Origin of the sequence: Shewanella sp. ZOR0012 (assembly GCF_000798835.1) — a bacterium.
Taxonomy (GTDB): Bacteria; Pseudomonadota; Gammaproteobacteria; order Enterobacterales; family Shewanellaceae; genus Shewanella; species Shewanella xiamenensis.
The window spans coordinates 1,138,450-1,196,120 of sequence record NZ_JTLE01000094.1 but is presented as its reverse complement, the minus strand read 5'-3'; the positions used below and the strand labels follow the sequence as shown (position 1 = coordinate 1,196,120).

Here is a 57,671-nt window from a genome sequence, read left to right as displayed (position 1 = left end):
AGGGAAAAAGGTATCACCTTCAACGTCTAAGTTAATTTGAGTTAGATAGAGCCTATCGGCTTGGGGTAATAGCTGTTGATACAATTGTCCACCGCCAATGACCACCAACTCTTCACAATCGCCAGCCACCTCTTTGGCAACTTCAAATGATGTGACACAGGTTACGCCCTCGATCAATAAATCCGCTTGGCGAGAAATCACAATATTATGACGCCCAGGTAAAGGTCGACCGATTGATTCAAAGGTTTTACGGCCCATCACAACTGGCTTACCTAAGGTCATGGCTTTAAAATGGCGTAAATCTTCGGGTAGATGCCATGGCATTTTATTGTCTTTTCCGATGACTCGATTATTTGCCATCGCGGCTATCATAGCAATGCGCATGGTCACTCCTGTGGAATAGTTTTTATTTAATAACTGGACGGGTTCTAAAGTACAACAAACTCGGCAAGGCTAAACCAACCGATAGTGCCCCTAGAATAAAGACTGTTTTTAACCCATTACTAATCACTTGGCCTGTTAGCTCTTGGCTTACCTGCGATTGTGCCGTGAGTTGCACTAAGGCAATCACAGTATTGAATGCATAAGTACCTGGGATCATGGGGATAATAGCAGCAACTGCATACATCAACGGCGGCGCTAAATGACGCTTTGCAAACCCGATAGTAATAGTGCCCACTAACGCCGCCGCGGCAAAGGTCGCCCACTCAATGGGTAAGCCAAATTGCAGCATAAGCGTGCGAGAGCTATGACCAATTGCGCCAGCTAATGCGCAGTAGACTAAAAAGCGTTTAGGTACATTAAACACCATGGCAAAGCCGATGGCAGGGATCGCTGAGAAAAAGGCATCGTGTAGCAAAATAGTCAGTAATTCCATCACAGAAAAATACCACCAAGTTGCATTGCGATTGTAATCCCAATGACCGAAGAAACCGTCAGTAATGTTGCATGTCCCCAACGGGAAATGCCCACGTTCATATGCCCCTTAACCATATCAGAAATCGCATTGATCATTGGGAATCCCGGCACCAGCATTAATACACTGGCCGCCATGGCCGCCTGCGGAGTCTCACTCAAGTTGAATACATAACCCGTCTGCGCCAACATGCTAGTGACAAATGCCGTCACCGCAAAATTCACCAGCAAATTAAAATGCCGCTTTGCAATCGCAAGGCGCACCGACATTCCCACCGCAGAGGCGAAAAAGGTAATGATTGAAGCCGCGACATCACCATTAAAGAGATGACAAAAACTCGCGCAGGATAAGCCTATCATCAATATAACAAGATAAGGAGGATAGGTCTTAGGCTCGATGCGGGCTAAACGTTTGCGCACTTCATTGGGGCCATAGAGGCCTTTTTCTGCAAGTAAACAAATACGTTGTAACTCACACACTATGGTCATGTTAATGCCATGCTCACGGATCCGACGCGTTGTCGTGATACAGCGACCATGCACTAAACTGGTTAACACAAGGGAATTAGAAGAGATGGAAAGCTCGATACTTGCTAAGCCTAAGGCCTGACCTAGGCGCTGGCTGATTTCTTCAACTAAATCAGATTCAGCACCGTAGGCCAGCAAGAGTTGTGCAACCCGCACAACTTGCCGAGTAATATCATTTTGAGTATCTGCGTACACGAAACTCTCAAAACTTAGATATGGATATTATCTTTGGTAGATGACTTCAACATCATAGTCATCATCATCAAAGTCATCGTCGAAGTCATCATCATAATCTTCATTGACGGACTCAATGTTAGCTTGATGATAATTATCCCACTTGAATTCGACTTCATCGTCTGGATTTGCATCTTTATCTTCAGGAGGAAGACTTTGGATGAAATCCCACAGCTTAGTCGATAATTCCTTAGTACCATCGCGGCCATAGGCGGAAATAGTGTAAACCTCACCTTCCCAACCAAGCTCTTTAACAACTCGGTCAACCTTCTCTTTTAGCTCGTCTTCGAGCAGTAGATCTGCCTTATTGAAGACTAACCAACGAGGTTTGCTTGCCAGTTTTGGCGAATACTTTTCAAGCTCACCGACGATTGCACGGGCAGAGTCGACAGGATCTGTGCCATCAATTGGCTCGATATCGATGATATGTAACAGAATACGGCAACGTTCTAAATGCTTTAAGAAGCGAATACCCAGACCCGCACCTTCTGCCGCGCCTTCGATCAAACCAGGAATATCTGCGATGACATAGCTTTGGCCTGGACGTGGGTTAACCACACCGAGGTTAGGCACTAATGTCGTAAAGGGATAATCCGCAACCTTAGGTGTCGCACGAGACACTGCACGAATAAAGGTCGATTTACCCGCATTAGGCATACCAAGCAAGCCAACATCGGCTAACAATAGCAGTTCTAATTTTAAGCTACGCACTTCACCCGGTGTACCTAAGGTTTTCTGGCGTGGCGCACGGTTTGTACTGCTCTTAAAGCGAGTATTGCCTAAACCATGGAAACCACCTTTTGCCACTAATAACTTCTGGCCATGGGTAGTTAAATCACCAAGCACTTCCTCGGTGTCATGATCAATCGCACGAGTACCCACAGGTACTTTTAAAATCAAATCTTTACCGCTATGGCCGGTACAATCACGGCCACGACCGTTTTCACCGCGTTCAGCCATGTGGAAACGTTCAAAACGATATTCAATCAAGGTGTTGAAGTTTTCGTCGGCCTCTAGATACACACTGCCGCCGTCACCACCATCACCACCATCAGGACCACCATCAGGGATATATTTTTCGCGTCTGAAACTCACGCAACCGCTACCGCCGTCGCCTGCTTCGACCCTAATTACTGCCTCATCGACAAACTTCATACTTACTCCTGGCATCACTGAATGAAGGAATTATACCGTTTAACTTCATCGGTCGCCAAAAAACTCGAGATACTTGCTCCCAATCTTACCAGTCAACGCCCTTAATTTGATAAAGATTTATCAAATCGCTCCAGAAACGTAGGTAAGTAGAAGCACAAAAAACAGAAAGCCCCACCAAAGGCGGGGCTTTACAGTATAAGCTAGACTCGAAAATTAAGCTTCGATGCTAATAAACTTACGGTTATTAGGACCTTTAACTTCGAATTTTACTTTACCGTCGGTCAGAGCAAACAGAGTGTGGTCGCGACCAATACCCACGTTTACACCAGCGTGGAATTTAGTACCACGTTGACGAACGATAATGTTACCAGCTAGAACTGATTCACCGCCAAAGCGCTTAACACCTAGACGTTTACTTTCTGAATCACGGCCGTTACGAGTAGAACCGCCAGCTTTTTTATGTGCCATGAGTTAGACTCCTATTATGCGTTGATAGCAGTAATTTTAACTTCGGTGAACCACTGACGGTGGCCCAACTTCTTGTCGTGGTGCTTACGACGACGGAACTTAACAATAGTTACTTTCTCGCCACGACCATGACTTACTACTTCAGCAACGACTTTACCGCCAGCCACTAAAGGAGCACCAACGTGCACTTTTTCACCGTCAGCGATCAGTAAAACTTGATCGAATTCAACAGTTGAACCAGTAGCAACTTCTAATTTTTCTAAACGAACTGTGTGGCCAGGGGCTACACGGTGTTGTTTACCACCACTTTGAAAAACAGCGTACATAGCTATTTTACTCCGATATTCCTAACATGCTGGCCCACATTCTTGGGGGCAGGATGCTACAAAAACTTTATTGACAATGGGCGCGGAGTTTACGCGAAGAATCCTTATCTGGCAAGCCCTAATTAGGAAAGAATAAAAAAAGGCCGGAATAACTCGCACATTAGTAGTGTGAGTACTGTCATATGTCAGAATTTTAGGTAAAATTCATTCTATATAACACGTGAGCCTAAAATACAGGCCGGGTACGTAATGGCCCCACAACCAGAGTCTATTATGGATTTAAACGCTATTCGTCAACTGGCTGACACTGATATGCAAGCAGTCAATCAGCTGATCTATAAACAGCTGGAGTCAGATGTCGCCCTGATCAACCAGCTAGGTTTCTACATTATCAATGGTGGTGGTAAACGTCTTCGTCCTTTACTATCCGTCCTCGCCGCTCGCGCCGTCGAATATCAAGGTGAAGCCCACCTTAAGCTTGCCGCGATTATTGAATTTATTCATACCGCTTCATTACTGCACGATGATGTGGTCGATGAATCGACCCTCAGACGCGGCCGCGAAACCGCCAACGCGCTGTTTGGAAATAGCGCCAGTGTATTAGTGGGTGACTTCCTTTATACCCGCTCATTCCAAATGATGACTGAACTCGACAACATGCGAGTATTACGGGTACTAGCCGATACCACCAACGTATTAGCTGAGGGCGAAGTATTACAGCTAATGAACTGTAATGACCCAGATACTACCGAAGAAAGCTATATGCGGGTGATTTACTGTAAGACTGCAAAGCTATTTGAAGCCGCAACCTTACTTGCCGCGGTATTAGCGGGCGCCACACCTGAACAAGAAACGGCGTTGGGCGATTATGGGAAGTATTTAGGTACAGCCTTCCAATTGACCGACGATTTGCTCGACTACACCGCCGACAGTGAAGAGTTAGGTAAAAACATCGGTGATGACCTCGCCGAAGGCAAACCGACCTTACCGCTGATCTATGCCATTGCCCATGGCACAGAAGAAGAGCAGCAGCTTATACGTCATGCGATTGAGCAAGGTGATGGTACCCATGCGATTGAGAAGATAGTTGCCGCTCTGCATCATTGCGGCGCGCTCACTTATACTCAGCAAAAGGCCATTGAGGAATCAAATAAGGCGATTGCTGCACTTGCGGCATTACCTGACAGTGATTTTAAAACCGCATTAGTCTCACTGGCGAAAATATCAGTAGATCGCAACCACTAAGCTGTTGTGAACAATCAATAAAAAGGCCTTGCTTCGCAAGGCCTTTTTATTTTTAGCATTCTTTACAACATGGAACTTAAACCTGCCATTGGATCGGCACTTCGCCCCGAGCCATCAGTAGTTGATTCACTTTTGAAAAATGCCCACAACCAAAAAAACCACGATACGCCGATAAAGGTGATGGATGCGGTCCCGATAAAATTTGGTGTTGTGGCGCGTTAATCACAGCACCTTTTTTGATGGCATGACTCCCCCACAGCACGAAGATAATTGGACGTTGCTGCTCATTAAGCAGCTTTAACGCTTCCGTCGTAAAAATTTCCCAGCCCGCATTGGCATGGGAGTGCGCTTGCCCCTGTTCTACCGTGAGGACAGTATTAAGCATCAAAATCCCCTGTTCAGCCCAGGCCGTTAAATCACCATGGTTGGGAATATGGAATCCCGGAATATCGTTAACCAATTCTTTATACATATTGGCAAGCGAAGGCGGCGGTTTAACCCCTCGTTTCACAGAGAAACATAAACCATGGGCTTGATTGGGGCCATGGTAGGGATCTTGACCAATTAACACTACACGCACTTGCTCGAGCGGCGTTGTTTTGAATGCATTAAACACATCCTCTTTCGGAGGATAAATCACTTTGCCCGCTTCTCGCTGTTGATTCACAAATGCGATCAGCTGTTGATAGTAAGGTTGCGTACGTTGATGGTCGATAAATGCTTGCCAAGTCGCCAAAATCAGTTTCTCTTACTTAAGTTACAATGCCGTTAGCTTAAAAGTGATAAGCAACCATGACAAGCTCACTGTACGATTAATTCGCCTGAACTGCTGATAGTTCAAGTTAAAATGCCACCAATTAAGTGCTATAGTGTCGGCACTTATCCCCTATTCATTCAGATAAATGATCCGCGACCGCTTACAAGGCTCAAGTCCACAATCCGCAGGCTTTACCTTAATTGAACTCGTTGTAGTGATTATTGTGCTTGGAATTTTAGCCGTTGTGGCTTTGCCCAAGTTTATCAATGTGCAGCAAGATGCGCAGATCGCTACAGTCAAAGCCGCAGGCGCAGGATTTAAATCCGGTTTAAATTTAGCGCGTTCAGTTTGGGCAGTGAAAGTAGGCTCAGGCCCCAAGGAAGATTTGCCCGTATTTGGCACAGCACAATCTGAACAAGTGGACTTTAATGCTAACGGTTGGCCTGCCCAACACTATATTTATGGCAATGAGGCATCACCTTCATTAGATAATGTGGAAGACTGTGTCTCTGTATGGGAAGTGTTATTCCAAAATGCGCAGCCGAGCGTCTCACGACTCAATATTGATGCCACGGAAACAGACTATAAAGCCAGTTATCTCAACCCTAATCAATGCCGATATTTTTATCGGGCTAACGATAAATTATCCATTTATTACGATTCAAGAACGGGAACCGTCACAACAGACTTAGATCCCAATAGTTAAGAGTTAGCGATTCTTTCCCATAGAAATTAGGATAGAATCACCCACCAATAAATTATTTTGAGTAAGCGCTATGACAGACACGAGCAACACCACTATTTTTGAACTTGCCGATCAATTTATTGCCTTAGCCAATCAGCTAAGCCAGCAAGAAGGTGATGTAGGCAAAGTAGGTACCGCCCTGCGTTTTGCGGCGGCCCGTTTTAACGCTTTTGAAGCGGCGATTAAATCAGCCGATTTAGGTGCAGAAAAAGACAATGCACTCGACTGGTTTAGCGCAGAATACCGTGAAATGCTGAGTGATAATTTAGACGACCATATCGCCAACCCACCCGTTATGCAGGAAGAACCCGCAGAGATAGATGATTCTGTCCAAATTTTTAAGAACTGATCATCTGCTAAGGGTGAAGTGGCACACTATTTTTTGTGCCACCAAAGCTGTAGAGGTCTTCTTATCTTATCGATCACTTTAGGTGAATACATCAGCGCTACACCACAAGACATTTAGGGCTAAATTCAAACTGAATACTGCTGAATTAGTCCCTAATAGAAACCCTAAGCCAGTATCAATTTTAGTTTCTATTTACTGTCTCGTTGAGTGAATGCAACGAAAGCCAGTATGGCTTGATATTTAGCGAGCACTAGGGCGTGTGCAACTCAACCTAATGAATATCTATCCCAAACCGCTTTTGACCATACGCAGGCATTGGGTCGTTTTATCATCTCAAAATGAAAAAGCGATAAGCCCTATGGGTTTATCGCTTTTTATTGTCTTGCTTTGACCGCAGTGACGCTAATCCGGCAATGGATTATTTAACGATTTCCATCTCAGCTAAGAGATTGTCGGCACCATCCAAATATTTCATTACCCACAACATATAACGGCTATCGACATGAATAGAGCGGTTAATTTCATTATCAAATGCCCAACCGCCGATAATGCTTTCATATACACCATCGAACAGCAGACCCACTAATTCAGCGCGGCCGTTTAAGGTCGGTGAACCAGAGTTACCACCGGTGGTATCTAAGGTCGACAGGAAGTTAACTGGTACAGAATCAATGGATTTCATATAGAAATCACCGTATTGCTTCTGTTTAATAAGCTCTAACTGCTTTTTCGGTGCATCGAATGGATCAATACCCGTGTCTTTTTGCACTATGCCTTCGAGGCGAGTGAATGGCACAGCCACTAAACCATCTTTTGGCGAATAACCTTTTACATGGCCAACCGTAACACGCAGGCTAGAGTTCGCATCGGCGTAAACGGGCTTACCCTGCTCAAGGTTATAGGCAATGATGGCATCCATATATTGCGGACGTATTTTCATCATCTCGCCGTCTAATTCTTTTTCTTTCTTCTCTTCGCTCATATTGGTGTCATACATGGCCACCGCAAATTGAATAAAAGGATCCTTAGAGGCTTTAAAATCGTCGACCGATTTTTCCATCCAAGCTAAACGCACATCTTTATTACCGAGTTCGGTTTTGGCGTACATTTTATCTAAGGTTTTAGCAAGCTTAGCTTCGTTAACCTTGTTATCGATACCAAAGGCTTTATCCATCGCAGGTAAACGCTGCGCTTCAGGTAACGCGGCATAACGTTTTAGCATATCTAAGAGTACGGCCTTATCGACACTCGCGGCATAACGGCGATCAATACGTTCCATGCTTGCCTTAAAGCGAGTCATATCACGGTCTTGGAAGCCTGGTTCACGCTGCATATCAGGCAGTTGCTTTTCATGGGCTAAACGGTACAGATTCGTCGCCGTTGGTAACATAGTGGTGCTACTGATGTAGCTTAAAATCATATCCCGTTCTTGGTGCGCTTTGCTCTTAGCAATCAAGGCATCTAATTCGGCTAAGGTTTTACCGTATTTAGCCTCACGGCTGCGGTCTTTAGCGATCCACTCAGCCAGTTTAGCCTCAAGGGCTTTACGGTCGGCCAACATAGTCGATTTGCCGTAGAACTCGATCATCGAAGTGAAGTTTTTAGCATAGTTTGCTAAACCCGCGATTTGGCTCTCATACTTAATCCGCTCGTCACTGCCCTCTGGCGCAGTTGCTTTAATGATTTCAATAAAGCGCTCACGCAGCATTTTGCCTTCGGGATAAGCCCACTCAAACTCATTTTGAACTTCAGTCGCGGTGCGATAACGATTTGTGCGGCCGGGGTAACCCGCTACCATCACAAAGTCACCTTCACTTACGCCTTTAGCAGAGACTTTTAAGAAGCTCTTTGGCTCGTAGGGCACGTTGTCAGCGCTAAATTCTGCGGGTTTACCATTTTTAGACACATAGGCGCGGTAGAAAGAATAGTCGCCCGTATGACGTGGCCACATCCAGTTATCGATATCGCCACCGTATTTACCAACGCTGCCCGCAGGATTGTAGACTAAACGCACGTCGCGGATTTCTAGCTGTTTAACCAGATAGTATTCCAAGCCACCGTGGAAGCTATACACCTGGCAACGATAGCCTTCGTCTTTTTCACACTCGGCAACGAGAGCTTTCTCTTGGTTTTCAATCCCTTGATAAAACTCACGGCCCGTTTTGTTTTCTAGCCCAGCTTTAACGCGCTCAGTAACATTAGTCACATCTTCAGTCACATATACCCGTGAGCCTGGGGCTGCGGGTAATTCATCAGCAAAGGTTTTAGCTAAAAAACCGTCCTGTAACAGGTTTTTCTCAGCAGTAGAATTGTATTGAATCGAACCATAGGCGCAGTGATGGTTAGTCACCACTAAGCCTTTGGGTGATACAAAAGATGCCGTACAGCCACCAAGGCTTATCACGGCATTCATCGGGAATTCGGTAAGTTTAGAGATTGATTTAGCATCAATTTCTAAGCCTTTCGCTTTGAGTTCATCGGCCATTGCGGGCAATTGATGGGGCTGCCACATACCTTCGTCAGCATGGGAAGCAAAACTCGCCGCCACAGCAACTGAGAGTAACCATTTTTTCATTGTCTTAAGTCCGTTTTGATAAAGAAAGCCGAGCGCTTGCGAGGCTATTTCTACGTATGATGTGAATCACTTACCCGACAGCCAGAAAGTAAAAAGTCAGGCACAGAGCCTGACTTTAGCATATCGTACGCACTTTATAACAGACTCAGAAAAATTCGCTTACAAAGCAAATACATTAACTAAGCACTACAAGTTTAAATGTGCTCAATTGCCGCAGTTTAAAGTGCGACAAATAGCTGAGCACCAATAATGATGGCTCCCAACAGACCTGCAAGTCCAAGGGTAAATGTTCCGCCTGACACTTGGTATCCTTGGGGCACGGCTTGACGTTGACGTAGCGCCATCACAATCGGCAGAAAAATAATCATCACCACCAGCGGCACCGCAGCAAAGCCTAATACGGCAACAAAGCCTTCGGGCACATAGAGCGCGCATAACAATGGCGGCACAAAGGTTAATAACCAGGTTTGCGTCCGCCCCAAAAAGGTCTTCTTAGCGCGGGTGAGTTCTGCCACAAAATCATACAAACTTAAGGTCACCCCGAGGAAAGAGGTAATTAAAGCTAAATCCGCGAATAGCGAAATACATTTACTGATCCAAGGCGTATGGGCAATCTCTTGTAACGCACTGATAAGCGCTGGCAAAGAACCATTAAAGCCACTGATTTCATAGCCCCCCACAGTGCCTAAGGTCACTAACAACCAAAAGATATAACAGGCAAGCGGAATCGTTGAACCTATTAACAATACCTTACGCAGCGAGGCGGCATCACCATCTAAATAACGCACTAAGGTTGCAATACACACGTGAAAACCAAAGGAGGTAAATACCACAGGGATCGCCGCCATCCAACTGCTGGTCAAGGATTGCGCTATCGCATTGGTTGCCATACTGGAAATACTGACTTCAGGTAATAAAAACAGCACGACAACAATCAGCAATAAAATCATCAATGAGAACAAAAAGCGCGACACTTTATCGACCCAAGCCACGCCTAATGCCGCAAACCCGCCCAGTACTAAGGTGAATAACACCACCGCAAGTTGGTTATCTAACACGATATCAAACATATTTTGCGCTTTGAGCACTAATAGCGATGAGCCTCCTGTTAGATACGCCGCCGTTAAGGCAAAGAGTAAGCTAAGAAACGATGCGCCTTGCACCATTTGGCCTTTCTTACCGAGTAATTTGCCAGTAATCGCATGGACATTATCGCCCACACCAGAACGAAGGTTAATCTCAAGCATTAACAATGAGGTATAGGCTGACAGCCCCCAAATAACCACCATCAATAAAATAGCGGGGATCATACCTAACGCAGCCGTGGCTAAGGGTAAGGCTAACATTCCCGCGCCAATGGCGGTTCCCGCGACGATGGCTATCGAGCCTAACATTTTTGAATTCACACAATTATCCTGTTCAAGTATTAATTATTTTTTTAAGGTTTTTGAGTAGATTTGAAGGATAAAGCCTTGCGCACTCTGTGATTAAGCCAACAGCAATCTCAAACGAAAAGCGTCACTAAACTTAAAGCATCCAATCCGATCTCAATAGAGCAGATCAATTGGCCCCAATAGCTTTTGAATATTTCAACCCAGTAGCCATTGAGGCTAACTAAATCGTTTGCAGAAAAGTGACATTAATTTCAACCGTGATTGCCTTAGCAAAACAGCGACAACGCGCGTAATAGAAGATAGCTAGGGACATTAACAGAGCCAATCCCAGTGGGCAAGCCAGTTGTGAACAAAGATAGAAGGCGCGCCTAATGGTAACAACTCAATAGCGCAGTGATAAACGAAAACATACAAACCAACAAAATCGCTACCTTTGTGAAAATACGCCAAATGCGCGATTAAAATCATCGTAAGGTTAATTTGGCCTTTGCAACATCACAAACGCGCTGATAATGGACTTAAACACCTTCCATATGCTTAAGTCCATTCCGTTGAATTTAACAATCACTCAAAATGTTAAATTACAGCTCAGTCCAAGCCATGGTCCAAGAGCTACCTACGCCTGGTTCAAAACCCGTTGCAGTTGGTGACCATTGCACACAATAGCCACTGTAGGGCCAAGGTTTACATTGATAGACTTTACCAGTTTTAGGTTGTAGCACTTTAGTGCCCGCTGCATAGCTTTTTATCCCCTCAGGGAAGATAAAGTCAGCATCCGGTGCAGTGGCTTGATCTTTTAGGAAAAGATCAAAGTTTTGCTGGATAACTTCACCTTGTTTAGGCTCGGCTTTCACTTGTAAATGATAATGTCCTGCCTTAGGGGCAACGACATCCAACACAAAACTCGCGCTGGTATTGTTTACCGCCTGCGTCACATAACCTGCTGCGGTGCCATCGTGGCTAAATAAATAGGCCGAAACCTGCATATCCGCATTGGTACTCACATCAAAGCTGACCTGCGCCGCACCATCAACAATGGTGTAATCATCGGCCAAGGAGGTAACATTAAGCTGATTTCCCGGTGCTGGCGCAATATCAAAGCTCACTTCCACTCGCTCTAAGCCCGACTTAGGCGCGGCAAAAATCTCATTTTTGCCATACACAGGTGAAATCACACCAGCCGCATTCTTCTGCCCAGCTTTAAGTTGTGGCTGCTGAGCATTAATGGCACTGGCTAACAGGAATGGCCAATTTTGCTTAGCACCTTGGGTTGCATCGGCAATGGTAATTTGGGTTTGCTTAGCGCTTTGTTCACCATTAGCATCAAACACCCGTGTCATTACCTTATCACCCGCCTTAAGATCGAGTGACGGATTAATATCACCAATATCGGTCCACTCGCCCGGCACCACAGCGCCTGAGCTCAAGTTTACATCGATGGCATTGTAGAAGCTGTTGGTGGTATCACCCACTTCCCACACGGCCAAGATAACGTGATAACCCGTTCTATCTTCAGGCACATAACAATTATGAGTCACTAGCTTTGGCGGTTGCACCATGCCACCGTCGATCACACAAAAGGGGGCTAAGTCAAAGCTTGCGCGGCTCAGAGCTTGATTTTGATCCCAGCCTTGACGAGTTAAATAGTAGCGCCAATTGCGGGTAACGTGGTTAGCAGTAAACTGCCAAGAAAAGTCATTCCAACCCGCTTTAATATCGCGCTTAGACCAACGACTTGGGCTCTGTTCATCCAAAGGAGAAAATGCCCCATTTGCCGCACTAGCAATTTTACCGTCAGCAGGGCCAGACTCAGGGAATCCAGAAGGACCTTCAACACTTTGCGGCTCCCACTGAATGGCGCCACAGTTGACGTTGCTGACCGTTTTACAGGCGTAGGAGCGAGACTCTGGTGATATAACATAACCATGAGCCGATGCCGTTTGGCTCAGCAACGAACTTCCGGCAGTCAAGGCTAATGCAACGAGGCTTAACTGAGTAAACTTAGGAATTGCAAATTTAGGGACAGTTGATTGAGAAAAAGCAGTCAGATGTTCCACTTTAATGTACTCCGTAGGGGCCATTCAATAAAAGATTGGCATTGGTATAAAAGTGGTATTTAGGCAAAACAGCATTAAGCAAAGCCGTTTATTTTTTAAAGAATTCAATATATTCGCTGAATTCTACAGCAACCCCGCTATCTTAGTTAACATCCTTTTACAACCTTAGACCGGAGGCTTTGCGTCCTAATTTTTCAATTAGTTTGCCCAATACGGTGGATCTCAATTGATTAAGTTAACAGGATGTAACTCAAAGACTGAGATGCGGCTAAACTAACAACAAAAGACAACGTTGTCAAAAATTAAATTATTACAATTCAATGAATTACAGAATATAGAACGGTATTTTTTTGGCACCTGCCAGATTTTATGCTTTTAATCTTGATAAGTTTAACCTTGAAACGGATCGCGACTTGGGTATAATGCCCACCTCGCTTCGGGGGAGTAGCTAACTGGATTTTGAGTCATCAATATCTAGGGTGAGCATCAACATACTTGGCCACATGCCATGGTGTTCACAGCAAATCATCGATTTGTCTTGCAAGACCTGAGCACAATAACCGCACCTAGGGGTGGACGGTCTATTGTGCTTATGTCAAAAACCACCCCTAAAAGGATCACACTTGGAAGCGTTACTCGCCTCAACCTTTACGGTTGCTATCGCCGAGATTGGCGATAAAACTCAACTGCTTGCCCTCTTACTCGCTGCAAGATTTAAAAATAAAACCGCGATCATTATGGGGATTTTACTCTCAACCCTGTTTAACCATTTTGCCGCCGCATGGCTTGGGCAATGGGCCATTAACTGGGTGAGTCCTGATGTAGCGCGTTACTTGGTTGCCGCCTCCTTCTTCGCGATTGCCCTTTGGGTGTTAATCCCCGACAAAGTGGATGCTGAAGAAAGCCGTTTCTATAAAATGGGCCCCTTTGTCGCGACCTTTATTCTGTTCTTTATTGCCGAAATGGGCGATAAAACCCAGATCGCGACTGTCGTGTTAGCCGCAAAATACGATGCCTTAGCCATGGTGGTTGCAGGTACCACTTTGGGTATGTTGCTGGCGAACGTGCCAGTGGTGATTGCGGGCCATTTTAGTGCCGAAAAATTACCGATGAAGTGGATCCACAGGGGCTGCGCGATTTTGTTTGCCCTACTTGGGGTCGCAACCTTAATCTATTAATTCAACTAATCAATTGAATTTTAAATAATTAAAAGGCCTGTGATATCACAGGCCTTTGCTATGGGTTAGTAGATTAACTTATAGCCCTAATGCGGTTTGGATCCGTTGACCGTAATCAGCATCAGCTTTTTGGAAATGTGCCAGCATACGTTGCTGTACATCTAAACTCGCTTGACGCAGTGAGCCTGAAATGGTTTCCACTAAGCGGGCTTTTTCATCTTCGCTTAAGATGCGGTACAAATTACCGGCTTGGGTGTAATCATCCTGATTGTATCGGCTGTAACGCGCCGCTTCGCCATCTAAACGCAGTGGTGGCTCAGCAAAGTTTGCTGGTTCTACCAAGGCGCCCGCAGTGCTATTAGGGCCATAGTTTGCTGAAGCATCGCCACCTGTTTGACTGCCATGATAAGGACATTGAGTTCCTGCCATTGCGCCTGCACGTTGATGATGATTGGCTTTAGCCGCATGTGGACAGTTTACTGGCAATTGGTTGTAATTCGCGCCAATACGATAACGCTGTGCATCGGCATAGGCGAACAAACGTGCCTGTAACATTTTATCAGGTGATGCGCCTACACCAGGCACTAAGTTACTCGGTGCTAAGGCCACTTGCTCGACTTCCGCAAAGTAGTTTTGCGGTAAACGGTTCAGCTCTAACACACCGATTTCAATTAATGGGTAATCACCATGTGGCCAAACCTTAGTTAAATCAAATGGGTTGATATGGTAAGTGTTGGCATCAGCTTCAGGCATAATCTGCACATTCACCGTCCAACGAGGGAAGTTACCATCGGTGATCGCCACCACCATATCGCGTTGTGATGAATCAGGGTCAATCCCTTTTAACTTATCAGCCTGTTCGTTAGTTAAGTTCACTACGCCTTGCTGCGATTTAAAGTGAAACTTCACCCAGAAACGCTCGCCTTTAGCATTCCAGAACGAGAAAGTATGCGAGCCATAGCCGTGCATTTGGCGATAGTTTGCCGGAATACCACGGTCTGACATCAAAATCGTCACCTGATGCATGGCTTCAGGGTTTAATGACCAGAAGTCCCACATCGCTTGTGGATCTTTAAGGTTAGTCAATGGGTTGCGCTTTTGAGTATGGATAAAATCCGGGAACTTAATGCCATCACGCAGGAAGAAAGTCGGCGTATTGTTACCCACTATGTCGTGATTACCACGAGCAGTATAGAAGCGCAGACCAAAACCACGGGGATCACGCTCGGCATCGGCAGAGCCCATTTCACCGCCAACGGTTGAGAAACGCACGAAGGTTTCAGTTTGCTTACCCACACCATTGAAATGGTCAGCAATGGTGTAATCACTTAAGTCTTTTGTGAGGGTAAAAGTCCCGTATACACCAGTCCCTTTAGCATGTACTACACGCTCAGGAATACGCTCACGGTTAAAATGAGCAAGCTTTTCAATTAAATGCCAATCTTGTAGGAGTAAAGGACCACGTTCACCCGCTGACAACGAGTTTTGATCGTCTGCAATAGGGGAACCGCTCTGGCTGGTTAAATACTGTTGACTCATATCTTGCTCCTTAGTCTTTTTTAGTGTGAATCCAAGATTCAATTAAATCGAAAATAGTAGCCATGGCTTATCTCCTTGGCAGGCGACGTGTTGTCGATGGAGCTAGAATAGAGAAAAGATGAAATCTAATAAAACGATTAATACAGATTTAAATAATCTATTTTAAAGATTAAGACTAAGAAATACTCACAGTCATCACTTAAGTGCAGACAGTATTATTGTTTAATATCTGGAGAGTAAAACCCATTAAAGGGTATCCCCGACTGATGGAAGATATGAGTTTTTACACTGAGGACTAAAATTAAAAGTATGAAAAATAAGCAGATTGGTTAGGACTTGCATCGAAACCAACCTCCAAACTTACTTTTGGCTTAGCTGCTCACGGTAGATAACAACAAGATAATAAGCATCGATGAGTACAATAAAAAAGTTAACCGCTGCAACAGGATAAGCCTGTATCGCCATCCCATAAGCAACAAACAGTGTAGCCCCCAGCAAATTCAACCAACGTAACTTCTTGATGTTTGACATCATCAAAGAGATAGCTACTACCACAGACGCCAAATAACCAACCCATTCCCAAATCATTGCACTATCCATATTAAAACCTTATTTATCGATTTATACATTGAAACAGGTTGGTTAATCTGCATTAGCGTTTAACTACCGCTGCTGTCATCCGTGAGATACAGGTCAACTCCCCTGCACTATTATGGATTAAGATTTCCCATACCGAGCTGCGTTTCCCCAGATGAATGGGTTTTGCCGTTGCGGTTAGCACGCCATTACGTGAAGCACGTAAATGGTTGGCGTTAATCTCTTGTCCAACACAATAATATTGCTCGAAATCCACCGCAAAGTTTGCCGCATAACTGGCAACCGTTTCGGCTAAGGCAACGTTCGCGCCCCCATGGACAATGCCTAAGGGATTATGTACGGCGGGCGTGGAAGGCATAGTCGCCTTCATAAAGTCATCGCCAATCTCGCTGATCTCAATCCCTAGGGTCTGCATCAAGGTGCCTTTGCCCCCCATACCAGCATCTAAACGGGCACAATCCTCTAAGCTTACCGGTCTAAACCAAATACTCATTTCAACATCCTAGTAAAGAAAACCAGCTAGCAGTTTACTAAGAAGTGACTGAAGTTCAACACATAAGCCATCGCTTAACCAGTTCTGTACGGCAAGGAAACGCTACGACTAACTTAACCAATGTTTTGTGACAGCCAAACGGCTAAACCAAACTAAGAAAATCCCCCAAAGGATCACTACACTTGGCATCACAAGAGCATCAGTGCCCAATACCGCTGCCGCCTGCTGAATCCCAAATACATAACCCATCTGCACCAGTACCGCCACCAGTGACGCGAGCAACACTTTATAAGAGAAGGCTTTTTTAATCAGTAGAAACAGGCAACCGATAACGCCAGAAACCACCGCAAAACCAAACACAAAGTTGAGCCAAGCGGGTGTCGATTCATAGAGCTTAATCTGATCAGGACTCATCTGCGCCATGGCGTCTGGCGTCATAGTCATTTGGATAACAAAAGCCAATAAACCCATGATATTCCAAAGCAAACTAACGACTGCGATAACGTAAAACCACAATGGTGCCTTGGTAACACCAATGGAATGCAGGGGTGCACTCACAACCATCTTTTTCTCCGTTGGGCTCAAGACTCATTCCCATGAAATACGATGAAAACACGATAAAACCAGCTCAATAAAAAGGGATGGTAAAACCATCCCTTAGCTCTGAGTTTAGCTCACAAAATAAGATGTGAGCGTATTAACACGTATTTAACGGCGACGGCGTTGTAATCCAAATAGTGATAACAAGGCTAAGCCTAAGTAACCTAGCGCACCACCATCATCCTTAGGCTTTGGCTCAGGTTTTGGTGGCTCAACAGGTGCTGGATAGCTTAATGCAACTATCACAGGGTCATGGTCTGAAGCAGAAAACGCATTTTCAGATTTTACGAGATTACCTGAGAATTTTTTGCCGTATTCGAACAGGGTAGACTCCACAGAGTTGATATGCCAATCTTCAATATCGACTAAACGCTTGGCGAGACTAGTGTTTGCCAAGGCATGGTCAAGGTTGCCTAACTCACCATTGTAGCTGTATGAGTAAGTTCCAGTACCGTGAGCTTTAGTATTGAGATTGATAAGACCATAACCTTTCTCAATCTTGCTGCCTTGGCGTTCAAACACTTTGCCATTTAAGGTTGTCCAAGAGGCGGTCATGATTGCACGATCAGACTTGCTCGCATCGAAGTCGGTCAATACACGGATAGGATCTTCCATACCGTAGGCATTCATATCACCGATAACCAGTAAATCGCCTTTTACGTCTTTCAACGCTTCACCGATCACTTTAGCTGCTGACACGCGGAAAGCATTACACTTACCTTGCTGATCCGCAGGATCAACAGACTCTTCGAAGTTAACCCAATCCTCCAAACAGCCTGAGCCTTTTGATTTAAGATGGTTAACAACAACGGTTAGATTTTCATTATGGATCTTAAAGGTTTGCGCTAAGCTGTGACGTTGGTAAGCGTCGTTACCTGGGTTAGTCTCAGTCTTACCCTCTTTAATGCGAGTCACACTGCCTGCACTCGCATGTTGCTCTGGGGTATCAATAGTACGAGCGGCACCTGCAAGGCTTACTTTACCCGCACGGTATAGCATACCAACGGTAATCGCATCGCTACCGAAGTACTTACCGTCGTATTTATCTTCATCGGCGATTTCAATATAGCTGTAAGCATTTTCAGCAGTTTGCTTCTCGTTTAAGGCATCGACTAAGTTCTTAATCGCGCTCTTTTCGCCAAAACCGTTGTTAGCAATTTCCATCAAGCCAACGATATCGGCATTCATGGCAGTAATGGCACTAACGATTTTCGCACGTTGTAACAGCATTTCTTCTTCGGTCAATGCGCCGCGGTTGCCACCCGATGGGTTAGTATCACCACCCACAACATCATTGAAGAAGTTCAGTACGTTAAAGCTGGCCACACGGATATCACCTTTAGTCGCCACACTTGGTGCATCTGTTCTATCATCGCCGCGGATAAAATCGCCAGCAGTAATAGTGTTCGTAGCCACTAAACGGTAAGCCCCGTAGCTATAACCAATCACCCCTTGCAGATTGGTCAATTGATCACCGACGCGGATATAACCTGTTTCAGCATTAAAGTCAGGGAAGTAAGGAATTACACCGTCAGCAGGTTTGTAATCGGATTCGATAAACAGCTGATTTTCTAGGTTAGATTTAACTAATGCCGTTGCCTCTGGAGAAAGCGCTGGGTATAACTGGGTTGGCTTCATCAAGGGTTCTTTGTAAGACACCAACATGTTATTACGCTTGCCCGCATAGTCGAAGCTAAAGGTGCGGCTGATCTTCAGATCACTGCCCGCATCTAATAGCACGTTCATGCCTTCATAACGCTCTAAAGCCTGCGCTAACGTTTCTCCCTCGGCAACATAGAAAGGCGCTGCGACAGGAACTTCCCCCTTCGCGCCCACTTCAAATTTTTTATCGGTTTTAATATCAATTTGGGTTAGACCGAAGTATTCCTTGACCTTACCCTGAACACAGATTTCAACCCCAGGTTGTATCGCTGCTGGCGGTGTTTCACCTAAAAAGACAAATACACCATCGGAAGTATATGGCGAGTTATCACCCTTCACTTCTTGCAAATAAAAACCTTTGAACAAACTCTCGCCACGGGCAGTCACCACCCCGCGAACCGTCACTTCAGTTTCAGACTCAAATGCACCTTGAGGAACATAAGGGCTAGATTCGCCAGCACCTTGTACTTGATAAATAGGAACAATTTTCGCGCCACTGCAACTAAATACAGGTATTTCTGGTGCGGTTGGCGTATTCAGAGAACCAAGACCAGTGAAAGTATCTTTAGGTAATTGTTCCCACTGGGCAGCATTAAAGACGGTATTTGCGACTAATGAGTCTAGTTTACGCTTAAGGGTAACATCGAGTCCCCAACCGACTGGCGTTGGCACATCACCAATAATATCAACCACGGCGCCATCTTTAACCAAAGCGACAGCATCACCACCGTTAAAGCTTAAGCTACCAGAAAAACTATCGACGCCTTGTAGCAGGGTAATAACACCGCTTGAATTGAGAATCACTTTAGTGGCTTTAGGCGCAATGCTCTGGCCATCTAATACTTGCATATCTGACGCATCTGTTGCGCCATCTTTATAACGAACGAGCTTATAACCTGTGAGATCAATTGCCGCATCACCGCTGTTATACAATTCGATAGCTTTGTTATTAGAGCTACCTTCAACATACTCGGTGATTATGACATCAGCACTTGCCATCATAGGCAACGCCGCGGCTACAGCTAAAGAAATAGCTGTCAACTTATTAACATTTTCCATATCAACAACCCCATTATTATAATATTGCCGCTAATTTTTATTAACGTGCGGGCGGATTATTCCAGAGTTGTAGGGCTAAAAAAAGGGGGCAAGATCTCACTATGCATGCATAACATATTGATGGAAATGTAATTTTACAGAGTAAATTGTCTTACATTCAGAACAGTGCCGTAACACAAAATTATTAAATAGCGATAAAACAATAAGTAAGAAAAAGACATCTAGTCCCCCTAGTTAACCTAAGTGAACAAATAATAATCGCAAAAAAAATATGATATTTTTATGATATTTTTAAACATGCCATTCTGAATAAGCGTATTAAATTTGTTGCTTTAAATATGCGTTATTCATTTAAAACTTAATCAGTCTTCCATCGTTCTAAAATAATGGCTTATTGATACAGCAATATCTTGTTATTCAAATAGCAAAATAAAACACTAACAAAGCTAAATAGCCTGTTATAACTCGGTTTGCTAATGAATTAAAACAAAAGTAGGATTTAACAGCATAAAAAAATACCGCCCAAAGGCGGTATTTTTATAAAAGCATACTGTAACTAAAAATTACTTCTTAGCAGGTTCAGCAGCAGGTGCAGCTTGTGCTTTCTCAATTGATTTCAACTCAACTTCAAAAATCAGCGTTGAGTTTGGTGGAATCGTTCCAGTATCACGTTCACCGTAAGCTAAGTTTGCAGGGATAACAAACTTGTACTTAGCACCAACAGGCATTAACTGTACGCCTTCGGTCCAACCAGGAATAACACGATTCAATGGAAATTTAGCCGTTTCACCACGTTTGTAAGAGCTATCAAACTCTTTGCCATCAATCAGAGTACCTACGTAATCTACTTCAACCGTGTCTTCAGCCGCTGGCTTTTCACCTGAACCAGGAGTGAGTACTTCGTATTGCAGGCCTGATTCAGTGGTGACTACGCCTGGCTTAGCTTTGTTTTCTTCAAGGAACTTTTTGCTATCCTCGAGATTTTTCGCCGCAATGGCTTTAGCTTGTTCTGTACGCTTATCGTTTAATTTTTTGTCTAAACTTTGAAGAATGGTTTGCATTTCTTCTTCAGTTAATTTCAGCTGATCATTCAAACCATTAGTAAAACCTGTCACGATCAGCGTGCGGTCAACTGGTAGGCCTAATTCTTCTTGCTCTTTAATATGACCAGACATATAACGACCGATTGAAGCACCCACACTGTAGGCTTCTTTTTGTGCTTCTGTCGTTAATTCAACATTTGCGCTTGCATTTGTTGCTTTTTCTTCTTGATTACAAGCAGATAGGCCAATAACAGCCAATGCAACTAACGATAATTTATAAATCGATTTCATTAAAGCTTCCTCAGCATCCTCAAGCGGTTACAATAACCTAAGCGCGACAACTTTATACTAGTTATCTGGGTTATACCAACTAGATTCTTTATGGGTTAACTGTGATTAATTTCACTCTACCGAGTTAGAGACACCAACTTTAGGAGCAAGTTCATGAAGAAAACCCTACTGCTGGTAATTTGCACGATTTTTTTGACGGCTTGCTATCCTAAAGCCGAGGATATTCGCGTGCTCTCAAAAGACCCTTCTTACAGTGCAAGTCTCTCGAGTGATGGCACTCTCGCAATTGTCGCGACTCAGAATCAAGGAGTCCAATGTTGGGACTTAACCCAGCACACCCTTAAATACCAATGGGTGCATGGCGACCTTAATACAGGCGTAGCCAGCACAGCCATTTCACCTAATGGAGAGTTCGCTGCATCGTTAAGCCGCGATTCAGTAGCACTATGGACAATAGCCGACGGAAAATCCGTAGGTTGGTGGTCACTGCCCGCATCGGGAGAAAGTGTTGCGGTAGCCAACAATGGGGTTTTGCTTATTGGTTTAAACGATGGCAGCGTAATGTCTCTGAATGCGGCAAAAACGGCACTGATTAAATTCTTAGGCCATAAAGAACGCGTCAATACGGTTGCACTGTCGGCGGATGGTCGCATCGCACTCACAGGGTCAAATGATATGCAGGCCATTTTATGGCAGGCACAAACCGGACAACCAATCCACACTTGGGATCTTGGTAGCCGGGTGACTAAGGTGGCACTGAACGACAGTGGTAGTTTAAGCTTTACCAATGGCAGTACGAATGAAGCAAAAATTTGGGACAACTCAACCGGTAAACTTTTAAATCAATTAGCAATTAATCGTCGCCAAATGACCTTTTCAGCAGTACGTTTTACTGAGCAAGACAAGCAGTTATTAACGGGAACTCCCGCCCGCGAAGTCATACTCTGGCAACGCAGTTCGGGTAAACCTATTGCACAATGGCAAATTGCGTTGACGAAAAACAGCCAAAACCGAGGAGCCGTTGTATACTCTGTGGCAATTCGAGATACCAATAAAGTCGTTAGTATCAGTAGCCAAGGCTTAGTTGAGACTTGGCAACAATAGAGGTTAGCCATGCAAGGTGTACAACAACAAATTGAAGAGCTGCAAACTAAATTAGCTTTTCAAGAACTCACTGTCGAAGAATTAAACCAAGAGGTGATTAAGCTGAATCGACTCGTGGCCCATCAACAGCACCAGATCCAGTTATTAGTTGGCAAGTTGCAGGCAATGGAGCCGAGCAATATTGCTACCCAAGCTGAAGAAACGCCGCCACCCCATTATTAATAACGAACTAAAATCGTCAGCCAAACGATGAAGACTAAATATCCAGGGAATGCGATGTTTAAAAATGAGATACAACACTCCTGTCAGCCGCTACCGATTGCCCAGGTAGGGGAAGCCATTTTAAAACAACGGGCAATTGAAGTACGCGACTTTGATAAAACGCTCAGTCAGTTAGCATCGCAAATGGTGGCAAGCATGGTAGAGGCAAAAGGCGTCGGTATCGCTGCCCCACAAGTGCACAGCCCGCTAGCGCTATTTATCATGGCATCACGGCCAAACGAGCGTTACCCCGATGCACCGCTAATGGAGCCCGTTGTAGTGGTTAATCCACACATCGAGTTGGCATCTTTACAACTCGAAAAAGGTGAGGAAGGCTGTTTATCTGTCCCAGGACAACGGTTTACCATTTGGCGTCACCACAGTATAGTTGTGCGCTATCAAAACCTAGCGGGACAGTGGCAACACGCCGAATTAACGGGTTTTATTGCACGTATTTTCCAACATGAATTCGATCATCTTCAAGGGATCACTTTGCTTGAGCGTTCACAAATGCCACAGCAAACACTAATGGCACAAGAAGGTAACCCACAGGCATGAACACCACCTTCATTCACTCTTTTATCAGACCCACCATCAGCACATTGATGCTCACCGCCATCTTAGGTTCGAGCGGCTGTGCCTATAACAGTATTTTTATCAATTATCCGGCACAAATCGCGCCAATCAAACAAGATCTCAATACCGCGACGCCCATGGCGGATATCGACAAATTAGCCAGTAATATCCAAGGCAATGACGGTTTGCTTTACGCTCAAGAAGCGGGGCGCATCGCTCAAGTTGCAGGGGATTTTGCCAGCAGTAAAAAATACTACGAGCAAGCGGTGGCGGCCTACACCGCCTTTGATGATAAAGCCAAGATTAGCGCCAGCGATATCGGCGCGACGGCGACAAGCTTAGTGTTAAATGACAATGCGATTCCCTACCGCGGCCCGGGCTTTGAGCGCATTATGCTGCACCAATATCAGGCGCTCAATTACCTATTCAGCGGCGACTATCAAGGCGCGCTAGTGGAAGTTCGTCGTAGTAACGAATTGCAAAGTTCTGAGCAAGAACGCTATCAAAAATCGCAAAAATCGGTACAAGCTATGGCTAATGGTACGATCGATGCCGAAGTGAATAAACTTGGGCAAGCGGCAGGCACTGTCACCAGCTCCTTCCTAAATGCTTATAGCTATTACACGACGGGCGTACTACACGAAGTGCTTGGTGAACCAAACGATGCCTTTATCGATTACCGTAAAGCAGCACAAATCACTCCTGATAACACGTATCTGCAACAGGATTTAGTGCGTCTTGCCAAACAACTCGGCATGCCGCAATACGATGAGTTTAAAAAGCGCTGGGGCGATGCCAAGCTACCCAAAGCAGGTGAAGGCCAAGTAGTGTTGATGGTCGAAAAGGGCTTTGTCCCTGAAAAACAAGCGCTCACAGTGCCCTTCACTATCCATGGCAACTGGCAAACCGTGTCTCTAGCGACCTATGGGCCAAACAATAGCTATGTGCCAGAGACTCAAGTGCAGGGCTTAGGCACAGTGCTTAAAACTGAACCTATCGCCAATATTGATGCCTTAGCGATTACCGCCTTGAAAGAAGATTTACCCGGAACCTTAGTCCGCCAAGTTGCAAGGGTTTATGCCAAATCGGAAATGGCTTATCAAGTCGAAAAAAGTGGTAAACCCGGCAATAATGCCGCCGATATTGGCAGTATTGCTATGCAGATTTTTAACGTTGTTACCGAACAGGCGGATCGCCGTAGTTGGTTAACACTGCCGAAACAGGCACAAATTGGCAGGCGTTATCTCAATCCTGGCGAATACACACTGCAATTGGATAAAGCACCACCGGCCAAAATTGACGTTGCCGCAGGCAAGACCACCTTGGTCTGGGCAATTGATACTGGTAATTACACCCGAATTTATTCAATAATCATTTAACCGAGCGGTGAATGTTTGAATAAAACGAGTGTCATTAAGTTTTTACAATCACAAAATGGAACTGACTATGAAACAATTTAAACTGATTTTTGTGCTGGCTGCCGTGATGGGTCTGGCTGCATGTCAATCTAAAGTAGAGTATGGTGATGCCACAGAGGTTGAAACCGTTAACGAAAACTTTGGCTCAACGGATCTGCAAGCCATTGCCGCTAAAATGGTTGATAGCATGATGACTTTCCCACCTATCGTGGCCATGACAGCGAACAACCGCCCAATTTTGTTTGTCGATAGCATCAAAAACAAAACCTCTGAGCATATCGATACTGAGTCAGTAACCGACTCTATCAGCAACAAATTATTGCGCTCAGGCAAGTTCCGTTTTATCGACATGACAAAAGTCGATTCAGTTCGTAAGCAACTGGATTACCAAAACAATACCGGTATGGTTGACCCATCAACCGCCATCAAGTTTGGTCGTCAAATCGGTGCCCAGTACATGCTGTATGGCAATCTATCAAGCATCGTTAAGCAAGATGGCAGCACCAAAGACGTTTACTACAAGATGACTATGCGTCTAATGGACTTAGAAACAGGTCTTATCGAATGGTCTGACGAAAAAGAAATCCGTAAGACCAAATCTAAGTCTTTCTTGGGCATGTAATCCCGCTCAAAGTGATAGGCTAATGCCGAAACATCCAAAAAAAGCCAGCATTTTTGCTGGCTTTTTTTACATTTTTAACATTGGTTATCCATGCTAAATAAGGTAGTGTACTCGCCCAAAACACTAAGCAATGATGCCGCTTTTGTATGGAGAAGAGTTCGCGACACAATCAGGCCGACTCTTGCCCCACGACGCCGCATCTACGCCACAAATAAAGTAAATCGTTGAAGGATTTAAGTAGTGAATTTGTTTAAAGCTAGCCTAGTCGCCCTCACCTGCTCTGCATTAATGTCGTGCGCCGTTAAAAGTCCTTTAAATACAGGGCCAAGGGACGCCAGTCCCTATATCAGCCAGTATCAGGCAAGCCTACGTTCACAGGTAATATCGGATGTGCATTATGAGTTGGATTTTCAACTGACGGGCGACACGCAATTCAGCGCAACAACTAAGATCCACTTCAATCTTAGCGAGGTTCCTAAGCAACTGAGCTTGGATCTAAGCAAAGCACAAATTAAGCGTTTTTTGATTAACGGAACCGCCATTTACCCCAATTACAATGGTGCCTATATCAGCTTAAACACCCGCTTACTGACCTCGGGTGATAACACAGTTGAAGTGCAATTTACCCGAGCGCACAGCACTAATGGCGAAGGCTTGCATCGCTTCCAAGATCCCGTCGATGGCAAGGTCTACCTCTACTCTCACTTTGAGCCTGCCGCTGCTCAACAGATGTTTGCAGTATTTGATCAACCCGATTTAAAAGCCAATTACAAAATCAGTGTGACCGCGCCGAAGGATTGGCAAGTGATCAGTACCATGCGCGAGTCCTCTGTCACACCTGCGGGGACCATTAATCGTTGGGAGTTTCCTGAAACGCCTAAATTAAGCCCTTACAATTTCTCTATGCATGCTGGCCCGTACCATATGTGGCAGGATAATTCCGGCCGTTATCCTATGCGATTATTTGCACGACAATCCGTTACTCACCAAGTGACCCCACAGGACTGGTTTACCTATACAAAACAGGGGTTAACCTTCTTTGACGCCTATTTTGGTATTCCTTATCCCTTTAAAAAATACGACCAAATCCTAGTGCCAGACTTTCTCTATGGCGCAATGGAAAACGCAGCAGCAGTGACCTTTGCCGAAGATCATTTCCTCCACAAAGCAGAAATGACCGCCGAGCAAAAACAAAGCTTGGCGGGTGTTATTATGCACGAAATGGCCCACCAGTGGTTTGGCGATTTGGTCACTATGAAGTGGTGGAATGGCCTGTGGTTAAACGAAAGTTTTGCTTCTTTTATGGGTACACTCGCGACCCAAGAAGCCACCGAATTTACGAATGCTTGGCGCAGTTTTTATGCTCAAGGCAAACAGCGTGCCTATGAGCAAGACAGCTTAGTCACTACCCATCCGATTGAAGTGCCTGTAGCTACCACCCAAAATGCCTTCGACAATATCGATGCTATTACCTATCAAAAAGGCGCCTCGACACTCAAGCAGCTACGCCATTTACTTGGTGATCTAGTGTTCCGCCGCGGCGTGAGCAACTACCTCAAACAATACAGCTACCAAAATGCCGAGCTGGATGACTTTATCAATAGCCTCGCTAAAGCTGCGGGCAGAGACTTAAGCGCATGGACACAGGAATGGTTATACAGCGCAGGGGTAAATACTATTAAAGCCGAATACCGCTGCGACGGTAACCGCATTAGCGAATTTAGCCTATTGCAATATCCCGCTAGCAGTGAACTACCGACACTGAGGGAGCAAAAAGTCCAAATTGCACTGTTTACTAAAGGACGTTTCGATTTAAGGCATGAGACCACAGTACCAGTAACCTACAAGGGCGAGCGTACCGAGGTGAAACAATTAGTCGGTGAGCGTTGCCCCGATCTGGTTTACCCCAACTATGATGATTGGGGCTTTGTGAAGGTGCAACTCGATGAAAAATCCTTCGATACCGCCAAGCAACAGTTAAGCCGAGTTACAGATCCGCTATTGCGCTCAATGTTATGGCAAAGCTTGTGGGACAGTGTACGTGAGGGCAACCTGAGTTTAGATCAATACCTCAGCACAGTATTCGTCAACGCCCCAGCGGAGAATGACTACACTGTGGTCGGTCAAATTATTTCTAGCTTGCTACGCAGTAAAGAATACCTCGCGCAGATCGCGCCTATTCAGCAAAACTATGCTGAAAATGCAGTCAAAGGCTTAGCGCAAATGAGCCTTCGTAAGACCATGGAGAGTCGAGGGGACAATGACTTCCAGCGCCGCTGGTTCGATGCCTATATCCAATTAGCCAGCGATCGTGACAGTTTACGTCATTTAGCGCAATTGCTGGACGGCACGACTAAAATCAAAGGGTTAACTTTAGATCAAGATCTGCGCTGGGCTATCATAATCCAGCTTAATCGCTACGACTTCCCGAATGCGCAGCAACGTATAACACGGGAAATAGCACGTGATAACTCAGATTCTGGGGAAAAAGCGGCATTAGCTGCTCAAGTGATCCGTCCTGAAGCTGCCGCAAAACGTCGCTGGTTGAGTAAAGTCCACGCCGATGTCCTACCGTTTGCTAAACAGCGCATCATCATGGAAAACCTCTATCCTGCGGAGCAAAAACTCTTAAGCGCAGCCACAGCTGAAGAGCGCCTCGCAAACTTAGCCGATATGGACAAAAAGGGCCCAGTGTTTATGCGTAGCTACAGCCGTAACTTGATCCCAACCGACTGTAATTACAATAGTATTACCGCCTTGGATAAAGTATTAGACAGCCAAACAGGCTTATCTAATCTTAGCCGTCGTACTTTATTAGAAACGCGTCAAGCAGAGCAGCGTTGCGTGCTAATCAAAAATAAAATGACCCACTGATAATGAGTTGAAAAAGAAGAGGCTCTGATGAGCCTCTTCTTTTTGCCTTGATCTTTACCTTACATGGGAAACCTGTAGATAAAAATGTAATAACTCTTTCAATGGTAGTGGCTTAGAATAAAAATAGCCCTGATGTTGATACACCCCTTTAGCCGCTAAATAATCTACCTGTTCTTGGGTTTCCACGCCTTCGGCAATCATCTCCATATTCGACTCGTGTCCAAAGGCAATAATGGCATCGAGCACCGCACCTTTAAGATCTTTCGTACCAATGGTATCGATAAACATCTTATCAATTTTGATACTATTAATTCCAAGTCGCTGTAAATAGCTAAAACCGCCAAAACCCGTACCAAAATCATCCAGTTTAAAGTCATGGCACAATGGTAAAACGGCTTTTATTTCAGCTAAGGCTAGCTCAAATTGAGTGATAGGTTTGCGCTCCGTCAGCTCAAATGCAATCCGCTTAACCATGGGATCTCGGTTTAAAGAGAACCATTGACTCAGCAAGCCAGACTCTAAGTGCTGCGCAACAATATTGATGCTTACCCAGCCTTTTAGTTGAGCTAAATCGCGATACACCTGATCTAGCAATAAATCGGTGATCGGTAATATGAGCCCCGAATCCTCAGCATAAGGAATAAATTGATTGGGCTGGACTAATACACCATCGAATCGACGCCAACGTACCAGCATCTCCTGCCCAACAACGTCGCCTGAACGGCAATCGATAATGGGCTGATAATAGGGAATAAATTCTTTTCGACTCATTCCTTTTTGCAGCAACATACCAAGCGACACCCGGGCAGATTGCCAGTTCCAATAAAAAATCACAGCTAAAAATGCTGCAATTAACGCTGCAATAAAGAGTACGACACTAATGCGATAGGCTTCTTGCCAATAGAGATCATCACCCGCCTTTAAGGTTAAGGTGACATCTAACGTTTTAATATAACGAGATTTCTTGATAATGCTGTGGTTTTCATCAAGATTTTCTGTCCCCCTAACCATGGGGGAAAGCCCTTGATAACTGATGAGTAATTGATAACAACCGTGGCAAAGGTTAGATAGGGTTTCGTTATAAACAGAGCTATTAGTCAGCACGACTAACTTCTGCTCACCTAAATGAAAAGCATAGGCAAGACTACGAGCACGATCGGTGGCCGCGACCGTTGTCGCAATATCGACCTGTTGTGTGCCAAAAAATAAACTTCGAGATCGATCAAGATGGTAATTGACTGGCGGACCGATATTGGAGCATTTTTTACCATCGGCAAGTTCTAGCTGAATAAAACGAACAATTGCTGGACTCAAGGATTGACTATTGAGTAACGCAATATCATCTTCATTGCAGGTAAAAGATAATTTAGCAAATGCCCGTTCAATATTTTTTTGCTTAAAATCATCAACACCATTTGCAAAAGTAAGTGTTATTTCATCAAAATCACGATTAAACCTTTTTTCTATGCTATAGGCCGTCAACCAAGGATAAATTGTACTCGCTAAAAGTATTGGTAAAAGAAAGATTAAGCATGAATGTAACCAAGGATTAAAGCACCAGCGAGGAAAACTCCATTTCATCTATACTACTCTCTTACTTATGTTTGAGTGCACTTGCTTATGACACTTTAGGAATACTATGCTAAAAAGCCTTTCAAAACTGTGCAATAAAACAAGTTCACCATGATATAAGTAACTTTTGAAAATACTTATACAAAACAAAATACTGTTAGCAGCCACAACTTTATCAAATCTGAATGATCAACCATTAATGCTTTAGCTATTTCAGCCGCTATACTTTATTAACGTTAGGTTGCTAGCGGAATTTAAAGGAATAGAATATGCGTTCAACACTTAAAACTCGCCTACTTTTTAGTAGTCTCTTAGCCGTATTCATCACTGTTGCAGTACTGGTTAGTATTTCAAGCTACGTCATTAGAAATCATGCTATAGGCAATACCCAAGGCGAGATTGATCAACTAGCGAATACTTTTGCCGAAGGTATTGGACTGTGGATGAAAGATAGAAAAACAGCCATTACAAGCCTTAAAAAGACCATAGAGGCTGACCCGAGTGTGCAAATTACCCCTTATTTATTACAAGCACATAATGCAATGGGATTTGCGCTCACCTATTTTGGTGATGAGCAAGGCAACATGTACCGCCAAGATCCAGCGCTCAATACCGCAAACTATGACCCACGTGTCCGCCCTTGGTATATGGATGCCAAAGCCGCTAATAGCATGGTTATGACTGCTCCCTATGTCAGCGCCACCCTTAAAAAACAAGTTGTGACTATCGCTGAGCCAGTGATGGTTGCGGGCCAACTCTTCGGTGTCGCCGCGGCAAACCTTACAATTGACCAACTCACCGATGCGGTACAGCGGCTTGAAGTCCCCGGTAATGGCTACACCCTGATGGTAGACAACACAGGACTAATTATTAGTCACCCCAATAGTAAGTTAAATAATCAACAACTTACTACTATTGACTCTGATTTTACCCCCACCTGGCTATCACAACGCGCCAATGCCAATACTATGGAAGAGCGAGAATTAGATGGTGAGACTCAACTAGTCTATGTAGCGAACGTTCCGTCGACCGACTGGGCGTTAATATTTGTGATGAACAAACAAGAAATCATGTCGCAAGCGACTACGCTCGCTTGGTGGATGTCCGCCGTAGGCGCTGGGTTACTGGTAATGTTTGGCTTAGTATTAGTCGCAATCTTCAAAATGCAATTCAAAGACTTAGAACGAGTTGCTTTGGCACTAAATGATATCGCAGAGGGCGATGGCGATCTGACGGTGAGAATTCACACCGCAAACAGCCATGATGAAATTGGGATCTTAGCCTCAGGTTTTAACCGCTTTGTCGAACGTCTACACGGCATGATTTCGAGAATGCACAATATTGCAGGCCAACTTGAATACCAAGCTAAGGGCAGCAGTGCATCTGCGGCAGATAACAGCCAACGCATTGCGGTTCAGCAGGACGAAGTGACCATGGTCGCCACCGCAGTCACCGAAATGGCCAGCGCCACAGAAGAGATTGCCAGCAACGCCGAACATACAGCGCAAACAGCGCAAAATGCCGTGAGCCTCTCGAATCATGGTCAAAAACAAGTGATGCAAAGTCAGCAATCTATTCGTAACTTAGCAAATGAGGTTGATACCGCAGGACGTATTATCAGCGAGCTGAATGAGCACTCACAAAAAATTAATAGCATTCTATTAACGATCAGTGGGATTGCAGAACAAACCAACTTGCTTGCGTTAAACGCAGCCATTGAAGCCGCTCGCGCAGGTGAGCAAGGTCGTGGTTTCGCCGTGGTTGCCGATGAAGTTCGCGTATTATCGCAACGCACTCACTCATCAACCCAAGAAATTCAGGCAATGATTGAAACCTTGCAACAAACAGCAGGCAAAGCCGTAAAATCCATGACTCAAAGCCATGATATGGCAGAAACGAGTGTGGCCGATGCCAACTCAGCCAGCGAGAGCCTGCTGCAGATAAGCAAAGCAATTAATGAGATATCTGATATGGCAAGCCAAATTGCAACGGCCGCAGAGGAACAAACCTCTGTGACTAGCGAAATTAATCGCAATACCGAATCAATTCGTGAAGTCTCAGAAAACCTCTCTATTGAGGCCCAAAGTGCGATGGTGCAGTCACAGGAGTTGGCTCACTTAGCCGCCTCACTGCAACAGGAAGTGTCACGTTTTAAACTATAAATACACTTGTTGCATTGAATTGATATAAACACCCGCTGTAGCGATTTTCGTTACAGCGGGTTTTAGTTAGAGTTTTAACACTGGCCTATAAGTGCTTTCCCTTCAAACCTTGATACCCCAACTCAATACGATTACCACCATTCTTTTTAGCCTTATACATGGCAGCATCAGCGCAGGAAATAAGTTGCTGTTCATCTTTACCATGCTCAGGATACAAAGCGACACCAATACTTGGAAAAATATGAATTTGCTGCTCTACAAGTTCAAAAGGCTGATTCAATATATCCAGCACTTTTTGAGCAACGAGCAAGGTATTGTGTGCAGAATCAACTCGCTCCAGTAAGATAACAAATTCATCGCCACCAAAACGCGCGACCGTATCAGAAACTCTCACGCAGCTAAGAAGCCGCTGCGCGGTAATTTGTAACAACAAATCTCCCACACTATGTCCGTAGGTATCGTTAACCCATTTAAATTTATCTAAGTCTAGATAAAGTAAAGAGAAATAACTCGACTCTCGATGCGCTCGAGATAAAGCCTTTTGAAACCTATCGTAAAATAACTCTCTGTTGGGTAGATGAGTCAACTGGTCGTAGAGTGCTATCTGCTCTAAGCGAGCCAACATTTGACGACGTTCGATGGCGAACGCAATTTGAGTCGAGACAAACTCCACCAATTCACAATCCTGTGTAGTATAGCTTCTCGAACCTGGGTTGCTATGCATTATCAACGCGCCAATCACCCCTTTGTGCAATCTCAACGGCACGCCGAGCCAGCAATCTTTAAAGGTTACTGCTAATGGCGATGAAAGCGTATTCGACATGGGACAAAAGAGTAAGGATTGTCCCGTTTGAATGATCTGCTCAGCAAAATAATTAGCATTACTGATATATGCGCTATTTTGCTCGGACACCGATAACTGGTAAGGAAAATCTAATTGATTTGAATCTTGGTCATAAAGCGCGATAGCAAAATTTTCTGCGGGTAAAAGTTTTGCAATGATCTGATGGATATGACTATAGAGGGATAACAAATCCTCGGCCACATGAACCGCCTCAGAAATCTCGTATAACGCGGCTTGCCGGCGCTCAGCATTTTTATTTTTGGTAATATCGCGAGCCACCGCAACGCGTTGTTGATATTCATCAGACCAGCGGGCTGACCACAGAATATCCACTATGCTGCCATCTTTGCGTATATAACGATTTTCAAAATCGATTTTATAGTGATCTGTCATAATTTCATTGGCCGCAGCAAGCGTACGTTCACGGTCTTCTGGTAAAACCAAATCCAACATCTGCATACCAATCATTTCATCTGGCGTGTAACCAAAAATACGTTCAGCACCCGCACTCACAAATTCAAATCGCCCCGATTTATCCACCACACAGATGGCATCTAATAGCAAATCAATAAAGCGACCAAGTGAAGTATAACCTTCGTTTTTCACACGACTCTCCCACCACGCCTGCAGACAAAACGAGAATAGCTAACTGACTATTGCAGCTAAGCTGTGCATCCCTGTATAGAACCAACGCGCGAATACTCGATGATTAAGGTTAATAGTACATAATATCATACTATTAGAGTAGGTTAATTAGCATGGCAGTTCCACTATTACAACATTCCATACATAAAGCCGGATTGGACATTAGCTTAACCCAATAACAGCATCCGCAAGATGCTTAGTATTTGACTGAGATAAAACTCTTTGAGCACAATAGCTAATTCAAATTTAGTTGATTATATCTGGAGTTATTTTGACGGGGCTTAAGTCACCTTCACACCAAGCGAATCATTTTCGCCTAGGGCTTGCAATGTGGTCTCATCAGCATTGGCAAAGCAGTGTTTATGGTGCAACAACTAAGCAAGCCGATCGCCTAGCCCGCTACGCAACCATTTTTAACACTGTAGAAGGAAATACCAGTTTTTACGCCACGCCAAATACACAAACAGTGATGAACTGGCACAGCGCAACACCAGATGACTTTCGCTTTACCTTTAAACTACCGCAGCTCATCACCCATCAAAGACAGCTGCAACATTGTCAGCAGGAACTAATGGAATTCTTTCGGGTGATGTCGCCCTTGGCTGAAAAAACTGGGCTATGGAAGATCCAACTTCCCGCCTACTTTGGCCCGGAGCAACTAACAACCTTGGCGCATTTTTTAGATATGCTTCCCCAAGACTTGACCTATGGCGTTGAAGTACGGCATTTAGCCTTTTTTGCGAAGGGAGAGGCTGAGCGAGCACTAAACCGCTTGCTGATGGATAAACAGGTAAATCGCATCATTATGGACAGTCGGCCCTTGTTTGCCCTACCGCCCGCTAGCGAAGCAATTATTGATGCCCATAAGAAAAAACCACAATTACCCGTACATGCTATCGCAACTGCAAATGCGCCAGTGGTTCGCTTTATCGGACAAACCGATGGTACTATCGAAGCCTTAGCCGCCAATAACGATAAGTTACAGATCAAAAACAACGATAGCTTTTTCAAAAATTGGTTACAGCAACTTCCCCTCTGGATTAAAGAAGGTCGAGAACCCTATCTTTTTATCCATACACCCGACAATCAAACGGCTCCAGAGCTCGCAGTTCGTTTATATCAGCAGTTACAGCAGCAAATCGCCGCTGAGATTTGCTTACCAACAATCAAGTTACACACACCACCATTGGCAGATCCTACCGCGCAAATGCAACTCTCTTGGTAAGAGGCTGCATATCAACTTCAGCTTAGCCCCAAATTGAGTTAGCGAGAATAAAGACCAATGCCGACAAGAACATCGTAATAGGCAGCGTGAGTACCCATGCCAATAGAATTTGCTTAATGGTTTGGCTTTGCAGCCCAGAGCGATTAGCAACCATAGTACCCGCAACCGCCGAAGATAGAATATGCGTCGTTGAAACTGGCATACCCGTAACGCTGGCAATCCCAATCGAAGCCGCAGCCGTCACCTGCGCAGCAATACCTTGGCTATAGGTCATTCCAGACGAGCCTATTTTTTCTCCCACGGTATAAACAATTCGCCGCCAGCCCACAAGCGTGCCACAACCCAAGGCAGTCGCAATCGCCACGATCACCCAAAGCGGCGCGTATTCGGTCGATTTAGTCAAATCCTTACGCCATTTAGCTAAAGAGCTTAACTCCTTGGCTGGTAAGTCTAATTTAGACACTTTACGAGCGGTATCATCGATACACAGCAACAACCTACGTACTTCACGGCGCTCTTCTACCGTCATATCTTGAAAACTATTCGCCTTATCCAAACGGCGATCAAGCAACGACATCGCGGGTAACACGGTCTGTGCCGAACAATGACTCAACAGCTCATCACTCGCCTCAAGCTGTGCTTTTACATCAACTAAATCGCTAATTATCGCTTGATTGCGGCTATAAATAGCCATAATCCGCCGGTTTGCATCCTGCGTCCTTGCCAAATCATAGGACTGGCTGCTCATATCGAGGGCAAAATACGCTGGGGCCATACAGATAAGCACCAGCATCACTAAACCTATGCCTTTCTGCCCATCATTTGAGCCGTGGGCAAAACTTACCCCCATGGCCGAAGCTATCAGACTGACGCGCGCCCAAAATGGTGGATGGCGTTTACCATTAATCTGAAATTGTTCATCGGGCGTACGGTGGATCTTGTGCTTTTGCCACATGAACTTCATCAGCAATAGCAGTACTCCAGCCAGCACAAAACCAAGGGTGGGCGAAATAATCAGGGATAACATGATTTGCGTGGCTTTAGTGAGATTAATGCCATGCAATATAGGCTGGTGATGTATCCAAGCAAATGCGCCACCAACCCCCATAATCGAACCAATTAAGGTGTGGGAGCTAGAAGCTGGAATACCAAAGTACCAAGTACCTAAGTTCCAGATAATGGCGGAAAATAACAGTGAAAACACCATTAACAGCCCTTGAGTGGAGTCCATCCCCAACAAGGAGTCAACGGGAAGAAGATGTACTATGGCATAGGCTACGCCAAGTCCGCCAAGTAACACTCCCGCAAAGTTAAAAAGGGCTGATGAAACCACCGCTAAATTTGCAGGCATAGCTTTGGTGTAGATCACCGTCGCAACAGCATTGGCGGTATCGTGGAAGCCATTGATAAATTCGTAGGCCAACACAAATAACACTGCCAGCACTAAAGCCACCGACCAACCAAAGCCGATAGAGGTAAATATCTCAAACATAAATCGCGAACCTATGACGAGGACGCCACAGATTACGCCCAAGGTTGGGTATTTGACAGTGAAAAATTATTTAGATTTTCAAAAAGTGAATTAGTGCTCAATAACTTTGAATCCAACTTGCAATTAACAAATCGCTTAATACAAAAACGCCAGCACTGAGGCTGGCGTTTTGATTCACCCATATAGCTTACTGTAGATGACCTGCGTTATGCAGTTCACGTTCGTTCATCGGCGGTGGTGTCCATTGGTACATCCACGTTTCAGACAAAGGTTGACCATCTACTTCTAAGTAAACTCTTAGGTTAATCGGCTCAACGCTATCCTCTGGCGGCACGAGGTCAAACATAGCGCGGTAACCATTGATCGCATGTTGTGGGCGAGCAGAGTCGATTTCCACACGGCCTTGTGAAGTTGAAATAACCGCTTTCACTTGAGTATCTTTACCCAGCATTGGTAAAGAACCACCAGCAAAATCAATCACGAAGCGCTTGCTATAGTACTTACGCTTTTGACCAACTACGCCACCAATACCAGTAAAGGTATCCACTACGCGGGCACGGGGTGACTGCACAGGTGGAGTACCGCCCCAGTACATGTTGTAGCTATAGAGTAACTCTTGTCCTGGTTGAATGGGCTCTGCAGGATTCCAGAAAGCCACGATATTGTCGAAGGTTTCGTCCAGTGTTGGAATTTCAACTAACTGCACCGAACCTTTACCCCAATTACCTGTTGGTTCAATCCACAGACTTGGGCGCTTCTCGTAGAATACGCCGTCATCTTGGTAGTGGTCGAAATTACGGTCGCGCTGCATTAACCCAAAGCCCTTTGGATTCTCATCGCTATAGGCGTTGAATCTCAAGTTACTTGGATTGCCCAGAGGGCGCCAAATCCATTCACCGTTCCCCGTATGCATGGCAAGTCCATCTGAATCATGGATCTCTTGACGCCAGTCATAACCCGTACGGCGATCGTTCTCACCGACCATGAACATACTTGTCAGTGGTGCAACGCCTAAACGTTCGATAGCCTTACGCGGATAAATCGCCGCATCAACCTTCATCTTCAAACGCTCACCCGGCTCGATATCGAAACGATAAGCACCAGTTACACTTGGTGAATCTAACAGTGCGTACACAGTCGCAATATTAGAACCTGGTTGCGGCTTCTCTAACCAAAAACGGGTAAACATCGGAAATTCTTCAGGCTTAGGCAACGCAGTATCAACCGCCAAACCACGGGCTGAAAGACCATACTGCATTTCCTGACCGACCGCGCGGAAATAGCTTGCGCCCAAGAAAGCGACAACGTCACGTTGCCAGTCGGTGTTGAACTGCATTCTAAAGCCTGCAAAACCTAAATCTTTAGGAAGCTGGCTACCCTTTACCTTCGACTTACCGTAATCGAACATAGAAGGAGAATATTCAATCAGTTTAGCCTTGCCATCTTCCAATTGGTAAATGTGCACTGGTGTATCGAAATACAGGCCTAAGTGGAACAACTCGGCGCGAAACTCCGAATCATCCTCATGCCACAGTGCGGCTTTTTTCTTGAAATGGAATTGCTGGTAATCATCCCAGCTCATGCCCTGTAAGCTTTTTGGTAACTCACCCTTGTGGCTTACATAGGACTCTGTCGCCAGCGTATGGGCATAGCCTTTTAACCAAGCGTAGCTAAACTCTTCTTCCTGCGGCGCACTGGCTTTACCCGCTGCACAAGCAGATAAGCTTAACAACACACTACAGGTGAGCAGCACGCTGCCAACCATCCGTTGTAAGCGGCTACGAGTAGACTGAACTTCTACCGATGGCATCACCATCGGCTCAGGATTTAAATGTCTTTGTTCGGGAAATAAATTGGGTTGCATAAGCAGACTCTGAATTGATGTAACTTCCTGACACTTCTCTGCAAAAGTAAGCATTATTGCAGTGACTGCCCTGTGGAGAACTGTTGATGACAGTGATAACAATAACTCTATCTTCATCAGTTCGCCAGAATCTAACATAATTTCGACGCAATGGAATATGTCACAGTGACAATATTCAATACTGACGCCAGTTTATGAAAATAGTATTAAAAAGGGCTGCAAAATGCAGCCCTTTATGGTCATAAAGCCAATTAAGTTATAACTTTGTATCTATTACTGTTTTGCGTTTGTTATTAGCAATAATCAAGGCGATTAAACACACCACACCCACGGCGATGCCCACTGGTTGACTCAGGGATTGAGGTAAACCTAAACCAATACCTGCGGTAACAATGTAAGACACTGTCACACAAGTGCCCGCAATCGCAGGCAAGCTTACTATCCAGTGAAAACTGCCTCTATCGAATAGATATTTTGTCGCCAACCATAGCACACTGGTCGATAGCAGCATGTTTGAGAAAGCAAAATAACGCCAGATCAAGGAGAAGTCGATCTTGGTCATAAAGTAAGCGATGGTCAGAATAGGCGCCGCTACCAGCAAACGGTTACGCATACTCTGAGGGATATTAAAGGCGTCGATAATGGTTAGACGCAGCGATCTGAACGCGGTATCCCCCGAGGTAATCGGAAATACAGCGACCGCAATAATTGCCATCACGCCGCCTAATACCCCAAGATAGCTCGTAGCCACTTGGTTAACCACTAAGCCAGGGCCGCCTTGGTCTAGTAAGCTCTTAAGCTCAACATATCCGCCCGGGAAGGCCGCAATCCCCGCAGTCGCCCATACACAAGCCACCACACCTTCAGCCACCATAGCGCCGTAGTAAACTGGGCGAACGTATTTCTCGTTTGTCAGGCAGCGTGCCATGATAGGTGCTTGAGTTGAATGAAAACCACTAATAGCACCACAGGTAATAGTCACAAACAGTAATGGCCAAATCGGTAAACCATCGGGGTTAGGTTCCAATAACTCATTGTTGTAATGGCTGTGGTTGAAGTACGCGAACACATCGCCCATTTCGGGTAACTGCGGTGCATTGATGAGGAGAGCCACTGCAATCGAAGTGGTCATCACGATCATTAATAGGCCAAACGCGGGGTACAGCTTAGTGATGATCTTATCGATTGGCAGCATAGTGGCTAAGAAGTAATAGGCCAAAATCACTAATACCCAGAAGGTGTTATTGCCAAAAATAGTATCTTTAAAATAATCGAGATTACTGAGTAGTCCTGCAGGGCTCATGATAAACACCACGCCCACGAAAAAGAGTAACATCGCAGTAAACAGCAGCATTACGCCTTTAAAATAGATGTTAAAATAGTGGCCCGCGATTTCAGGCAGACTCTTTCCATCTTCTTTTATGCTTAACACCCCAGAGAAATAATCGTGCACCGCGCCGCCGATAATGTTGCCTAACACAATCCAGAGTAAGGCCACTGGGCCATATAAAGCCCCTAGAATAGGGCCAAAAATCGGCCCGACACCGGCAACGTTTAAAAATTGAATTAAAAACGCTTTAGCTGGGTGGACGGGTACATAGTCCACGCCATCTTCGAATCTTGCTTGGGGTGTTTGCGCTTTAGGATCAATCCCTGCTTGGCGTTCAACAAACGGACTATAAAACTTGTATGCCAGCACTAAGAGCGCAAGACATAAGAAGAAAATTAACATTATTTAACTATCCATACTTTAGTAGAAGGTGATTAACTAGAGAGTTTCATTGAGTTAGCCAATGAGATCAAGCCATCACATACTAGACTAAAGTCGGGTTGATAAATCTAAATTTACGATAAGACTCGCTTATCTAAATAGATTTTTCAAATAATTTGTCTGTAAAAAATAAATCCAATCTTCTCTATAAGTGTTTCAGCGATTGGCTGGATAGCTTGTTTAAGCCTTAACTCAGCACAAATTCAAATAATGGCGCCGTATCATCTTCCTCTTGAATGAGTCTGTCCGTCTTTACAAATCCATGGCGCAGCAACACCCGCTGGGATGCAACATTATGCAGTGCCACATGGGCAAAGAGCGGCCTTGAGATCACTAACGGTAAAAATGTGCTCAAGGTTAAGGTTGCGACCCCGCGCCCCCAAAATGCGCGGTCAATCCAGTAACCAATCATCGCCTGACCATCCCTATGCCAATGGCCAATATTGCCAACCAGCAAACCGTCGACTTCTATCCCCCGTGCCAGTACCGATGCCTGTCCGAGGATATTTTGCTGCCAGTGAAGGTAAAACGCCTCACTGTCCCGCGAGGGGAACTGCGCCAATTGGCAAGCAATCGGATCCTGCTGATGGGCGAAGATCAGCTCCAGATCACTCTGCTTGATCGGCCGTAACGTCACATTCGATACGCGTGTTTGCTTATCCATCCTATATCTCTATTCAATTTCATCATCATGACATCTCGACATTCGCTGTCAGCTAAAAAAATGGGCGCATAACCCAAGCAGAGGTTAGCGCCCTAAGAGGCAAAACAACATCATTTAAACAAACAAAATCACAATTAAGGTGGGGAGGGTTAACGCAACCCAGCAAATCACTAACTCACACTAACTGAAGATCACGGCAAATACGGGCGCGCCCAGCACCATAGCAATCCCGATAAAAATCATGGTCAAACTGGCAATGACGCCCTCTTGCTGGCCTAACTCACTGGCTTTGGCAGCGCCCGCACCGTGGGCCGAAGCGCCCAAGGCCACGCCTTTACCTAAAGACGTACGAATGTGCATCAGCTTGAACAGCGGCTCGCACACTAACATGCCGATAATACCGGTGATGAGCACCATCATGGCGGTCAGTTCTGGCACACCGCCAAAGGCGCTTGTGGCCTCCATCGCAAAGGGCGTCGAGACGGAGCGCACTAACAAACTCTTTGCAAGCTCCACAGGTAGAGGCACAAATTTGACTAATAGCCAGCTCGACACCATGCCCAGCAACAGTCCAGCCATCACGCCAAGGGCAATGGTGAGCGGATATTGGCGAATGAGTTTACGCTCCCGATAAATCGGCAAGGCAAATGCGATTGTCGCCGGAGCAAGCATTGCCATTAACCAATGGGTATATTCAAAATAAGTTGGCAGCGGAATATCGAGATTAAACACCAAGAGCGTGATTACTACAGGCGCAAGTACGATCGGCGCTAACCACCATACCCGGTGGCGCTTATACAAACGCTTCGCCGCAAAATAACAAAATAGTGTTAATAACAAGCTGATAAGTGCCAATCCCGTCTGCGAAAACACTAACTCAGAGACAACCGCAGGACTAAAGCTAACGCTCGACATTACACGGCCTTAGCATGGCGACGCGCATGCTTTTTGATATTGAGCTGACGCTCGAAGCGAAACACTCTGTCAACCACAAATCCCGTACCCACCATCACGCACACACTGCCCATCACTAAGGTGAAGAGAATATTCAGCCCATATTGCTCAAACAGGCCTTCATATTTAATGACCGAGATGACCGGCGGAATAAAAAACAGCAGCAGCTCACCGATAAGCCAAGCCGCGCCGAGCTGCACGGCATTTTCAGGGATTAACTTAGTCGCTAACAAAATCAGCAACAGACCTAAACCTAATACACTACCAGGCACTGGTGAATGCGCCCAAGAGGCAAACCAATGGCAGGCAAAAGACAATAAACAAAAGAGGCCAATTTGAGTTAACAATAAAGCCCCATGACGGCATCGACGTATTGCGGCTTGTAGGAAAGACATGCGGTTTCTCGATTTACACCAAAAGTTACTATGGGATTATTTTAGGCTTGCCTATTAAATAAAAAAAATGAATATTAAGCATGTAATCCATGAATTTTAAGAATGCATTATAGGGGAGAGAATGGATCTCAAAGTGCTGCGCTATTTTATCGAGATCATCGATGCTGGCGGTTTTGGTAAAGCCAGTGAAAAGGTTCATCTCACCCAACCCGCCCTCTCCAAGGCGCTACGCCAGTTAGAGGAAGAACTCGATTTGGTACTACTCGAGCGCGGCAAACGTGGCACTCAGGTCAAACTCACCCAAGCAGGAGAAGTGGTTTATCGCCATGGTAAGGAGTTATTGGCCGGACGCCAACGTATGCTGGCTGAACTCAGTGCCCAGCGCAGTTTGACTGCGGGTGAATTAAAACTCGGTCTCGCGCCGCTCGGCAGTGCTGAAATTTTTGCCCCTATTATTGCCAAGTATCGCCAGCAGTACCCACAAATCGAAATGCACTTGTTAGTCCGTGGTGGCGTTGAGCAAACGCTGGCAATTCAAAAGGGCGAAATAGAACTGGCCACTGGCATAATCGACCTTGATGATGGCTATGACGGCATTCGAGTGTTTAACGATCCCATGGTGGTAGTGCTGCCCAAGGAAAATCCCCTCACTACCAGGGAAATACTCTCAGTCCATGACTTAATCAATGAGCCACAAGTGATGTTTGAGACTGAATACACCCTGCATCAATTGGTGCTCAACGCCTGTCAGCAAGCCGGATTCTCACCTCAAAATATCACCCGTGTTAGCCAAGCGGACTTTGGTATCGCACTGGTGGCTGCGGGAACTGGCGTGATGATACTGCCGCGCTCAATCGCGCGGCGTTATAGTGTGGCGGGGGTGGTCAATATTCCACTGGCGAGTGACGAATTGCGCTGGGAGTTATCGCTATTTTGGCGCAAAGAACAAGTATTGTCCTTTGCGGCACAGGCGATGATCGCGTTAGTTAAAAAGCACTTAACGCAAAAATAACCTCCTACCAAGGTACGACTAAGCTAAAACGCACTAAGGTATCGTTATCCCAAGGCAGAATAGGCAAGTAGTCAGGTGAGTGCACACTCTCCTTGGCATAGTGGTCAAGGTTGTATTCGGTATGCTCCACATACAGTAACCACTGGCTCCCCTTCTCCCAGTAATCCGTATCGTAACTCATGCTGAAGCGATATTGATTTTCAAGCCATTGGTCGCCATCGTTCCAAGTTTGCGCAGCTAAGTTCACTTTTAATTTGGGCGTTAAATCAACACCAACGCTACCCATTACAGTGTAAGCAAACTCACTATTACCAAAATCGCCTCTATCGTAACCTCGGGTGCGGGGCACGTCATCGTCGATCTCCAAAAAGTAATAGCCCGCACCAGCCTTAAGCTGGGCTTGGGTTTGTTGGCCTTGATAATTGGCTGTTAGTCCTGGAAAAAACTTCGCCTGCTTCTCCACTGAACTCACAGTATTACGCTTGCCCTGCAAATCCACTTGCCAACCTAAGGATAACTGCGGGGAAAAACGATAAAGTTCCCCAAGAGCGGCATATTCCGATTTAAACCACATCGGAATATGGTCAGGATCCAGCTTATCTCTATCAATATCGATAAACATATCCAGCACCGCAGACAGATAAATATCCGATGCGGTGGTATGTTCAATAATGATATTGCCATTGGCCCCAAAGGTATGCGAATTTTCTTGTTCGACAATAAAATCATGAATGCCCATAGTGTAATGCCATTGGGTTGATTCCTCTGCATAAACAGAGGTTGCCATACTTAAAAGCAACGCTACAGGCGCCAAAATTTGGTATTTCACATAGTGCTCCATCAATTGCGATTTAAAACTGCCGATTAGATTATTTAAGTTTAATTTAATCAATTTTGCATTATTTGTATCTGAGATAGTTCATAAAAATCCAGCCTATTCACTAAAGTGAATAAAAATTAGCTCACCTCATTACTTTAAAGCGCTAAATTGCTATTCACGGTCACCTAAACAATTTCACAACCTTTTAAAAAACTATTGATATCAAACACCACAATCATAATAAACATGATGTTCGTTATTTAAACCGCCAGTCCAACAGTGAATTTTTAATCACAAATAAAGCATAATTATTGACACAAGTACGCAATCCTCCTATAGTCGCCACATTGCCAGTTATCCAAAAGAGAGTCTTAAATGAAAAAATCCATGTTATTAGGCGGCCTAGCCCTCAGTGCCACCTTGTTGTTAGCTGGATGCGGGAAAAGCAACGATGTTTTAGTGGTGGGAACCAATGCGGCCTTCCCGCCCTTTGAATACGTTGGCGGACAAAGTGGCGATGAAATCAAAGGTTTCGACATTGAGCTTGCCAAACAAATCGCTAAAGATGCCGGCAAAACGCTTAAAGTCGAAAACATGAAATTCGATTCACTGATCGTCGCGCTAAACTCAGGCAAGATTGATTTTATTGCCTCGGGTATGACCATCACGCCAGAGCGCCAAGCCAGCGTTAACTTTTCTGAGCCCTATTACGAAGCCACTCAAGTGCTACTCGTCAATAAAGATAACGATACAATTCATACCCTTGATGACATTAAAGACAAACACTTTGCGGTGCAGCTCGGCTCAACCGCCGATATGATGTCTAAAAAATACACCCAAAATGTCACCGCCTTTAACACAGGCTTCGAAGCCATCATGGAGCTGAAGAATGGTAAAGTCGACTTAGTGCTATTCGATAGCGAGCCTGCGGCGAACTATCTGGCGAAAAACCCCGATCTCAAACTGATCAAGCTAGATTTCCCCGCTGAGTTTTATGGTTTTGCGGTGTCAAAACAGCAGCCTGAACTCCTCACTAGCATTAATAACACGCTGAAAAACTTGAAAGAAAGCGGCCAATATCAGACGCTCGTTTCAGCCCATATCAAGTGATCCCTATGTTAGAAGCAATCAATACTTCACTGTTTAGTCCCATTGGCGACGACGGCATGATAGGCATACTGCTGATTTTAAATGGCTTAAAAGTCACCTTGATTGTGACCTTCTTCGCCATGTTATTAGGCGCAGTATTAGGCGTGGGCACAACACTGATGAAGATGTCATCTAAGTGGTATATACGCTTTCCCGCCGAACTGTATGTTGGCGTTATCCGCGGCACGCCTGTGGTGGTGCAGTTAGTGATCCTTTACTTCATCGTGCTGGCCGCATTCGATGTCGATAAAATTACTGCCGCCATTATCGCCTTTGGTTTAAACAGTGGTGCTTATATCTCTGAGATTATTCGCGCAGGGATCCAAGCCGTCGATAAAGGTCAAACCGAAGCAGCACGCTCGCTTGGACTATCGCAAGCCATGACCATGAAGCTGATTATTCTGCCGCAGGCGATTAAGAATATTCTGCCTGCGTTAGGCAATGAGTTTATCGTGCTACTCAAAGAAACCGCCGTAATTGGCTTTATTGGCGGTGTGGATTTAATGCGGGCGGGCGAGATTATCCGTAGTCGTACCTTTGAAGACAGTATCCCACTCTTTACCTGTGCGCTGATTTACCTGTTCCTGACCTACAGCTTCACATTTATGCTGTCGAAATTCGAAAAGAGGTTGAAGCAAAGTGATTAACATAACCAACCTACACAAAAGTTACGGCGACAATGCGGTCCTTAAGGGCATCAACGAACATATTCGCCAAGGCGAAGTGGTGAGTGTGATCGGCCCCAGCGGCAGCGGTAAAAGCACCTTTTTACGTTGCATCAACCTGTTAGAAAAACCCACCCAAGGGGATATTGAAATCGAAGGGCAATCCATTACCGCCAAGGATGCCTGTGTCGATAAATTGCGGCAAAAAGTGGGCATGGTGTTCCAAAACTTCAACCTATTCCCCCATAAAACCGTATTGCAAAACATTACCTTAGCGCCAGTGAGCCTAAAGTTAATGACCCAAGCCGAAGCAGATAACAAGGCGCTGACGCTGCTCACTCAAGTGGGCTTGCAGGATAAAGCCAATGCCTATCCTTCGAGTCTCTCGGGTGGCCAAAAGCAAAGGGTTGCCATTGCCCGCGCACTGGCGATGGAGCCAGATCTCATGCTATTCGACGAGCCCACCTCGGCACTCGACCCCGAAATGGTTGGCGATGTACTGGATGTGATGAAGGACTTAGCGCAAAAAGGCATGACCATGGTAATTGTGACCCACGAAATGGGCTTTGCACGCGATGTTTCCGACAGAGTCATCTTTATGGATGGCGGCTATGTAGTGGAGTCCAATATCCCCGAGGAATTATTCACCCGCCCCAAAGAAGCCAGAACCCAAAGCTTTTTAAGTAAAGTGCTCAGGAAATAAAGACTTATACAACATTGAAAGGTGAACAATGGTATTTGCTCGATGACACGCAGCATGCTTTGAGACAGAAGCGCGTTAAAAATTGAAAGGCGAACCATGGTATTTGCTCGACGACGCGCAGCGAGTCCATCCGTGGATGCTCGACCGCCCAGTCTGATGTGAATGGATTCACGAATGCCGCGATGGCATGGATGCCAAAGAGCGGCCATGGGGCGGACGGTCGTCTCGCTAATCACCATGACTCACCCTTTTAGCATCCGTGTAGCTTGCAGGTTTTAAAGAAACACACAGCATGCTTTGGGACAAAAGCGAGCTAGATTCCAAGCTCTAATTCATGAGTTTCAGATTAAAATTTGTAATGAACTCATTGAAATCATTAATTGCCACCGAGCCAAACATCAACAAGTACGTATAAGGCACTAACCTGTGTGGCCAAACAAAATCGAAAATCTGGTAAAAAGACGGAAGATACAATCGTGAATTCCATCCTAACGCAACCACCCTCATGATAAAAGTTACCCAGCCCTCCAATGAAAACTGATCTCTTTGGGCTAAGCAACTCAAGAATCGTCTGAGGTTTAGAAAGGTTTAGATAACCCGATTTTAGTCTTATATTAATCAGCCAAACTTACCTATTAAGATTGGCATCATGAATGCAAATACGGCTAATGTAGTACCTATAATCAACAGTATTCGACATGAGGAAGCAATTTTATTTAAATCTCCATCATTTAGTTGATGATATTCCTCTTTTAATAAGAACATAATTACTTTATTTGAATTACTAAGGCTATTGTTGTAAATATAGCCAACTTTACCTAACGCTTCCCACTTTTCAGGATATTTACTTTCCAATAGTAACGACATTTTTTTAAAGGAAATAAAATACCAAACAGTAATAGGAAAAAGGCATATAATACAAACTGTCCAAAGATATTGCATTGTAGTAGATCCGACCACCCATTTTAAATCAACAACATAATGCACTTTCAGTTTGCCTACAACTTGTAAAAGTTAACATTGTGAAAAAAGAACCATCAGCAGTCGCAAGGACAGCATCAGGGCAATAAATTGCGCTAATCCCTTTAAAAAAGGGTGTATTTCAGACGAGGTATATTGTCCCTTAGTGTTTTGGAGAGGTTCGGCAATGATTGCTGTCGAAGTAATATACATTGTTGTCAGTTGCACTAAAAATGCTGGCAGCTTGCCGCAAAGTGCCGTCGTCGCTTTTCGAGATGTTCGCAGTAATCGCTCAATTCTTGCAGAGTCCCCCTAAGTAATAGAGGCTCATTGACATTACATTCCTGCACGCTTTTCACAGGTATTGAAGTTCTGTGGAGAGCAAAATGTCACTGGTGTATAAATTATTTCTTGATACTTTTGTTTGGTGACAATTTTATATAAGGTCAAAATGGCCTGTCTGCCCATTTCATAGGGACTTTGACCAATGTTGATATGGGCAAGGCGGTCTTTCAACATAGTTAATTGCTCTGGAGAGGTATCAGTAATAATAACGACGACCTCCTTGTTGCTAATTTTTCCTTGGTATGGGGCAATCATCTCACGGTAAAGCGCTGCATCATTTTGAGCCCAACCACCAACAGCAATAAATGAGTCTGCTTTCACTGGCTTGCCTTTCATAACAGACTCCATTTGTTTAACCGCTTGACTAAGTTGGTCAAAATTAAACAAAGGTTCTCTCACTTCTGTCCAGCCCTGCTCGTTATTAAGTAATTTCCCTGGAGGAATATCGTATTTTTTTCCCGACAACGCAGAGCGAACTCCCATCAGTCTTAAATTCAAATTGGGAGAATCAGGGCGCCCAGATTGCATGATAAGCGTCCCTCCATTAGGCCGTAATTTTTTTAATTGTTCACCTAATGATTTACCCAATTCGAAATTGTCTGTACCGATATAGGCTGAGCGAAAATTCTTGGGGTCTTGGTTGATGGAAGCATCAAAATCTGAATCATAGGTGACAATTGGAATACCGGCTTCTTTAGCTCTTTTTAAGCTATTTTCGAAAAGATACTTAGATTGCGTAACCGCGACAGCAATCCCATCGATACCTTCATCAATCAGTTGGTTTATGACCTCGTCTTGCAATCTAACACTGCTTGATTCTGGCCCTCGATATACACATTCCACACCTTTTATTTCAGCGGCGGCATCTATACAGCCCGTTTTACTTTGATCAAAAAAAACACTATAAAATTTCGGCACAACAGCAAATTTTAGATCTTTTCCATAGCCAGAGGATACGGGTAATAAACTGAAGGTAATAAACAACATAAGTAATCTTGTCACACGTCCTCCCAACAAATGAAACCGTCACTAAAGCTTCATAACAAAATGTAGCAAAGGAATAGCGTTAGCGACATGAGAGACAATGTTGTTATCAAGTATCATTGATCTACATCATGCATTCACAATGCTATTGTGCACAGCTAACGGCCAAAAAAAGATTAAAAGCACATATAAACAATAAAATAGAAACACATCACATTAGATTAGACCGCGAATAGATTACTTATTTTGACCACTAAATATTCTCACTTAATCCTAGGGCGTGTTGCGGCCCTAGGCGTTTGCAGTGGCTGAACCAACCGTCAGTTTCAAAAATATTTTGAAACTGATAGCCGTTTTGATCACATTGTTTTTTACCTAAACCTGCTTAAAATGCTGAGGTTGATTTTGTATTCCTAGATGATTTGGAGCCGTTACATGAGTGATTTAAGTTTTCTCGCTAAAAAGCGTTACACCACTAAGGCCTTTGATCCAACCAAGACAATTCCTGCCGACAAGATTGCCGACATCAAGACCTTATTACAGTTCAGCCCATCATCAACCAACTCACAGCCTTGGCACTTTGTGCTTGCCGGTACGGCAGAAGGCAAAGCGTTAATCGCCCAAGCGACTGAGAACTACGCCTTTAATACCCAAAAAATTCTCAATGCTTCCCATGTGGTAGTACTGTGTACCCGTACTCAACTCGATGAAGCCCATTTACTGCAAGTGCTAGAGCAAGAGGCGAAAGATGGCCGTTTTGCCAATGAAGAAGCCAAACAAGGCCAACATAATGGTCGCTCTTTCTTTGCCAATATGCATAAATTTGAGCTAAAAGACGCCCAGCATTGGATGGAAAAACAAGTCTATTTAGCACTCGGCACCCTAATGTTAGGTGCCAGTGTGCTCGATATTGATGCTTGCCCGATCGAAGGTTTCGATGCGACTAAACTTAATCAAGTCTTAGGCTTACGAGAAAAAGGTCTGTGCGCTTCTGTGATTGTAGCCCTTGGTTATCGCTCTGAAGAAGACTTTAATGCTAAATTACCTAAGTCACGTTTAGCACAAGAAGTTATCTTTACTGAAATCTAAATCCTGACGCCTAAGCTAACCGTAAGTACCCTTGTTTTGCATAAGTGAACAAGGGTACTTTCGACCTCGTCCCATCACTCATCGTAAAAAAATTAACACCATTCCCGCCAGCAAAGCCTAAGCGACCTTGAGGCAAATTGCTCTAAAATCCATCTTTGCCTACACTTTGCACTGTGGCATAGTGTACATCTAGCACGCTGTAATTAGCGGCAAATTTAAGGTAAAAGCCTTAAAAATCTTATAGATAGATGTACACTCAGTTTAATCGCCACACTCGCTTGATAACAACTTAGGATGGGACTGTCAGTATGCTACTCGCAAAACCTTCACTCAGTGCAGAAGCTCAATCGGCAAGGCTTTCGACCACTAAGGGGGATAATCCGTTAATCTGGCCAGTGCTATCGGTGTTACAAGCTTCCAATCAAAGTTGGAAAATCCATCACCTCGCCACCGAATTACAGAGCAGAGGGCTTATCCATCCTTTAGATGAAAACCCGGGTAATGATTTATTTAAGCGTAACTTTCTACTGATGAATGCCCTGTTCGAACTGCAAGAAATGCTTCTTCCTAAGCAATGGTTACAAGTTAAAGCAATGGAAATCCAGATTTTCCGCCTCGTGCCATCAAATGTTAACTTATTGATAATGGAAGAGACTTCCCTGCGAGAATATTATCTTGACTGGAATAACTACGACACCAGCGAAAACGTGGTGAGGGAATTATTAGAGGCTTTCTGGAGCAGTTATAAGAGCTACATTGGCCTCAATGTAAATTTAATGCACAAAGGACATGCCCTAAGAGTTTTTGAGTTAGATGAAAGTGCAACCCCTAGAGATATCCGCAAACAATGGCGTCGTTTAGCCCTCAAATGGCATCCTGATAGACCCGAGGGTGATGCTGCCCGCTTTCGCGAAGTCTGCGAGGCTTGGCAATCCCTGCGGGATATTGCTTAGCGAATGTTGATATATCTGTGATCCCCTTTGCAGTCTTGCAAATTTCTAGGTCTAAACTCCCACGGGATCACAGATTTAGTTCAATATCGGCGCACTAATTCAGCGATAATTAAGCATTTCAAACTAACCTAAAACCATCTTCACGCTGGTATAACACAAGCGTAATTTCAAGATTGAATCAGCTTATCCATTAGCATTAGGCACAACGCATAGCACTTAATGTACTGGATTCAATCTAACCGACTTTGAGGGTTCTATGATCAAACCAATCGCCTTGGCTGTCGCCTTAATCGTTGCACCATTCAGCAGTTTGGCCGCAAACTTTGTGGAAGGCACTCACTACACTCAAATTTCTGATAAAGCGCCGAGTAGTGAGCCTAAACTTACCGAGTTTTTCTCCTTCTATTGCCATAATTGCTTCAATATGGAAACCAATTATCTGCCTGATATCAAAGCTAACTTAAACAAGGGCATTGCATTTGATACTAAGCATGTCGACTTTATGAATAGTGCTTTAGGGACTGAAGTCATGCGTTCGCTGGCCGTCATCCAAGAGCTGGATAATAAAGACGCTCTAACCCATGCCATGTTCGCCGCGATCCAAGGAGAAGAAGGCGCTAATGGTCACGACCACAGCGCCCCTGGACATAAGCACGAATCGCAAATCAATAGCCGTGACGACATAAAACAAGTCTTTGCTAAGTTCGGTATAGACGCGGCGAAGTACGACAAACTTGCCGACAGTAAAAGCACAGATGAAAAGCTAGCCCTTTGGCGTGCCCAGCAAAACCAATTCCGCGTTGAAAGCGTGCCAGCCTTTATTGTTAATGACAAATATGCAGTTAACTTAAGCAGCATCAGAACCTTAGACGAACTGATTGGCTTAATTAACTATCTTGCCGTTGAAAAAGATGCACAGGCACCTAAAAGTTCTGGTGGTAGCCTAAACTGGTTATTCTTAGCCTTTGCCGCTGCCGTCGCTCTTGGCCGTCAAAAGCGTTTAAGGTAACAATATAAGCTTCTGTTTTTTGCGAATGGATGCTTTAGCGGACTGACAAGTCTCAATCAAAAATGAATCGATACTAGTCAGTCCCTTCAGTAAGTTAGAGCAAGATAAACTCACTCAGGTTGGACCTAACGCTCAGCAGTAGCAGAAATTATTGCCTAATAAATTCAATAATATGCGTTGCAGCCAATATGATATGCAGTACTAAAAAGCCAATAAAAGCATCGGCACAAATTTGATGATAACCACGCCAAGTCATTGCCAGTGGTGTTCCTTGGTAAATAAACCATACAACGCCAGTTAATCCTGTCGCGACCAGCAGTATCATGCCAATCCCTTCGATACAACTAAACAAGCCTTTGCCACCGGCTACGGGGAGCTTGCCTTTAAAAAGGCCTTTAATATCCTGCACCAATTGTTCCCAATCGCCCACCAGCCAGGCAAAATACTGGTGCCATTTGCCTTGGAGGCTATTACGTAACAAAAATAAAACCCCTAACGCAGCACACACCAATCCTAGGTAAACATGCAGATAATCCCAAATGCTAGCATTAGCACGCAGGCTTCGACCGATAAAAATCCACGGACTGGTGCAGATGAGTAGACTTGCGGACAACACCAGCCAAACATGCAAACGCGCCAACAAAAAATCGAATATCAAGGTTAATTTGTTCGACATATAGGTTTATCCTCGATAATCAACGTTAGCCTCAACCGCTCGCTTAGGCTTGGTGGATTTGTAATCCAAACTCATGCACTTTTTGCCAGTCAGTGTATTCAACATTAGTAACAGGATCCGTGGGCCCCTTAGTTAACCACATGATAAAACGTATGATATTCCTATCAAATGCATTATATCCCTGATAATTCAAATTACCGCCAAACACTTGCAACAACTGAGGACGCCAAGTCGTTTTAGTTAAAAACGCCTGCATATAGGGATTGGTCTCAGGGGTATTTTTTTCAGGTTTACGGGCAACTAAACTCACAGAGAAAAATCCACCGACTTTTTGTGTCAGGATTTGCTGATGTTTCTGAATAAATTCATACAGCGCAGGATTATGTTTTCCGTGACGAATACTAGCGCCAATGATGATCTTATCGAAGGACTCCATCGCGGGGACGGCTTTTATATCAGCAATCACCACCGAATTACCTAACTCTTTGAGTTGCTGGGCTAACTGATTCGTGATCTTACGAGTTTGACCATGAACACTGGAGAAGATGATCAGAATTTTTTTCACTTAAGCCTCTATTATCTCAACAAAAATAAGAAAAAGCGGCCAGAAGAAAAACAAGTACGGCGGCCTTATGTTGACCTAAATATACCAATCAATATGATACTCAATGCCTCGCAATCCAGAAGGTAACCACAAGATAAACAATGCGCTTCTATGGATAGCGAGTCCGCTAGCGATATTTAGGTTTTCCACGCAAAAAGCAAACTGCCTATTACGATATTGCATACTAGGTGATTTAGTCATCTATTTACATGAAATAGATCACGGGCTTAGCGCCAAACCATCCCTCGATATTCGGTAATTCTAGCTTGCTCACAAAAATAAAAATCACCACTCTGAGGATCAAAATGTTACAAAATCAGCAATTCCAGCCCTAGTCTAGCAGGCGTGAATAAAAGCAAACCAACTCGGAGACTTAAAGCTAACAATCGACTAAGCTGGACACTTTTGGCAGAGCGGGTATTCTCCCTAATTTGCCATGTAAATTAGCAGACAAGTGATACAGGATTAAGGCATGAAGGATTCGGATATTTTAATGCTTGCAGATGAAGCAGCTCCCGCTGCGGAGGTCTCTGCCCGTAAAAAAGCCCTTTTACTTGGCCGTCAACTCGGTCTCGCCAGTGAGGAAGAATATCGCCCAGCCAATGCCTCGATTGCCGAACGCGCCCAGCATCGGCAACGTAAACTCGCCAGCCAGTATCAGGCAAATGTTGAAACCATTTTCGCCCTCGCCTTAAGTTATACCTCTTCCGACATGACGGGGGTGGATCTCGATCCCGACTGGAGTCATCAATTTTTTCTGATGGCGGAGCAAATCCATAATCGAAAAATGCAGGACCTATGGGCACGTATTCTCTCTAGTGAAATCATCAACCCAGGAAACTTTAGCCTGCGCACCTTAGCGCTACTTAAACAATTAACGCACAGAGAAGCGCAAATCCTCGAAAAAGCCCTAGGCATGGCAGCAAAAGTGAATAATGAGCAGCGCTTAAAACTCATTAGCGGCTATCGGCTCACGGGCGGGATTGGCCAATATTTTCGCAAGCATACCAACATCACCCTAGGTCTCTCGCAATTTGGTCTGCCCTACTCCAGTATTCTCACCCTAGTTGATGCGGGGATACTCCACAGCAGTGAGTTTGAAACGGGTTTACTCAATAGTAAAACCCCCATCCAACTCACTATGCCCGGTATTCAAATGAAACTAACCCCTAAGAGCGGTAATTTGCTCTTTAGTTATTATCGATTAACACCTATTGGCGATGAACTAGCGCAGCTTGTGCTTCCTAAACAGGACCAAGAATACCTTAAAGCCCTTCAAGCCCTATTTGCCAAGGACTTTAAGATTGAATAACAAGCTGTTATAGACTGCTTCTATGCCAGCGCAGTGAGGCGATTTGGGCTAATAACGTCGATTGCGGTTAAATAATCAATCAAAGCCCGAACTTGAGATGCTAAATCCCCTTTGCTGGTATCAATCGTCAACTCAGCGGAGAGCGGGGCCTCATAGGGCGATGAAATCCCAGTAAAATGTGCGATTTCGCCCTTGCGTGCTTTCACGTACAATCCCTTGGGATCACGCGCTTCACACACGCTAAGTGGTGTCGATACATGCACTTCGATAAATTGTCCAGCGGGGAATCTTGCACGTATGCTATCGCGCTCTTCTCGGGTGGGAGAGATAAAAGCTGATAACACCACCAAGCCCGCATCCACCATAAGTTTTGCGACCTCGCCAACACGGCGTAGGTTTTCATCCCTGTCGGCCACGCTAAAACCCAAATCTTTACATAGACCGTGGCGCACATTATCGCCATCGAGCAGATAGGTGTGAAAGCCCGCTTCAAATAATGCACGCTCAAGCGCACCTGCTAGGGTCGACTTACCTGCGCCAGAAAGCCCGGTAAACCAAAGCAATACCGGATTCTGCCCCTTAAGTTTGGCTCTGGCTGCTTGGTCGACACTATGTTGATGCCACACTATATTGCTCATAAAAACTCCTCAAACCTTTAATAAACCAACGACTAAAGGCATCGTTAAAACGGAAAGATGATCGGCACCATAAAAATCACAATCAGCGAATACAGTAGGGATAAGGGCAGCCCTAACCGTACAAAATCACTAAAACGATAGTTACCCGCATTAAACACCATCAAGTTGGTTTGATAACCATAGGGCGAAATAAAGCTAGCGCTAGCCCCAAACACCACAGCCATAATAAAGGGCCTTGGATCGACGCCATAATTCAGCGCCACCGCATAGGCAATAGGAAAAGCCAAGGCCGCGGCGGCGTTATTGGTGACCAGTTCAGTCAACAACAAGGTAACTAAATAAACCCCCACAAACGCCCCAAACACCCCGTAACCATTGATTGCGCCGAGTAAGCCTTGAGCGAGTCCCTCAGCAAGACCTGTGCTCATCATCAGGTTCGCCAACCCCAAAGCGCTGCCCACAATCACGACTAACTCGAGCGGGAAACGGCGCTTAAGTTCAGATAAGGTTACGGCGCCAATGGCAAAGTAGCTGAGCAGCAATAGCACCAATCCTTTTGCCAAGGGTAAAATCTCCGCCAGACTCAGGCCAATCGTCAACACAAATCCGGCTAACACGATACGACTGCGTTTAGTGTCTAAACGCACATTCAAATCGAGTCCGCTGACGGCGGCAAATTCGGTACTCAGCTTAGCATTGGTGCTAAAACCATCCCCCGGCGTCAGCAGTAACACATCGCCCGGTTGCAATACGATATCGCCCAAGCCGCCCTTTAACGGATGATGGCCACGGCGAATCGCCATAACCGCCGCATCAAACTGTTCGCGAAAGCGAGATTCCTTTAAGCTGCTACCCACTAGGCTCGACGAAGGGGCCAATACCGCTTCGACTAGGTTTTGTCCCTTTGCCTGGTGCTTACCAAACCAATCGAGGCCATCGAATTGATGCAACAGCTCCACCGACTCCACCGCGCCACTGAACCGCAGCACATCGTCCGCTTGCAATACTAACTGTGGTGGAACCGGGCAAATACAAATACCGCTTCGCTCAAGCTCCACTAAATAAAGCTTTTTTAGAGCTCTGAGCTTGTTGTCCACCACACTGCGACCGACTAAAGACGAGCCTTTAGCGACATGGGCCTCAAGTAAATAGGGCAGTGCTTCTTCTGTCGTTTCATCGCGTCTGTCGGGCAAGGTATTAGCCAGCATAATCAGTAGCGGAATGCCTAACAGTACAATCAACGCTGCAACAGGGGTAAACTCAAAGAAACCCAGCGCAGGCAAGCCCGCATTCTCCACAAACGAATTAACGATAAGGTTAGTGGAGGTACCAATCAGTGTGAGCGTTCCCCCAAGAATCGTCGCATAGTTAAGCGGCAGTAATAACTTAGCGGGCGCATGGGCCTGATTACGGCGCACTACCCCAATCAAAGATGCCACAACCGCAGTGTTATTGGTAAATGATGACAGCAGAGCCGTGGAAAATCCCAACTTTGCCATTGTCATCGCCAACGAGCTATTACCAATCACTTGGCTTAACTTTCCCAGCAATGAAGTCTTTTCCAGCGCTGTCGCCGCAAGCACCAATAACACTAATGTGACTAATCCCGTATTAGTAAAGCTTGTGAGCGCTGCGTCGAGCGTTACCATACCTAGGAGGTAACATATTAAAAAAGCAAATAAAAACAACACCGCAGGGTTTATGCGGCCAGCAATTAAGCCAGCCAACAACCCAAACAACACTATCGCCAATAGCCACAAGTCACTCACAAATTAGGCTCCAAGCTTTGAAATATCAATCGCTTGCCAGTGCGGGAAGTGTTTACGTACGAGCGCATTAAACTCAATTTCAAAGGCACTAAATTGTGAAGACACTTGCTTGCTTACATGTTGGCCTGACACCACCATTACCGCTGCAACTGTTGCATTGGATAAACGGTCAATCAGGATCATGCCGCCAGTATCACGTACCAGAGAATAGGCATCGAAAACGATATCTTCTGTCAGCTCTAAGGTCACGCGAGCGATAGCATTGAGCCCTAGTGTGTCGGCGCTGCTGCGCGCAAGTGTGTTCACATCAACCACATATTCTATGGTCGAGACTGAGGCTTGAGTCTTTTTACCCGCAACCTTGATGTCATATAACTGGCCGAGTTGTAGTGGTTTTTCATCCATCCACACGAGGTCAGCCACGATTTGGTTGGCAACCTGTGGCGCACTTTCTGGCAGAGCCAGTAAATCACCACGGGAAATATCGATTTCATCTTCTAAGGTGAGAGTGACGGCTTGCCCCGCCGTTGCCTCGGCCAAATCACCATCGAAGGTCACGATACGCTCAACCTTGCTGCGTTTACCCGAAGGCAGCGCTACCACTTCATCACCCACCTTGATGACACCAGAGGCTAAAGTACCGGCAAAACCACGAAAATCCAGATTTGGACGCGACACATATTGCACCGGGAAGCGCACGGGTAAGGCACTCAGTTCACGTTGGGTATCAATGGTTTCTAACAATTCCAGTAATGTACCGCCCTGATACCAAGGGGTATGTAAACTTGGCTCGACCACGTTGTCGCCATTGAGTGCTGATAAGGGCACAAAGTGAATATCTAACTCACCAAAGCCTTTAACGAACTCACTGAAATCATTACGGATACGATTGAATACTTGCTCATCAAACCCGAGTAAATCCATCTTATTGACCGCGACCACAAAGTGGCGAATACCCAGCAAAGAGGCAATAAAGGCATGACGCTTGGTTTGGGTCTGCACGCCGTAACGCGCATCCACTAAGATCACCGCTAAGTCACAGGTTGAGGCGCCAGTCGCCATATTACGGGTGTACTGCTCATGACCTGGGGTGTCGGCGATAATGAACTTACGCTTATCACTTGAAAAATAACGATAAGCCACATCGATAGTGATGCCCTGCTCACGCTCAGCTTGCAGACCATCCACCAGCAAAGCTAAGTCGATTGCTTCGCCCGTTGTCCCCATCTTAGCGCTATCATTTTTTAAGCTAGCTAATTGGTCTTCATAAATCTGCGCACTGTCATGCAGTAAACGGCCAATTAAGGTGCTCTTGCCATCGTCGACGCTG

Annotated in this window: 52 protein-coding genes and 1 riboswitch (1 of these 53 running past the window's edge); of the genes, 20 read left to right on the top strand and 32 right to left on the bottom strand. The window is 45.0% G+C overall.

Annotated features, from left to right (window positions below):
• The 6 genes from folA to rplU form a co-directional block, all read right to left on the bottom strand.
• Positions 1-384, bottom strand: the 5' portion of a protein-coding gene (gene folA / locus L976_RS06965; RefSeq protein ID WP_047535497.1) for a type 3 dihydrofolate reductase. It extends 99 nt beyond the left edge of the window; only the first 384 of its 483 coding nucleotides appear in the window; the start codon lies at positions 382-384; its stop codon lies beyond the left edge, outside the window.
• 22 nt (positions 385-406) lie between these two features.
• A complete protein-coding gene (locus L976_RS06960; protein ID WP_037421434.1) occupies positions 407-880 on the bottom strand; it encodes a threonine/serine exporter family protein in 474 nt (157 codons plus the stop codon).
• On the bottom strand, positions 877-1,638 hold the full coding sequence (locus tag L976_RS06955) for a threonine/serine exporter family protein (protein ID WP_037421437.1): 762 nt from the start codon (positions 1,636-1,638) through the stop codon (positions 877-879). The genes L976_RS06960 and L976_RS06955 overlap by 4 nt, the downstream gene beginning before the upstream one ends.
• A gap of 27 nt (positions 1,639-1,665) precedes the next feature.
• Positions 1,666-2,832, bottom strand: coding sequence for an Obg family GTPase CgtA (gene cgtA / locus L976_RS06950; protein WP_047535494.1), 1,167 nt, complete (start codon positions 2,830-2,832; stop codon positions 1,666-1,668).
• Positions 2,833-3,045: 213 nt separating this feature from the next.
• Positions 3,046-3,300 carry a 50S ribosomal protein L27 gene (rpmA, locus tag L976_RS06945; RefSeq protein ID WP_007650346.1) on the bottom strand — a complete coding sequence of 85 codons (255 nt, stop codon included), beginning with the start codon at positions 3,298-3,300 and terminating at the stop codon, positions 3,046-3,048.
• 14 nt (positions 3,301-3,314) lie between these two features.
• Positions 3,315-3,626: a 50S ribosomal protein L21 gene (gene rplU / locus L976_RS06940; protein WP_011073451.1), complete on the bottom strand. Its 312-nt coding sequence runs from the start codon at positions 3,624-3,626 to the stop codon at positions 3,315-3,317.
• A gap of 273 nt (positions 3,627-3,899) precedes the next feature.
• On the opposite strand from rplU, the gene ispB reads away from it, so the two are divergent.
• Positions 3,900-4,871 (top strand): octaprenyl diphosphate synthase, encoded by a 972-nt coding sequence (gene ispB, locus L976_RS06935; RefSeq protein WP_047540226.1) that lies wholly within the window; start codon positions 3,900-3,902, stop codon positions 4,869-4,871.
• A gap of 76 nt (positions 4,872-4,947) precedes the next feature.
• Here ispB and ung read toward each other — a convergent pair whose 3' ends face one another.
• Positions 4,948-5,613, bottom strand: a complete 666-nt coding sequence (gene ung, locus L976_RS06930) for a uracil-DNA glycosylase (protein ID WP_099457587.1) — start codon at positions 5,611-5,613, stop codon at positions 4,948-4,950.
• A 160-nt stretch (positions 5,614-5,773) separates the two neighbouring features.
• On the opposite strand from ung, the gene L976_RS06925 reads away from it, so the two are divergent.
• Positions 5,774-6,334 (top strand): pilus assembly FimT family protein, encoded by a 561-nt coding sequence (locus tag L976_RS06925; RefSeq protein ID WP_037421445.1) that lies wholly within the window; start codon positions 5,774-5,776, stop codon positions 6,332-6,334.
• A 70-nt stretch (positions 6,335-6,404) separates the two neighbouring features.
• Positions 6,405-6,722 carry a DUF3144 domain-containing protein gene (locus tag L976_RS06920; protein WP_037421448.1) on the top strand — a complete coding sequence of 106 codons (318 nt, stop codon included), beginning with the start codon at positions 6,405-6,407 and terminating at the stop codon, positions 6,720-6,722.
• 418 nt (positions 6,723-7,140) lie between these two features.
• Here L976_RS06920 and L976_RS06915 read toward each other — a convergent pair whose 3' ends face one another.
• The 3 genes from L976_RS06915 to gbpA form a co-directional block, all read right to left on the bottom strand.
• Complete coding sequence (locus L976_RS06915; RefSeq protein ID WP_047535463.1) at positions 7,141-9,297, bottom strand: S46 family peptidase; 2,157 nt, start codon at positions 9,295-9,297, stop codon at positions 7,141-7,143.
• Positions 9,298-9,515: 218 nt separating this feature from the next.
• On the bottom strand, positions 9,516-10,691 hold the full coding sequence (locus L976_RS06910) for an aromatic amino acid transport family protein (protein WP_047540223.1): 1,176 nt from the start codon (positions 10,689-10,691) through the stop codon (positions 9,516-9,518).
• A gap of 581 nt (positions 10,692-11,272) precedes the next feature.
• Positions 11,273-12,748 (bottom strand): N-acetylglucosamine-binding protein GbpA, encoded by a 1,476-nt coding sequence (gene gbpA / locus L976_RS06905; protein WP_052183973.1) that lies wholly within the window; start codon positions 12,746-12,748, stop codon positions 11,273-11,275.
• Positions 12,749-12,872: 124 nt separating this feature from the next.
• A riboswitch (cyclic di-GMP riboswitch) is annotated at positions 12,873-12,966 on the bottom strand.
• Between the two features lie 405 nt (positions 12,967-13,371).
• Here gbpA and L976_RS06900 point away from each other — a divergent pair.
• Positions 13,372-13,926, top strand: coding sequence for a TMEM165/GDT1 family protein (locus L976_RS06900; protein ID WP_037414866.1), 555 nt, complete (start codon positions 13,372-13,374; stop codon positions 13,924-13,926).
• 78 nt (positions 13,927-14,004) lie between these two features.
• Here the strand turns inward: L976_RS06900 and katB are convergent, their stop codons facing one another.
• The 6 genes from katB to fkpA form a co-directional block, all read right to left on the bottom strand.
• Positions 14,005-15,465, bottom strand: a complete 1,461-nt coding sequence (gene katB / locus L976_RS06895) for a catalase KatB (protein WP_047535461.1) — start codon at positions 15,463-15,465, stop codon at positions 14,005-14,007.
• Positions 15,466-15,825: 360 nt separating this feature from the next.
• The gene (locus L976_RS06890; protein ID WP_037426164.1) at positions 15,826-16,065 is read right to left on the bottom strand and encodes a YgjV family protein; all 240 of its coding nucleotides are present in this window, start codon (positions 16,063-16,065) and stop codon (positions 15,826-15,828) included.
• Between the two features lie 52 nt (positions 16,066-16,117).
• The gene (locus L976_RS06885; RefSeq protein WP_047535459.1) at positions 16,118-16,555 is read right to left on the bottom strand and encodes a PaaI family thioesterase; all 438 of its coding nucleotides are present in this window, start codon (positions 16,553-16,555) and stop codon (positions 16,118-16,120) included.
• 108 nt (positions 16,556-16,663) lie between these two features.
• A complete protein-coding gene (locus tag L976_RS06880) occupies positions 16,664-17,119 on the bottom strand; it encodes a hypothetical protein (protein WP_047535457.1) in 456 nt (151 codons plus the stop codon).
• 144 nt (positions 17,120-17,263) lie between these two features.
• Positions 17,264-19,876, bottom strand: coding sequence for an extracellular exonuclease ExeM (gene exeM, locus L976_RS06875; RefSeq protein ID WP_047535455.1), 2,613 nt, complete (start codon positions 19,874-19,876; stop codon positions 17,264-17,266).
• A 563-nt stretch (positions 19,877-20,439) separates the two neighbouring features.
• A complete protein-coding gene (fkpA, locus tag L976_RS06870; protein WP_047535453.1) occupies positions 20,440-21,210 on the bottom strand; it encodes an FKBP-type peptidyl-prolyl cis-trans isomerase in 771 nt (256 codons plus the stop codon).
• 153 nt (positions 21,211-21,363) lie between these two features.
• Between fkpA and L976_RS06865 the strand changes: the two genes are divergently transcribed.
• From L976_RS06865 to pepN, 6 genes are all read left to right on the top strand, one after another.
• Positions 21,364-22,314, top strand: coding sequence for a WD40 repeat domain-containing protein (locus L976_RS06865; protein WP_047535450.1), 951 nt, complete (start codon positions 21,364-21,366; stop codon positions 22,312-22,314).
• A gap of 9 nt (positions 22,315-22,323) precedes the next feature.
• Positions 22,324-22,536, top strand: a complete 213-nt coding sequence (locus L976_RS06860) for a SlyX family protein (RefSeq protein ID WP_037414894.1) — start codon at positions 22,324-22,326, stop codon at positions 22,534-22,536.
• A 54-nt stretch (positions 22,537-22,590) separates the two neighbouring features.
• Positions 22,591-23,133: a peptide deformylase gene (def, locus tag L976_RS06855; RefSeq protein WP_047535447.1), complete on the top strand. Its 543-nt coding sequence runs from the start codon at positions 22,591-22,593 to the stop codon at positions 23,131-23,133.
• A complete protein-coding gene (locus tag L976_RS06850) occupies positions 23,130-24,530 on the top strand; it encodes a COG3014 family protein (protein ID WP_047535444.1) in 1,401 nt (466 codons plus the stop codon). Before def ends, L976_RS06850 begins: the two co-directional genes overlap by 4 nt.
• A 67-nt stretch (positions 24,531-24,597) precedes the next feature.
• Positions 24,598-25,191, top strand: coding sequence for a penicillin-binding protein activator LpoB (gene lpoB, locus L976_RS06845; protein WP_007645693.1), 594 nt, complete (start codon positions 24,598-24,600; stop codon positions 25,189-25,191).
• A 240-nt stretch (positions 25,192-25,431) separates the two neighbouring features.
• Complete coding sequence (pepN, locus tag L976_RS06840) at positions 25,432-28,065, top strand: aminopeptidase N (protein WP_047535424.1); 2,634 nt, start codon at positions 25,432-25,434, stop codon at positions 28,063-28,065.
• 54 nt (positions 28,066-28,119) lie between these two features.
• Here pepN and L976_RS06835 read toward each other — a convergent pair whose 3' ends face one another.
• A complete protein-coding gene (locus L976_RS06835) occupies positions 28,120-29,646 on the bottom strand; it encodes an EAL domain-containing protein (protein ID WP_052183972.1) in 1,527 nt (508 codons plus the stop codon).
• Positions 29,647-29,906: 260 nt separating this feature from the next.
• Here L976_RS06835 and L976_RS06830 point away from each other — a divergent pair, with 260 nt between their 5' ends.
• On the top strand, positions 29,907-31,799 hold the full coding sequence (locus L976_RS06830) for a methyl-accepting chemotaxis protein (protein WP_047535423.1): 1,893 nt from the start codon (positions 29,907-29,909) through the stop codon (positions 31,797-31,799).
• 85 nt (positions 31,800-31,884) lie between these two features.
• On the opposite strand, the gene L976_RS06825 is transcribed toward L976_RS06830, so the two are convergent.
• Positions 31,885-33,249, bottom strand: a complete 1,365-nt coding sequence (locus L976_RS06825; protein ID WP_047535420.1) for a diguanylate cyclase domain-containing protein — start codon at positions 33,247-33,249, stop codon at positions 31,885-31,887.
• Positions 33,250-33,559: 310 nt separating this feature from the next.
• On the opposite strand from L976_RS06825, the gene L976_RS06820 reads away from it, so the two are divergent.
• Positions 33,560-34,513 carry a DUF72 domain-containing protein gene (locus L976_RS06820; protein ID WP_047535418.1) on the top strand — a complete coding sequence of 318 codons (954 nt, stop codon included), beginning with the start codon at positions 33,560-33,562 and terminating at the stop codon, positions 34,511-34,513.
• Between the two features lie 22 nt (positions 34,514-34,535).
• On the opposite strand, the gene L976_RS06815 is transcribed toward L976_RS06820, so the two are convergent.
• The 6 genes from L976_RS06815 to L976_RS06790 all read right to left on the bottom strand — a co-directional run bounded on the left by L976_RS06815 (position 34,536) and on the right by L976_RS06790 (position 41,653).
• Positions 34,536-36,005, bottom strand: a complete 1,470-nt coding sequence (locus L976_RS06815; RefSeq protein WP_037414918.1) for an inorganic phosphate transporter — start codon at positions 36,003-36,005, stop codon at positions 34,536-34,538.
• Between the two features lie 187 nt (positions 36,006-36,192).
• The gene (locus L976_RS06810; RefSeq protein ID WP_047535415.1) at positions 36,193-37,869 is read right to left on the bottom strand and encodes a glucan biosynthesis protein; all 1,677 of its coding nucleotides are present in this window, start codon (positions 37,867-37,869) and stop codon (positions 36,193-36,195) included.
• Between the two features lie 256 nt (positions 37,870-38,125).
• Positions 38,126-39,601, bottom strand: coding sequence for a carbon starvation CstA family protein (locus tag L976_RS06805; protein WP_047535412.1), 1,476 nt, complete (start codon positions 39,599-39,601; stop codon positions 38,126-38,128).
• Positions 39,602-39,827: 226 nt separating this feature from the next.
• Entirely contained in the window at positions 39,828-40,304 is a 477-nt protein-coding gene (locus L976_RS06800; RefSeq protein ID WP_047535408.1) for a GNAT family N-acetyltransferase, read from the bottom strand.
• 180 nt (positions 40,305-40,484) lie between these two features.
• Complete coding sequence (locus L976_RS06795; protein WP_047535405.1) at positions 40,485-41,219, bottom strand: LrgB family protein; 735 nt, start codon at positions 41,217-41,219, stop codon at positions 40,485-40,487.
• Entirely contained in the window at positions 41,219-41,653 is a 435-nt protein-coding gene (locus L976_RS06790; protein WP_037414933.1) for a CidA/LrgA family protein, read from the bottom strand. Before L976_RS06790 ends, L976_RS06795 begins: the two co-directional genes overlap by 1 nt.
• A 121-nt stretch (positions 41,654-41,774) precedes the next feature.
• On the opposite strand from L976_RS06790, the gene L976_RS06785 reads away from it, so the two are divergent.
• The gene (locus L976_RS06785) at positions 41,775-42,665 is read left to right on the top strand and encodes a LysR family transcriptional regulator (RefSeq protein WP_047535402.1); all 891 of its coding nucleotides are present in this window, start codon (positions 41,775-41,777) and stop codon (positions 42,663-42,665) included.
• A 4-nt stretch (positions 42,666-42,669) separates the two neighbouring features.
• Here the strand turns inward: L976_RS06785 and L976_RS06780 are convergent, their stop codons facing one another.
• Positions 42,670-43,494, bottom strand: coding sequence for a hypothetical protein (locus tag L976_RS06780; RefSeq protein ID WP_047540219.1), 825 nt, complete (start codon positions 43,492-43,494; stop codon positions 42,670-42,672).
• Between the two features lie 366 nt (positions 43,495-43,860).
• On the opposite strand from L976_RS06780, the gene L976_RS06775 reads away from it, so the two are divergent.
• The 3 genes from L976_RS06775 to L976_RS06765 are packed head-to-tail and all read left to right on the top strand — an operon-like array spanning position 43,861 to position 46,002.
• Complete coding sequence (locus L976_RS06775) at positions 43,861-44,595, top strand: basic amino acid ABC transporter substrate-binding protein (protein ID WP_037414939.1); 735 nt, start codon at positions 43,861-43,863, stop codon at positions 44,593-44,595.
• Positions 44,596-44,600: 5 nt separating this feature from the next.
• Entirely contained in the window at positions 44,601-45,281 is a 681-nt protein-coding gene (locus L976_RS06770; protein WP_037414942.1) for an amino acid ABC transporter permease, read from the top strand.
• On the top strand, positions 45,274-46,002 hold the full coding sequence (locus tag L976_RS06765; RefSeq protein WP_047535399.1) for an amino acid ABC transporter ATP-binding protein: 729 nt from the start codon (positions 45,274-45,276) through the stop codon (positions 46,000-46,002). The genes L976_RS06770 and L976_RS06765 overlap by 8 nt, the downstream gene beginning before the upstream one ends.
• Before the next feature lie 618 nt (positions 46,003-46,620).
• On the opposite strand, the gene L976_RS06760 is transcribed toward L976_RS06765, so the two are convergent.
• Positions 46,621-46,944: a hypothetical protein gene (locus L976_RS06760; protein WP_037421672.1), complete on the bottom strand. Its 324-nt coding sequence runs from the start codon at positions 46,942-46,944 to the stop codon at positions 46,621-46,623.
• Between the two features lie 354 nt (positions 46,945-47,298).
• The gene (locus L976_RS06755) at positions 47,299-48,309 is read right to left on the bottom strand and encodes a sugar-binding protein (RefSeq protein ID WP_037421669.1); all 1,011 of its coding nucleotides are present in this window, start codon (positions 48,307-48,309) and stop codon (positions 47,299-47,301) included.
• Between the two features lie 417 nt (positions 48,310-48,726).
• Here L976_RS06755 and L976_RS06750 point away from each other — a divergent pair, with 417 nt between their 5' ends.
• The 3 genes from L976_RS06750 to L976_RS06740 all read left to right on the top strand — a co-directional run bounded on the left by L976_RS06750 (position 48,727) and on the right by L976_RS06740 (position 51,342).
• Positions 48,727-49,380, top strand: a complete 654-nt coding sequence (locus tag L976_RS06750) for an oxygen-insensitive NAD(P)H-dependent nitroreductase NfsB (RefSeq protein WP_047535396.1) — start codon at positions 48,727-48,729, stop codon at positions 49,378-49,380.
• Positions 49,381-49,688: 308 nt separating this feature from the next.
• Entirely contained in the window at positions 49,689-50,333 is a 645-nt protein-coding gene (locus L976_RS06745; RefSeq protein WP_037421664.1) for a DNA-J related domain-containing protein, read from the top strand.
• A gap of 256 nt (positions 50,334-50,589) precedes the next feature.
• Complete coding sequence (locus tag L976_RS06740) at positions 50,590-51,342, top strand: thiol:disulfide interchange protein DsbA/DsbL (protein ID WP_037421661.1); 753 nt, start codon at positions 50,590-50,592, stop codon at positions 51,340-51,342.
• 148 nt (positions 51,343-51,490) lie between these two features.
• Here the strand turns inward: L976_RS06740 and L976_RS06735 are convergent, their stop codons facing one another.
• Both L976_RS06735 and hemG read right to left on the bottom strand, forming a co-directional pair.
• Positions 51,491-52,018: a cytochrome b/b6 domain-containing protein gene (locus L976_RS06735; RefSeq protein ID WP_047535393.1), complete on the bottom strand. Its 528-nt coding sequence runs from the start codon at positions 52,016-52,018 to the stop codon at positions 51,491-51,493.
• Positions 52,019-52,061: 43 nt separating this feature from the next.
• Positions 52,062-52,583: a menaquinone-dependent protoporphyrinogen IX dehydrogenase gene (hemG, locus tag L976_RS06730; RefSeq protein WP_037421655.1), complete on the bottom strand. Its 522-nt coding sequence runs from the start codon at positions 52,581-52,583 to the stop codon at positions 52,062-52,064.
• 511 nt (positions 52,584-53,094) lie between these two features.
• On the opposite strand from hemG, the gene L976_RS06725 reads away from it, so the two are divergent.
• Complete coding sequence (locus L976_RS06725) at positions 53,095-53,934, top strand: TIGR03899 family protein (protein ID WP_037426109.1); 840 nt, start codon at positions 53,095-53,097, stop codon at positions 53,932-53,934.
• 20 nt (positions 53,935-53,954) lie between these two features.
• Here the strand turns inward: L976_RS06725 and cysC are convergent, their stop codons facing one another.
• The 3 genes from cysC to cysN form a co-directional block, all read right to left on the bottom strand.
• Positions 53,955-54,572 (bottom strand): adenylyl-sulfate kinase, encoded by a 618-nt coding sequence (gene cysC / locus L976_RS06720; protein ID WP_037421649.1) that lies wholly within the window; start codon positions 54,570-54,572, stop codon positions 53,955-53,957.
• 44 nt (positions 54,573-54,616) lie between these two features.
• A complete protein-coding gene (locus L976_RS06715; protein WP_047535388.1) occupies positions 54,617-56,341 on the bottom strand; it encodes an SLC13 family permease in 1,725 nt (574 codons plus the stop codon).
• Positions 56,342-56,344: 3 nt separating this feature from the next.
• A partial coding sequence (gene cysN, locus L976_RS06710) for a sulfate adenylyltransferase subunit CysN (protein WP_047540214.1) occupies positions 56,345-57,671 on the bottom strand: 1,327 nt, incomplete at its 5' end.

What these genes read in the sequence shown, in the direction of transcription:
- cgtA (WP_047535494.1), bottom strand. Translation starts at nt 2,832, where the DNA reads ATGAAGTTTGTCGATGAGGCAGTAATTAGGGTCGAAGCAGGCGACGGC.
- rpmA (WP_007650346.1), bottom strand. Translation starts at nt 3,300, where the DNA reads ATGGCACATAAAAAAGCTGGCGGTTCTACTCGTAACGGCCGTGATTCA.
- rplU (WP_011073451.1), bottom strand. Translation starts at nt 3,626, where the DNA reads ATGTACGCTGTTTTTCAAAGTGGTGGTAAACAACACCGTGTAGCCCCT.
- ispB (WP_047540226.1), top strand. Translation starts at nt 3,900, where the DNA reads ATGGATTTAAACGCTATTCGTCAACTGGCTGACACTGATATGCAAGCA.
- L976_RS06925 (WP_037421445.1), top strand. Translation starts at nt 5,774, where the DNA reads ATGATCCGCGACCGCTTACAAGGCTCAAGTCCACAATCCGCAGGCTTT.
- L976_RS06920 (WP_037421448.1), top strand. Translation starts at nt 6,405, where the DNA reads ATGACAGACACGAGCAACACCACTATTTTTGAACTTGCCGATCAATTT.
- L976_RS06915 (WP_047535463.1), bottom strand. Translation starts at nt 9,297, where the DNA reads ATGAAAAAATGGTTACTCTCAGTTGCTGTGGCGGCGAGTTTTGCTTCC.
- L976_RS06910 (WP_047540223.1), bottom strand. Translation starts at nt 10,691, where the DNA reads ATGTTAGGCTCGATAGCCATCGTCGCGGGAACCGCCATTGGCGCGGGA.
- katB (WP_047535461.1), bottom strand. Translation starts at nt 15,465, where the DNA reads ATGAGTCAACAGTATTTAACCAGCCAGAGCGGTTCCCCTATTGCAGAC.
- L976_RS06890 (WP_037426164.1), bottom strand. Translation starts at nt 16,065, where the DNA reads ATGGATAGTGCAATGATTTGGGAATGGGTTGGTTATTTGGCGTCTGTG.
- L976_RS06885 (WP_047535459.1), bottom strand. Translation starts at nt 16,555, where the DNA reads ATGAGTATTTGGTTTAGACCGGTAAGCTTAGAGGATTGTGCCCGTTTA.
- L976_RS06880 (WP_047535457.1), bottom strand. Translation starts at nt 17,119, where the DNA reads ATGGTTGTGAGTGCACCCCTGCATTCCATTGGTGTTACCAAGGCACCA.
- exeM (WP_047535455.1), bottom strand. Translation starts at nt 19,876, where the DNA reads ATGGAAAATGTTAATAAGTTGACAGCTATTTCTTTAGCTGTAGCCGCG.
- fkpA (WP_047535453.1), bottom strand. Translation starts at nt 21,210, where the DNA reads ATGAAATCGATTTATAAATTATCGTTAGTTGCATTGGCTGTTATTGGC.
- L976_RS06865 (WP_047535450.1), top strand. Translation starts at nt 21,364, where the DNA reads ATGAAGAAAACCCTACTGCTGGTAATTTGCACGATTTTTTTGACGGCT.
- L976_RS06860 (WP_037414894.1), top strand. Translation starts at nt 22,324, where the DNA reads ATGCAAGGTGTACAACAACAAATTGAAGAGCTGCAAACTAAATTAGCT.
- def (WP_047535447.1), top strand. Translation starts at nt 22,591, where the DNA reads ATGTTTAAAAATGAGATACAACACTCCTGTCAGCCGCTACCGATTGCC.
- L976_RS06850 (WP_047535444.1), top strand. Translation starts at nt 23,130, where the DNA reads ATGAACACCACCTTCATTCACTCTTTTATCAGACCCACCATCAGCACA.
- lpoB (WP_007645693.1), top strand. Translation starts at nt 24,598, where the DNA reads ATGAAACAATTTAAACTGATTTTTGTGCTGGCTGCCGTGATGGGTCTG.
- L976_RS06835 (WP_052183972.1), bottom strand. Translation starts at nt 29,646, where the DNA reads ATGAAATGGAGTTTTCCTCGCTGGTGCTTTAATCCTTGGTTACATTCA.
- L976_RS06830 (WP_047535423.1), top strand. Translation starts at nt 29,907, where the DNA reads ATGCGTTCAACACTTAAAACTCGCCTACTTTTTAGTAGTCTCTTAGCC.
- L976_RS06815 (WP_037414918.1), bottom strand. Translation starts at nt 36,005, where the DNA reads ATGTTTGAGATATTTACCTCTATCGGCTTTGGTTGGTCGGTGGCTTTA.
- L976_RS06810 (WP_047535415.1), bottom strand. Translation starts at nt 37,869, where the DNA reads ATGCAACCCAATTTATTTCCCGAACAAAGACATTTAAATCCTGAGCCG.
- L976_RS06805 (WP_047535412.1), bottom strand. Translation starts at nt 39,601, where the DNA reads ATGTTAATTTTCTTCTTATGTCTTGCGCTCTTAGTGCTGGCATACAAG.
- L976_RS06800 (WP_047535408.1), bottom strand. Translation starts at nt 40,304, where the DNA reads ATGGATAAGCAAACACGCGTATCGAATGTGACGTTACGGCCGATCAAG.
- L976_RS06795 (WP_047535405.1), bottom strand. Translation starts at nt 41,219, where the DNA reads ATGTCGAGCGTTAGCTTTAGTCCTGCGGTTGTCTCTGAGTTAGTGTTT.
- L976_RS06790 (WP_037414933.1), bottom strand. Translation starts at nt 41,653, where the DNA reads ATGTCTTTCCTACAAGCCGCAATACGTCGATGCCGTCATGGGGCTTTA.
- L976_RS06785 (WP_047535402.1), top strand. Translation starts at nt 41,775, where the DNA reads ATGGATCTCAAAGTGCTGCGCTATTTTATCGAGATCATCGATGCTGGC.
- L976_RS06775 (WP_037414939.1), top strand. Translation starts at nt 43,861, where the DNA reads ATGAAAAAATCCATGTTATTAGGCGGCCTAGCCCTCAGTGCCACCTTG.
- L976_RS06770 (WP_037414942.1), top strand. Translation starts at nt 44,601, where the DNA reads ATGTTAGAAGCAATCAATACTTCACTGTTTAGTCCCATTGGCGACGAC.
- L976_RS06760 (WP_037421672.1), bottom strand. Translation starts at nt 46,944, where the DNA reads ATGCAATATCTTTGGACAGTTTGTATTATATGCCTTTTTCCTATTACT.
- L976_RS06750 (WP_047535396.1), top strand. Translation starts at nt 48,727, where the DNA reads ATGAGTGATTTAAGTTTTCTCGCTAAAAAGCGTTACACCACTAAGGCC.
- L976_RS06745 (WP_037421664.1), top strand. Translation starts at nt 49,689, where the DNA reads ATGCTACTCGCAAAACCTTCACTCAGTGCAGAAGCTCAATCGGCAAGG.
- L976_RS06740 (WP_037421661.1), top strand. Translation starts at nt 50,590, where the DNA reads ATGATCAAACCAATCGCCTTGGCTGTCGCCTTAATCGTTGCACCATTC.
- L976_RS06735 (WP_047535393.1), bottom strand. Translation starts at nt 52,018, where the DNA reads ATGTCGAACAAATTAACCTTGATATTCGATTTTTTGTTGGCGCGTTTG.
- L976_RS06725 (WP_037426109.1), top strand. Translation starts at nt 53,095, where the DNA reads ATGAAGGATTCGGATATTTTAATGCTTGCAGATGAAGCAGCTCCCGCT.
- cysC (WP_037421649.1), bottom strand. Translation starts at nt 54,572, where the DNA reads ATGAGCAATATAGTGTGGCATCAACATAGTGTCGACCAAGCAGCCAGA.